The 57,671-nt window shown below is 58.9% G+C and carries 44 protein-coding genes and 4 pseudogenes (2 of these 48 cut by a window edge); 29 read left to right on the plus strand and 19 right to left on the minus strand.

What is annotated here, in order from left to right:
• The 4 genes from RAZWK3B_RS17325 to RAZWK3B_RS17340 form a co-directional block, all read right to left on the minus strand.
• A protein-coding gene (locus RAZWK3B_RS17325; protein ID WP_007817442.1) for a Wzz/FepE/Etk N-terminal domain-containing protein crosses the window boundary here: on the minus strand, positions 1-1,340 show its 5' portion. 988 nt of this gene lie to the left of the window's left edge; only the first 1,340 of its 2,328 coding nucleotides appear in the window; its start codon is at positions 1,338-1,340; the stop codon falls past the left edge of the window.
• Positions 1,341-1,456: 116 nt separating this feature from the next.
• Positions 1,457-2,449: a hypothetical protein gene (locus RAZWK3B_RS21280; protein WP_157132302.1), complete on the minus strand. Its 993-nt coding sequence runs from the start codon at positions 2,447-2,449 to the stop codon at positions 1,457-1,459.
• 418 nt (positions 2,450-2,867) lie between these two features.
• Complete coding sequence (gene tnpA / locus RAZWK3B_RS17335; protein WP_037296213.1) at positions 2,868-3,284, minus strand: IS200/IS605 family transposase; 417 nt, start codon at positions 3,282-3,284, stop codon at positions 2,868-2,870.
• Positions 3,285-3,559: 275 nt separating this feature from the next.
• A complete protein-coding gene (locus tag RAZWK3B_RS17340; RefSeq protein ID WP_037296191.1) occupies positions 3,560-4,108 on the minus strand; it encodes a hypothetical protein in 549 nt (182 codons plus the stop codon).
• A 318-nt stretch (positions 4,109-4,426) separates the two neighbouring features.
• Here RAZWK3B_RS17340 and RAZWK3B_RS21745 point away from each other — a divergent pair, with 318 nt between their 5' ends.
• From RAZWK3B_RS21745 to RAZWK3B_RS17355, 4 genes and pseudogenes are all read left to right on the plus strand, one after another.
• Complete coding sequence (locus tag RAZWK3B_RS21745; RefSeq protein WP_232279560.1) at positions 4,427-4,837, plus strand: hypothetical protein; 411 nt, start codon at positions 4,427-4,429, stop codon at positions 4,835-4,837.
• The gene (tnpA, locus tag RAZWK3B_RS17345) at positions 4,762-5,070 is read left to right on the plus strand and encodes an IS66-like element accessory protein TnpA (RefSeq protein WP_007817449.1); all 309 of its coding nucleotides are present in this window, start codon (positions 4,762-4,764) and stop codon (positions 5,068-5,070) included. The genes RAZWK3B_RS21745 and tnpA (RAZWK3B_RS17345) overlap by 76 nt, the downstream gene beginning before the upstream one ends.
• On the plus strand, positions 5,067-5,417 hold the full coding sequence (gene tnpB, locus RAZWK3B_RS17350) for an IS66 family insertion sequence element accessory protein TnpB (RefSeq protein ID WP_007817451.1): 351 nt from the start codon (positions 5,067-5,069) through the stop codon (positions 5,415-5,417). The genes tnpA (RAZWK3B_RS17345) and tnpB (RAZWK3B_RS17350) overlap by 4 nt, the downstream gene beginning before the upstream one ends.
• Positions 5,418-5,476: 59 nt before the next feature.
• Positions 5,477-6,219: pseudogene (locus tag RAZWK3B_RS17355) on the plus strand (IS66 family transposase); the annotation flags it as partial.
• A gap of 43 nt (positions 6,220-6,262) precedes the next feature.
• Here the strand turns inward: RAZWK3B_RS17355 and RAZWK3B_RS20720 are convergent.
• Positions 6,263-6,892 (minus strand): annotated as a pseudogene (locus tag RAZWK3B_RS20720) (transposase); the annotation flags it as partial.
• 73 nt (positions 6,893-6,965) lie between these two features.
• Positions 6,966-7,163 (minus strand): hypothetical protein, encoded by a 198-nt coding sequence (locus tag RAZWK3B_RS17370; protein ID WP_007817461.1) that lies wholly within the window; start codon positions 7,161-7,163, stop codon positions 6,966-6,968.
• Between the two features lie 239 nt (positions 7,164-7,402).
• On the opposite strand from RAZWK3B_RS17370, the gene RAZWK3B_RS17375 reads away from it, so the two are divergent.
• Together RAZWK3B_RS17375 and RAZWK3B_RS17380 are read left to right on the plus strand one after the other, a co-directional pair.
• Positions 7,403-7,972 carry a helix-turn-helix domain-containing protein gene (locus RAZWK3B_RS17375; RefSeq protein ID WP_007817462.1) on the plus strand — a complete coding sequence of 190 codons (570 nt, stop codon included), beginning with the start codon at positions 7,403-7,405 and terminating at the stop codon, positions 7,970-7,972.
• A 302-nt stretch (positions 7,973-8,274) separates the two neighbouring features.
• Positions 8,275-8,613, plus strand: a complete 339-nt coding sequence (locus RAZWK3B_RS17380) for a hypothetical protein (protein WP_037296197.1) — start codon at positions 8,275-8,277, stop codon at positions 8,611-8,613.
• Positions 8,614-8,803: 190 nt separating this feature from the next.
• Here the strand turns inward: RAZWK3B_RS17380 and RAZWK3B_RS20725 are convergent, their stop codons facing one another.
• The gene (locus tag RAZWK3B_RS20725; protein WP_286131813.1) at positions 8,804-9,298 is read right to left on the minus strand and encodes an ATP-binding protein; all 495 of its coding nucleotides are present in this window, start codon (positions 9,296-9,298) and stop codon (positions 8,804-8,806) included.
• Between the two features lie 5 nt (positions 9,299-9,303).
• On the opposite strand from RAZWK3B_RS20725, the pseudogene RAZWK3B_RS17395 reads away from it, so the two are divergent.
• The 6 genes and pseudogenes from RAZWK3B_RS17395 to tnpC (RAZWK3B_RS17420) all read left to right on the plus strand — a co-directional run.
• A pseudogene (locus RAZWK3B_RS17395) lies at positions 9,304-9,804 on the plus strand (IS66 family transposase); the annotation flags it as partial.
• Positions 9,805-9,810: 6 nt separating this feature from the next.
• Entirely contained in the window at positions 9,811-10,023 is a 213-nt protein-coding gene (locus tag RAZWK3B_RS17400; RefSeq protein ID WP_007817471.1) for a hypothetical protein, read from the plus strand.
• 289 nt (positions 10,024-10,312) lie between these two features.
• Complete coding sequence (locus tag RAZWK3B_RS21750) at positions 10,313-10,624, plus strand: helix-turn-helix domain-containing protein (protein ID WP_232279558.1); 312 nt, start codon at positions 10,313-10,315, stop codon at positions 10,622-10,624.
• 237 nt (positions 10,625-10,861) lie between these two features.
• A complete protein-coding gene (locus RAZWK3B_RS17410) occupies positions 10,862-11,272 on the plus strand; it encodes a transposase (RefSeq protein WP_007817475.1) in 411 nt (136 codons plus the stop codon).
• Entirely contained in the window at positions 11,272-11,622 is a 351-nt protein-coding gene (gene tnpB / locus RAZWK3B_RS17415; RefSeq protein ID WP_007817476.1) for an IS66 family insertion sequence element accessory protein TnpB, read from the plus strand. The genes RAZWK3B_RS17410 and tnpB (RAZWK3B_RS17415) overlap by 1 nt, the downstream gene beginning before the upstream one ends.
• Positions 11,623-11,677: 55 nt before the next feature.
• Complete coding sequence (gene tnpC, locus RAZWK3B_RS17420; RefSeq protein WP_007817478.1) at positions 11,678-13,279, plus strand: IS66 family transposase; 1,602 nt, start codon at positions 11,678-11,680, stop codon at positions 13,277-13,279.
• Between the two features lie 698 nt (positions 13,280-13,977).
• Here the strand turns inward: tnpC (RAZWK3B_RS17420) and RAZWK3B_RS17425 are convergent.
• Positions 13,978-14,253: pseudogene (locus RAZWK3B_RS17425) on the minus strand (YcjX family protein); the annotation flags it as partial.
• Between the two features lie 159 nt (positions 14,254-14,412).
• Here RAZWK3B_RS17425 and truA point away from each other — a divergent pair.
• Positions 14,413-15,180 carry a tRNA pseudouridine(38-40) synthase TruA gene (gene truA, locus RAZWK3B_RS17430; protein ID WP_007811298.1) on the plus strand — a complete coding sequence of 256 codons (768 nt, stop codon included), beginning with the start codon at positions 14,413-14,415 and terminating at the stop codon, positions 15,178-15,180.
• 137 nt (positions 15,181-15,317) lie between these two features.
• Here the strand turns inward: truA and RAZWK3B_RS17435 are convergent, their stop codons facing one another.
• The 7 genes from RAZWK3B_RS17435 to RAZWK3B_RS21755 all read right to left on the minus strand — a co-directional run bounded on the left by RAZWK3B_RS17435 (position 15,318) and on the right by RAZWK3B_RS21755 (position 32,701).
• Positions 15,318-19,484: a peroxidase family protein gene (locus tag RAZWK3B_RS17435; RefSeq protein ID WP_007817482.1), complete on the minus strand. Its 4,167-nt coding sequence runs from the start codon at positions 19,482-19,484 to the stop codon at positions 15,318-15,320.
• Positions 19,444-26,037: a peroxidase family protein gene (locus RAZWK3B_RS17440; protein ID WP_007817484.1), complete on the minus strand. Its 6,594-nt coding sequence runs from the start codon at positions 26,035-26,037 to the stop codon at positions 19,444-19,446. Before RAZWK3B_RS17440 ends, RAZWK3B_RS17435 begins: the two co-directional genes overlap by 41 nt.
• A 342-nt stretch (positions 26,038-26,379) precedes the next feature.
• Positions 26,380-29,439 (minus strand): efflux RND transporter permease subunit, encoded by a 3,060-nt coding sequence (locus RAZWK3B_RS17445; RefSeq protein ID WP_007817486.1) that lies wholly within the window; start codon positions 29,437-29,439, stop codon positions 26,380-26,382.
• Entirely contained in the window at positions 29,436-30,017 is a 582-nt protein-coding gene (locus RAZWK3B_RS17450; RefSeq protein ID WP_037296199.1) for an efflux RND transporter periplasmic adaptor subunit, read from the minus strand. The genes RAZWK3B_RS17445 and RAZWK3B_RS17450 overlap by 4 nt, the downstream gene beginning before the upstream one ends.
• A complete protein-coding gene (locus RAZWK3B_RS17455; RefSeq protein ID WP_007817490.1) occupies positions 30,014-30,655 on the minus strand; it encodes an HlyD family secretion protein in 642 nt (213 codons plus the stop codon). Before RAZWK3B_RS17455 ends, RAZWK3B_RS17450 begins: the two co-directional genes overlap by 4 nt.
• A gap of 27 nt (positions 30,656-30,682) precedes the next feature.
• Positions 30,683-31,963, minus strand: coding sequence for a 5-aminolevulinate synthase (gene hemA / locus RAZWK3B_RS17460; protein ID WP_007811312.1), 1,281 nt, complete (start codon positions 31,961-31,963; stop codon positions 30,683-30,685).
• 366 nt (positions 31,964-32,329) lie between these two features.
• A complete protein-coding gene (locus RAZWK3B_RS21755; protein ID WP_007817492.1) occupies positions 32,330-32,701 on the minus strand; it encodes a response regulator transcription factor in 372 nt (123 codons plus the stop codon).
• An 885-nt stretch (positions 32,702-33,586) separates the two neighbouring features.
• Here RAZWK3B_RS21755 and RAZWK3B_RS17470 point away from each other — a divergent pair.
• From RAZWK3B_RS17470 to tnpC (RAZWK3B_RS17485), 4 genes are all read left to right on the plus strand, one after another.
• Positions 33,587-34,495 (plus strand): sensor histidine kinase, encoded by a 909-nt coding sequence (locus RAZWK3B_RS17470; RefSeq protein WP_232279559.1) that lies wholly within the window; start codon positions 33,587-33,589, stop codon positions 34,493-34,495.
• 92 nt (positions 34,496-34,587) lie between these two features.
• Positions 34,588-35,019, plus strand: coding sequence for an IS66-like element accessory protein TnpA (tnpA, locus tag RAZWK3B_RS17475; RefSeq protein WP_007811945.1), 432 nt, complete (start codon positions 34,588-34,590; stop codon positions 35,017-35,019).
• Positions 35,016-35,369 carry an IS66 family insertion sequence element accessory protein TnpB gene (gene tnpB / locus RAZWK3B_RS17480; protein ID WP_007812645.1) on the plus strand — a complete coding sequence of 118 codons (354 nt, stop codon included), beginning with the start codon at positions 35,016-35,018 and terminating at the stop codon, positions 35,367-35,369. Before tnpA (RAZWK3B_RS17475) ends, tnpB (RAZWK3B_RS17480) begins: the two co-directional genes overlap by 4 nt.
• A 54-nt stretch (positions 35,370-35,423) precedes the next feature.
• Complete coding sequence (tnpC, locus tag RAZWK3B_RS17485; protein ID WP_007813144.1) at positions 35,424-36,983, plus strand: IS66 family transposase; 1,560 nt, start codon at positions 35,424-35,426, stop codon at positions 36,981-36,983.
• Positions 36,984-37,049: 66 nt separating this feature from the next.
• Here tnpC (RAZWK3B_RS17485) and RAZWK3B_RS17490 read toward each other — a convergent pair whose 3' ends face one another.
• The 4 genes from RAZWK3B_RS17490 to RAZWK3B_RS17510 form a co-directional block, all read right to left on the minus strand.
• Complete coding sequence (locus RAZWK3B_RS17490) at positions 37,050-39,368, minus strand: vanadium-dependent haloperoxidase (RefSeq protein ID WP_007817497.1); 2,319 nt, start codon at positions 39,366-39,368, stop codon at positions 37,050-37,052.
• A 560-nt stretch (positions 39,369-39,928) separates the two neighbouring features.
• Positions 39,929-41,257, minus strand: a complete 1,329-nt coding sequence (locus RAZWK3B_RS17500) for an HlyD family type I secretion periplasmic adaptor subunit (protein ID WP_007817499.1) — start codon at positions 41,255-41,257, stop codon at positions 39,929-39,931.
• 14 nt (positions 41,258-41,271) lie between these two features.
• Positions 41,272-43,266 carry a calcium-binding protein gene (locus RAZWK3B_RS21870; RefSeq protein WP_007817500.1) on the minus strand — a complete coding sequence of 665 codons (1,995 nt, stop codon included), beginning with the start codon at positions 43,264-43,266 and terminating at the stop codon, positions 41,272-41,274.
• Complete coding sequence (locus RAZWK3B_RS17510) at positions 43,263-45,035, minus strand: type I secretion system permease/ATPase (RefSeq protein WP_050774273.1); 1,773 nt, start codon at positions 45,033-45,035, stop codon at positions 43,263-43,265. The genes RAZWK3B_RS21870 and RAZWK3B_RS17510 overlap by 4 nt, the downstream gene beginning before the upstream one ends.
• A gap of 267 nt (positions 45,036-45,302) precedes the next feature.
• Here RAZWK3B_RS17510 and RAZWK3B_RS17515 point away from each other — a divergent pair, with 267 nt between their 5' ends.
• The 12 genes from RAZWK3B_RS17515 to RAZWK3B_RS17570 form a co-directional block, all read left to right on the plus strand.
• Positions 45,303-47,162, plus strand: a complete 1,860-nt coding sequence (locus tag RAZWK3B_RS17515; RefSeq protein ID WP_007817504.1) for an ATP-binding protein — start codon at positions 45,303-45,305, stop codon at positions 47,160-47,162.
• A gap of 37 nt (positions 47,163-47,199) precedes the next feature.
• Positions 47,200-47,592: a response regulator gene (locus RAZWK3B_RS17520; RefSeq protein WP_007817506.1), complete on the plus strand. Its 393-nt coding sequence runs from the start codon at positions 47,200-47,202 to the stop codon at positions 47,590-47,592.
• 430 nt (positions 47,593-48,022) lie between these two features.
• On the plus strand, positions 48,023-48,667 hold the full coding sequence (locus RAZWK3B_RS17525) for a hypothetical protein (protein WP_198133305.1): 645 nt from the start codon (positions 48,023-48,025) through the stop codon (positions 48,665-48,667).
• Between the two features lie 200 nt (positions 48,668-48,867).
• Positions 48,868-49,086: a helix-turn-helix domain-containing protein gene (locus tag RAZWK3B_RS17530; RefSeq protein WP_007817510.1), complete on the plus strand. Its 219-nt coding sequence runs from the start codon at positions 48,868-48,870 to the stop codon at positions 49,084-49,086.
• 159 nt (positions 49,087-49,245) lie between these two features.
• Positions 49,246-50,940 carry a tyrosine-type recombinase/integrase gene (locus RAZWK3B_RS17535; RefSeq protein WP_007817512.1) on the plus strand — a complete coding sequence of 565 codons (1,695 nt, stop codon included), beginning with the start codon at positions 49,246-49,248 and terminating at the stop codon, positions 50,938-50,940.
• Positions 50,940-51,989, plus strand: a complete 1,050-nt coding sequence (locus RAZWK3B_RS17540) for a tyrosine-type recombinase/integrase (RefSeq protein WP_007817514.1) — start codon at positions 50,940-50,942, stop codon at positions 51,987-51,989. The genes RAZWK3B_RS17535 and RAZWK3B_RS17540 overlap by 1 nt, the downstream gene beginning before the upstream one ends.
• Positions 51,980-53,620, plus strand: a complete 1,641-nt coding sequence (locus RAZWK3B_RS17545) for a recombinase family protein (RefSeq protein ID WP_007817517.1) — start codon at positions 51,980-51,982, stop codon at positions 53,618-53,620. Before RAZWK3B_RS17540 ends, RAZWK3B_RS17545 begins: the two co-directional genes overlap by 10 nt.
• A 169-nt stretch (positions 53,621-53,789) precedes the next feature.
• Entirely contained in the window at positions 53,790-55,070 is a 1,281-nt protein-coding gene (locus tag RAZWK3B_RS17550) for a tyrosine-type recombinase/integrase (RefSeq protein ID WP_007817519.1), read from the plus strand.
• The gene (locus RAZWK3B_RS17555; protein ID WP_157132303.1) at positions 55,027-55,680 is read left to right on the plus strand and encodes a hypothetical protein; all 654 of its coding nucleotides are present in this window, start codon (positions 55,027-55,029) and stop codon (positions 55,678-55,680) included. Before RAZWK3B_RS17550 ends, RAZWK3B_RS17555 begins: the two co-directional genes overlap by 44 nt.
• Positions 55,681-55,793: 113 nt before the next feature.
• On the plus strand, positions 55,794-55,967 hold the full coding sequence (locus RAZWK3B_RS20735) for a helix-turn-helix transcriptional regulator (protein WP_083799249.1): 174 nt from the start codon (positions 55,794-55,796) through the stop codon (positions 55,965-55,967).
• On the plus strand, positions 55,960-56,808 hold the full coding sequence (locus RAZWK3B_RS17565) for a primase alpha helix C-terminal domain-containing protein (protein WP_007817526.1): 849 nt from the start codon (positions 55,960-55,962) through the stop codon (positions 56,806-56,808). Before RAZWK3B_RS20735 ends, RAZWK3B_RS17565 begins: the two co-directional genes overlap by 8 nt.
• Positions 56,801-57,671: the beginning of a DUF927 domain-containing protein gene (locus RAZWK3B_RS17570; RefSeq protein ID WP_007817527.1), read on the plus strand. Its footprint extends 1,043 nt past the window's final position; only the first 871 of its 1,914 coding nucleotides appear in the window; it begins with the start codon at positions 56,801-56,803; its stop codon lies beyond the right edge, outside the window. The genes RAZWK3B_RS17565 and RAZWK3B_RS17570 overlap by 8 nt, the downstream gene beginning before the upstream one ends.

Genomic DNA, 57,671 nt, shown 5'->3' on the forward strand with positions numbered 1-57,671 from the left:
AGGATCCTGACATTGGAAACAGTAAAGGACTGCTCTTGCAGCGACTGCTGATATTTTTGCAAAAACGATGTATACAGGCTCCGCACCGCGCTAGCGTTACGTTCCAATTCTCGAAGTTCCACTAGAAGATCGCGGTCGGCACCTAATTCTGCCTCTGCGTCCTCCAACGCCTGTTCCAACTGTTCGATGCGACGTTCCGTGACAACAATTTCGTTACGGACAATTTCCTCACTCCGCTTGATCTCCTCGAACAGTAATTCCTGAAGCTGATCAAGCTCCGCCTTGCGCCGCATGGTTTGTTCATGCTCTTCTCCGAGACGGTTCATCAAAGAGTTGTAATCTTTCAGAACATCGAGATAGCGGGAACGAAGGCCCGACGTTATGGACTGGTCCGATGTGCTGCTCACGGCAGCGGATGTATCACCTGTTTCGATGATGTCCTGAAGAAAGCGCTGTCTCGCCTGCTGTTCGACAAGTTGTGATCTTGCTTCGGAAAGCTGCTGAGATAAGCGATCAAACTGGGTATTCGATGCTTCTCCGTTTTCGCCGACGAGCCCATTCTCACGTTTGAAACGTTCGACGGCATTATCAAGCTGAACAGATTCCTCCCTCAGTTGGTCCGAGCGTTCCTTGAGCCAATCAGTAGCGCGCTGAGTAGCGTCGTATTTTGCCTCAAGCTGATCATCGATGTAGACATCTGCAAGTGTGTTGGCCACCGTAGCCGCCAAAGCCGCCGAGCTGGAGGTGAAGCTCACCTCCACAACACGGCTATCGCGCAACCGCGTCACTGTCATGTTGCTTCGCAATTTGCCTACAGCGGCAAGCTCCGCTTTAAGTTGCTGATCAACCTCCGATATTGGCAATTGCGGAATATCCGGTGAAACCTGTTTGAGCAGCTCCTGGATCGGTGACAAGGCCCCACGCATTAGAGAGCGCAGCCTGGAAAGGCCTGTTTGGGGGGACTGCATGAAAGCCGTGTTTTCTTCCAAAGACAAACGGTCGACGACCTTTTGGGCGACCGCTTGTGATTTTATGACCTCAATCTCTGTCGTGATTTCGGACTCTGACATCCCAAGCGTTTGTAGACCAGTCAACTCTCGTGCATTTGTCGCCTCTCGAGCGTCAAGGCTGAGTTGGACGGAAGCTTTGTAAAGCTTTGTCGTTGTTGAGGCATAGGCCATTCCCAAGGCAAGCCCAACGAGCGCACCTAGAAATAGGAGTTTCCATCGCCTCTTGGCGATCAGAATAACCTTTGAAAGGTCAATTTCGTCGTCCGGCGCGCTTGCAGGCTCTACGGAATATGGCCGTGGACTTTTACCATCAAGGAAGTCATCAGTCACGCGTAGGGGCTCTCCTTTGGACTGACAAGCCATAGGACCGGATCACACTTGCCTGTGACGAGTCCGTTAATGGAACGCTTGGCTTTGAATTTAATCATAATTCTCGAATATGAGCCTCAGGGAATAACTCGACTCGCAGGGAGAGGGATTGGCCCCGGCGCTGCATCCCCGTCACTTGGAGAATTTGTCGCGGGAATATTGAACGCGACAGGTGAAGTCGATTGCGCAGCTCTTGGCGTCGCACTGGTAGTTCCCGATGTCGATGACGTGTTCGAAATTGACGTGTTACCACCATCTACACCACCTGTTGCAGAAGTTTGTGCGGCGGCCAGCGAAGGCGCGTCACTGGCCGGCTCAGACAACGTTTCGCCATCCGACAGCGCGGCCGTATCCTGTTCTGACCCTGCGGCTTCATTAGCTTGAGGCTCGGTACCAACACCCTCGTCAGACACGACATCCGCTGGCGCATCCGAGACTATGTCGGTCTGTTGTGACGCCTCACCATCCTGCGATTCCTCTGAAACCACTTGTTCGGCTGGGCTGGCCTCATCGCCTCGAGTATTCTCCGCGACAGTCGAAATCTGGTTGGCCTTTGACTGCACAGCCTCGCTTAATAGCCTGGAGGGCGCGACCGCCACCTTGGCAAGAATTTGCGAGGATGCATCCGTATCCCCTGCATCTGCAAAGTCACCGGCAGCTTGCGCAATGCCGTCAGCCACAGCATCTATGGCTGCAGGATCAGAGACATCGTCCACAAGCGCTATCATCGCATCCGCGTTTGCTGGATCTCGAGCTATCGCTTGACGCACCACGGCCGCGATGAGATCCGCATTTCTAGGATCGGCAATGAAAGCCTGTGGGTCAGCCAAAAATGCAAGCAGAATTTCTTCCGGCAGATCAGGATCGATTTCGGATGCCGTATCCGTCTCTGATAGCTGCGCCTGATCTGAAGATGTGTCATCTTGCGCCTGCACGAATATAATACCATCGTGCGGCATTGATGGCACCTTGGACAAACTATCAAATGAATGTCGGCCTGCGCCGATCGCCACGGTTCCACAAACTATGGCTGTGGTCAAAACCGTGAGCCGAACGGTATGCTGTTGCATTACTTGCTCCTTCACTAGCGTCCTTCTCCATTTGACCTCACAAAAATCGACACGCACCATGGACGATGTGACCTTATGCTCAGACGATGCAAAAGATGCATCAGCTTTGCGGATAAATTGCGCACGACAACCATGCACACAACTCAGTGACGATGTCATACAGGAAACGTAGCTAGTTCTCAATCAGAGATTTTCTACATTTGAGAGTCGATTTTTGCACCCAGGAGGCGACCATTTTCGGCGTAATTCCTGGATTAGGCTAATCGCTGAACAAAGCCTGAGCATGAATGTTAGCATTTGAAGGCTAAAATGCGCCGTTTCGGCCTTTTGACATTCTTGCGCTTCAGTGCGCTACATCTGGCTCCAAACAGCCAACACAGACCATCCAGAACAACAGTATCGCTCGATCACTGAACCACTACCGGCTGGCGCCGGTAGGATCGGCGATGTGCTGCTCCAAGTACTGAAGTACGATGTCTTCGGTGATGGCGCCGTTGGTGGTTGAAAAATGCCCTCTGCCCCAGAACCTGCGGCTCCAATAGCGCCTGCGCAACTCCGGGAATTCCCGTTGCACCTTGTGGGACGAACGACCCTTCATCTTGCGCACCAGATCGGAGATGGCGAGCTTCGGTGGCACTGACACGAACATGTGGACGTGGTCGCTCGACAACACGCCGCGCAAGATGTCGATTTCGTTCTCATGGCATACTTGACGGCAGATGTCGCGCACACGCAGGAGCACCTGGTCTTTGAGAACCTTGAACCGGTCCTTGTTGGACCAGACCAAGTGATACCGATGGTAGAACACACAGTGGCTGCCGGTGTTGTATTGCATGATCATACCCTCTGAAAAATGAGCCTCCGACCCGGCTGCGGCTCATTTTTCAGAGGGTATGATTATAAGACGATTCTTTCACGCTGAAGCGGGACCGACTGGAAGTCGGTGGCTTTGCTCCAGAGCGTGGATACTAAAAAACTGGCGATTAAAATAGTTCCGGTTGTTCGAAACTAAAGCTCCATACAGACGGGTTCGAAAGCAAGACGGCCAGATACACAGGCCTTTTTGCTAAAAAGCCTTTGGAAATGCAGTGTTTACATCGGCCGAGAAAATCAATTGGACCTCAATCGTCGCTCAACCTTGAAGATTAGAAGCAGTCCAAACATCAACAAAAGCAAACCAATCAAGTCACCAGACAAGATTTCGAAGAGCTCTGGTACGGTGACACTATACGCTAGGGATTTGATTGCCGCGTTCACAAGAGCTGCAATCACGCCGGCAAGGAGAATTTCTACCCACGGACGCTTGGTAAACACGGCTTTTTTGTTTTCCAGCACGTAAACGGCGACCAATACCCCGACGTATCCGATGCAAGCTCCAGCGACCAAATCAAAGTATCTAGAACTATAAAAGTTCTCTGGTCCCCAATAAAGAATGTGAGTTATCAACTGACCAGGAAATAAATACGCAACCGATTTCCAGCCGTACAGCCATGCTGTTAAGACTATTACGCCGTGTGGTAAATAAATAAGAGTGGCATGTTTTTGGATATCTACGTCGGTAGAGCTGCGAAAAGCTGAATTAATTTGAAACGATAATAGAGCGAACGAAACGAACAAAACGGTCACCAGCATTGCGATCAAAATATCATTTTTGATCATGTCACTACACGACATATTCACGAAGAATTTCCGTTCTGCTTACGTCTTTCGCGTCCTTGCTAGAAGTGTAAAGAATATAGCCGCGGATGTAGCATCGAGTGGCAATCAAGATGTAGCTCCCTTTGCGAAACCTGAAACAAGCGTTTCCGTCTGAATACGCCAAATTATCGAGATACGGATAAGGAGCAAATCAGTGGGCGTCTACGGACTAAAGTCCCACCTTTGAAAGAACATAGCTCTTTTTAGAAATAGATTACGTTCTCTTTTGAAGATCTCGCACTCAGTGAACTACCAATTTGCGGAGAAGACGATCAGATATTGACCAAAGCGAGGCTATTCGGCGACTTCAGACATCAAAACAAACAGGAGTTTGAGCGCGGCTCAAATACGAAGGCGCGCAAAACCCAATCTCAAAGAGATGATCTTGAAACTATTCTAGAATTTGTCGAATCGCGAGCGGGCTCTCGCGTAATCAAAAAGAAGCCCGAACAGCGCAACGTAAGCCTCCGGGGTTGGCCGTCTGATCTCATGATCGCTCCGATGGTAAGTCCGACCTTATATCCGACTTTATCAACCGCACTCAAATCGAAGTTCTTTCCGCCGCTGACGGTGATCGCCGCCGGTATTGGCCAGATGATGATAAACTGCGCGTTTTGGAAGAAAGCTTTATCGGCCACCGCCAGGCGGCAGCCACAGCGCGGCGGCATGGCATTTGCCGGTCGCTGCTGACAACCTGGCTGCGGCAGTATCGAAACGGTGAGCTTTGGTCTTCTCGCCCGGTATCGTTCGCGCCGGTGACCGTGACGCAAGCGCCCGCGCCGCAGACCAATTCAGTTGATCCCTGTCCGCCTCCGGGCTGTCAGGTTGAGATAGCCCTTCCGAACGGGCGCCGGGTCACCGTGCCGGTGGGCGTGGAGCCCGAAGCGCTTGCGCGGATCCTGGCAGTGGTGGACGGGCAATGATCGCGTTTCCGGCGGGCGTGAAGGTGTGGATTGCGGGCGGCACCACCGATATGCGGCGGGGCATGAACACGCTGGCGCTGCAGGTGCAGGAGGATCTCGGCCGCGATCCCCATGCGGGCGTGATCTTCTGCTTCCGAGGCCGCAAGGGTGATCTGGTCAAGATCCTGTGGCATGATGGCGTGGGCATGTCGCTTTATTTGAAGCGCACGGAAGCGGGCAAGTTCATCTGGCTGGTGAGCCGGCCAGGCGACGCGGTGCAGATCTCGGCGGCGCAGTTGGGCTATCTTCTGGAGGGCATTGACTGGCGCAACCCACGCTGGACGCAACGCCCTGCAAAGGCTGGGTAAATTGCTCTGACGGGCCTTTTTTGTCGGTTCTTCATGAGCTTGAGTGATAAACATCGGCCATGCCTGACGCCGCCTCCGAGCTCGCCAAATTACGCACTGCCCTGGCCGCCGCCGAGGCCCGTGCATATGTGGCGGAAAGCGAGCTGGCACAGACCCGCGCCGTTGTCTCCTGCTCGGAAGCGATGATACAGGAGCTCTAGCTCGAGATCGCCAAACTGCGCCGTGATGAATACGGCATCTCATCAGAACGACGTGCCCGGCTAATCGATCAACTGGAATTGCAGCTTAAAGAGATGGAAGCGGCGGCCACCAAGGATGTCCTGACCGCCGGCGAGACGGCTGAAAAGGCCATCACGGTGCGCGCCGCCATCTTGTGCGCAAGCCGTTCCCGGATCACCTGCCGCGCGAGCGCGTTGTTGTTGAGGCACCCGCCGCCTGCACCTGCTGTGGCTCGGACCGGATCGTGAAGATGGGCGAAGACATCACCGAGACGCTGGAGGTGATCCCCCGTCAGTGGAAGGTGATCCAGACCGTGCGCGAGAAGTTCACCTGCCGGTCCTGCGAAAAGATCAGTCAGCCGCCGGCGCCGTTCCATGCGATCCCGCGTGGATGGGCTGGGCCCAGCCTGATCGCCATGCTTGTCTTCGAGAAATATGGTCAGCACCGCCCTTTGAACCGGCAGGCCGAACGTTTCGCACGTGAAGGCGTCGAGTTGAGCCTGTCGACCTTGGCTGACCTGATCGGGCATGCCGCTGTCGCGTTGCAGCCAATCCATGGCTTGATCGAGACCCATGTGCGCGCGGGTCCCTTCCGGCAGATTGCTTTGCAATCGCCTATCGGCAACGCATCGCCCAGACATCGTTCGGCCCGACGGCTTCGGCACGGTCATCGCGCAGCTTGGCCTTCACCCGCTGTTTCGGGGTCTTGTTCCTCAGCTGCATGCCCAACTCCTTGTAAATACGATAGACTTTCTTGATGTTGGTGCCCCAGCCCTCACGGTCCAAGAACACATGAAGCCGGCGATAGCCGTAGCGCACCCGGGTCTCGCAGATCTCCTTGATCCGCCTCTCGACGGCAGCCTGATCAGCGCGGCGGGACTTGTAGTGGAACGGCGAACGATCAAATCCGATGGCCCCACACGCCGTTCGGATCGAGACCGCCCCATCGCTGCACATCCCGCGAACCAGCTCGCGCATCCGACCAGGCCTCAGGTCATTTCGCCGAATGACGTCCTGCAACATCTCGCGGTCCAAGGTAAGGTCGGCTACGATCTTCTTCAGTCGACCGTTCTCGTCCTCGAGCTGCTTCAGCCGCTTCATCTCCGTTGGCAACAGGCCCGCATATTTCTTCTTCCAGTTGAAGTAGGTGGCCTGGCTGATCCCAGCCTTCCGGCAGATCTCGGCAACCGGTGTGCCTTCTTCGCCCTGCTTGATGATGAACGCCTTCTGCCCGTCCGAAAACTTCGATGCCTTCATGTGATTCCGCTCCTATCCCAGCCGGGAAATCATAGCGGAAAACTCCAGCTTCAAACGGTCCAATTCCCGGGGACTAGATCACAGTCACGCTATTAGGTCCAGGTAGCGTTCCTTGGGAGACTGTCTGCGCATAGGCCCCATGCCCATAGCCAAGCCCGACGATGGTCCCGAGGGCGGTGCCGAGCAGAAGGGCGCTGGCTTTGCGCGGACTTTTGCGCTGGCTCAAGGGCGCGGTGAGAAGATCGTGTGTGGTGCCTGTCTTGTCGTTCATAGGTCCACCTGTCGTTCATGCGCGCGAAGCCATCGCCGCAGATTCAAACTGCGGACCGGCGCGCAGAAGGCTGACAGGCCATGCGCAGAGAAGCTCCGCTGATTATTTTGGTTTTTTCTGCACGGATTCTACGGAGAAAAAATTAGTAGGTTTGCGCATGTTCATTTTGAACATGATATAAATATTTGTTGGCGCTACAATGTTGCAGGACAAGTCAAACATCAGAAAAGAAGAAAAAAATGCTGACAACAGACCCACGCACGATGAACCTTGTGGCCCTTGGCATGTCTAAAGTGACCTATGGCGCACTCAAGATACTCAGGCGCCACTTGGGGAATGACCTTGAACTGGCCATGATCGGTTTTGCCGTTGTGATGCGCACGCGCCGGGACTTGTTTCAAATTGTGGAAAAGCACGGCCTGAACGAAGACACTATCGCCGAGATCACCAGTGAACGTGGCTTTTACACCTCGATCAACGAGGTGCACCAATACACAGACATCAACCGTGCGACAGTTCGGCGAAAATTAAACAAGCTGTTAGATCTTGGTATTCTCGAAAAGATTGATGACGACAAATGGCACTTGGTGGACTTCGAGCATGGTGAACACGTCCGCCCAGCCATTATGCTGCGCGAGCTGTTACAGAATTACATGGCGATCACAAACAAGCTTGAAGCGTTATTGCCGGAAGAAGTGCACCCAATGATGCGTGCGTCACTGGCCGATCTTGGGCCATTGGAAGCCAAGGCGCTGCTGGACACGGATGTTGAGTGGAAGGTCAAGCGCAAGCTCGAGGTCAAGCACTAGGTAGGCGCCAAGTGTGCGGCTTTTGCAACTTTTATTGATGTTTAGGCAGGCGGCTTTGGAGTTTTCTTGCGGCGACTTACGTGCGCCTCCGGCATATCCCGCCGCTCCACCCTCCCAATATGAAAGCAGGCTCAATGTGAACATGTTCAAAATAAACATTTTCAGGTGAATCCCATCTGATTATCATCGCTCAGTCAGAAAATCAGCGTCGATGATAGATTGGTGGTGCGTTGCATTTGGAGGGAGCCTGAATTTTCTTGGACTCTGACTGTTAAGTTTGATCATGGAATGTGACCCACAATATGAGCAAAAATCTTCTAATCTCGGCGTCCCGCTTCAGAATAGCAATGCGCAGTCTTGAAGCGGAGCTTGGACTGGCAAATATGTCTGCCGTTGAATTGGACGCGTTGGCGGCTGCAGTTGATCTTTCTGAGTCGAAAGCTCGGTTCGGGACCAAAGATGTTGTGAAACATCCACTTCTTTCGAATGTTTCACGCGCCACACAATATCGGGCGGTGCAAGCTCTGGAAGACAATGGCTTCATTGCACCCCATCCCGACTACAAATGCGACTATATTCTGGCCGAGGACCTTGATTTGAAGAAAACGTTTAAGACGATAGAGTTGACAGTGGGTTCTTAGCATAAATATGCATCGATTGTCGATTAATGCGTATTTCGCGGAAATTGGGCGGTGATTTCACACGATCTTAGGCACGCGTTTGACGACATCGTGAGCAGCCATTTTACTATTGTGGGCAGGCTGGTCGGCGGGTTTCATAGGGTCAGTCCTGACCGTTTTGGTCAAGCTGTTTCAGTGCGCCCAGTTTTCTTCACACGCTGTCTCCGGTCAGGTTGAGACGATGCGCATTGTGAACCAAGCGGTCGTGAATGGCGTCAGCCAATGTTGGATCGCCGATGGCTTCATGCCATTGGTCGACTGGCAACTGACTTGTCACAATGGTTGCACCTCGGCCCTGCCGGTCCTCAAGAATTTCGAGAAGATCGCGGTGGTCGGTTGTGGTGATTACAGACAACCCCCAGTCATCAAGGATCAACAGATCAGTGAGCTCGATAGATTTTAAGACGCGGGCATGGCGTCCATCACCCCGGGCAATTGCCAGTGCGTGAAAGAGCCTCAGGACGCGATGGTACATGACCCTGCGATCATCGCGGCAGGCGTTATGGCCAAGCGCACAAGCTATCGAACTTTTGCCCAATCCAGTTGGACCTGTCGTCAGCAAGTTCTCGCGTCTATTGATCCAACCGCCATCAGTAAGATGTTCCATGACCGCTTTGTCGATTCCCCGCGGACTGCGCATATCCATGTCTTCTAAAACGGATCGACGCCATCTTCGACATCGAGCGAGAGTTGGGAGGGCTGGATGCCGATGCCCGGCTCGCCGTCCGCCAGAACCTTTCCCGTCCCCTGCTCGATAATCTCCATGACTGGCTGCAGGAAGAGCGCGCGAAGCTGTCCAGACACAACAAGATGGCCAAGGCGATCAACTACATGCTCGAGAAACATGGCCGCTGGCAGGCCTTCACGGCATTCCTCGATGACGGGCGCATCTGCCTGACGAATAACGCAGCCGAACGCGCCCTGCGCGGCGTGGCCTTGAGCAGAAAGTCGTGGCTCTTCGCAGGTTCCAAGTGTGGCGGTGAGAGGGGGGCCGCCATGTATGCCCTGATCGTCACGGCAAAAATGAACGACATCGACCCACAGGCCTGGCTCGCGGATGTCGTCGCCCGGTTGCCCGACATGTCCGTCTCGCGCATCCATGAGCTTCTGCCCTGGCACTGGAAAACCCAATCCCTCGCTGAGGCGGCATGATCATGCATGCTCAACAAGGTGTATTCCGTCAAGTCCATCGACCGCTTTACCGCCGAACTTGGCGAAACCGTCGACCGGATCTTCGATCTAGCCATTGATATGGAAACCGAAGATGGCGTAATCTGGGGCTTTGGCGACGACAGTGTCATCGCATTCACTCCATTCGGGATCGAAAACCTGAAAGCGCTCATAGAAATGGATCGTAATCGCGCGCGTTGACCTCGCTGTGGCCTACGCCGGATGCTTACAACGCGACAGCGGAGCGGTGCAATCAATTGAGCCAAAGATACCTAAATTGAAAAAGGGACGGGGTTCTCTGTATCTTATTGTTCATCACAACTTTATGTGCAGAGTATCTTTATGATAATATGGTATCTAAAGTGAATTATAAATTCAATTAGGTTTCATAGTGTGCATAAATTGTATCTTATGGATACAATCCTTCTCCTAACGAGCACTACAGCAAAATTCCTTCAAAGCGACCTAAACAACGGAATGGAGTAACGTGATGACATCAAATTTCCTTTCATCAATAGCACGACTTAGAATCGCCATGCGCAGCCTTGAGGCGGAACTTGGGCTGGAGGATCTCACGGCAGCTGAACTGGACGCCTTGGCTGCAGCAGTCGATGTTTCGTCTTCGAAAGACCATTTTAAAGCGGCGGATATCGTCAAACACCCGATACTCGCCAATGTCTCACGTGCGACCCAGTATCGCGCAGTACAAGCTTTAGAAGACAAGGGCTTTATAAATTCTGATCGAGCCTTTGGCGGGGCGTATACCCTGCAGAAAGATGCTGTTCCGTCACAGATGCATTGATACAATCTGCATCGCGGTTTTTGCAATTTGCAAGACAACTAATCTGCCTTGAATTTCCGAAGGGAATTAAAATTATTTTTGATAAACAGGAAGCATCCCGATGAATTCTTGCGCTTAGTATCATCAATAATTGAGAATTGATTTGGTAGTCGGTAAGCGCCGTCTGGGCCCCACCTTCCAAGCGATCTGAAGAGTTGCGAAGGCATCTCTGTCATGAGGCAGGGAGTGCGTTTCGCAATGTGTGCTACGAATGCGTTTCTCAGATCGCTGGGTGTTGAGATTTACGCGTCTGGCCATCGGCGCTGGCCGGACGAGGTGAAGGCGCAGGCGGTGGCTGAGACGCTTCGGCCCGGTGCGACGGTCAATGACGTGGCCGCACGCTTCGGAATCCAGCCGAACCAGCTGTCGGGGCGGCGGCGCCTGGCGAAGGATGGCGCGCTAGTCCTGCCGGCGGACGGCGAGGTTCACGAGGCGGTCTTTGCCCCTCTCGTGGTGTGTGACGTGGAGATCCCCACACACGGTGCCGACACCCGAGCGGCCGGAGGCGGAATCCGGGTCGTCGTTGGCGATGTCGTGCTCCATCTCGACGCCGACACGTCCGCCGGGCGCATTGCCGAGATCGTGCGCGCACTCGGAGAGCCCTCGTGATGCTGCCGTCGCACAAGATGCGCATCCTGGTGACGACGCAACCCGTGGACTTCCGCAAGGGGCATGATGGGCTGGCTGCACTGGTGCAGTCGGCGCTGAAGGAGGACCCGTTCACCGGAACGGTCTTCGTCTTCCGAGCCAAGCGGGCGGACAGGCTGAAGATCCTGTTCTGGGACGGGACCGGGCTCGTGATGGCTTACAAGCGCCTCGAAGAAACGACGTTCGCGTGGCCCACGGTCCGGGACGGCGTGATGACGCTGAACCGGGCGCAGTTCGAGGCCCTGTTCGCGGGCTTGGACTGGCGCAAGGTCCGGGCGCTGGAAGCCAGAAAGCCGGCTGCGGCAGAATGACTCTGATCCATTGAAATGACGGGTCTTTCCAGTTGGTTCAGGGTATTCTGGCAGCATGCCTGCCGCCGCCAAAATCGATCTGTCGAGCCTGCCTGAGGAGCAGCGTGATGCCGTCGCCGATCTCCTGCGCGAGCATGCGGATCTGCTGGCGGCGAACACAGCCCTGAAGGCAGAAGCCACCGATCTGAAGCAGATCGTCAAGCGGCTCGAGCACCTCGTCGCCGAGCTGAACCATGTCGTGCATGGCAAGAAATCCGAGAAGCTCGGCGAGGACGACCGGCAGCTTGCCTTCGAGGACCTCGAGGCCGCTGTGGCCGAGGTCGAAACGCAGCACGATGATCGCGCTTCTGCGGATGAGGCCCCGCGCCGCAAGGTCGCTCCGGCGCAGCGCAACCGCGGCAATCTGCCAGCGGACCTGCCCCGTATCGAGCGGACCGTCGAACCGGACAGCCTGGAATGTCCGTGTGGCTGCGGGCAGATGCACCGGATCGGCGAGGATCGGACGGAGCGTCTCGACATCGTGCCTGCGCAACTGCGGGTGATCGCCACCATCCGTCCCAGATATGCCTGCCGCGTCTGCACGGACGGCATCACGCAGGTGCCCGCGCCGGCGGCCCTCATCGAAGGCGGTCTGCCCACCGAGGGTGCCATCGCCCATGTGCTGGTCAGCAAGTATGCCGACCATCTTCCATTATACCGTCAGAGCCAGATCCTCGCCCGGTCAGGCGTCAACATCCACCGCAGCACGCTGGCGGACTGGGTCGGTGTTGCGGGGTTCCACCTGCGGCCTGTCGTAGACCGGCTGGCTGAGCACCTGAAGGCGTCCACCAAGCTGTTCATGGACGAGACCACGGCACCGGTGCTGGATCCGGGGCGGGGACGGACCAAGACCGGCTATCTTTGGGCGCTGGCCCGTGACGACCGCAACTGGGGCGGCGCCGAGCCACCCGGGGTTGTCTTCTTCTACGCGCCCGATCGGGGTGGCAAGAATGCTGAAACGTTCCTGCGCGGCTTTGACGGGATCCTCCAACTCGACGGATATACGGGCTACAATCGGCTGACGCGCCCCTCCCGCAAGGGCGGCGGGCCCATCCGAGTGGCCCATTGCTGGGCGCATGCCCGGCGCAAGCTGAAGGAAGTGTTCGACCGCGACGGCTCCGAGATCGCCGCCGAGGGCCTGCGCCGCATCGCCGAGATCTACAAGATCGAGGCTGACATCCGCGGCGTCGAACCAGGTCAACGCCTCTCGGCCCGGCAGGCACGAACGGCCCCGCTGGTGGCGGCGTTCGGCGACTGGCTACAGGAACAGCGGCTTCGGGTCTCGGCCAAGTCCCGCCTCGGCGAGAAGCTGGCCTATATCCATCGCCACTGGGAGGGCCTGCAGACCTTTCTCCATGACGGCCGCGTCGAGATCGATTCAAACGGCGTCGAAAATCTGATCCGCCCGATCGCTTTGAACAGGAAAAATGCGTTGTTCGCCGGTCACGACGAGGGCGGCAAAGCCTGGGGCCGCATCGCGTCCCTGATCGAGACCGCCAAGATAAACGGCGTCGAACCGTTCGCCTATCTCAAGGCCACTCTCGAGGCCATCGCCGCCGGCCATCCGAGAAACCGGATCGACGAACTCCTCCCTTGGAACTTCACGCCGTCAAGCTGAACCTGCGTGGTCCGCAGCCGCCGCTTACGGTAGTCGCTACATTCACGGCGCTAGTTTCTCAACTGCGGTTATGATCTGCACACAGAAGGTTTTCTCAATTTTCGCAGCATGATCATGACGTAATTTTGGATCTTAGTGTGTGACCTCTCCCTGCTTTCAGTATCAACGCAACCGGCAGAAACTACTCCAGAGTGTGGCGCACTCCGTTGCCGTGCGCGCCTTAGGAGGTTTTCAAATTCTTAAAAGCAGATCGGACTCGCGGGGCGAGGACGATCACCCCCTCGGTCGCCGTCGGCGAGTGGGTCCGTGTAACGGCCCAGGTATTGGAGCCGGCAGATGTCAGCCGCGCGATGGCCTTGACCGATGCCTTCTAGTTATAAACAGCCGCCCGCATTCTCTGCTTACAAGCTCACTTATTTGCTGGCTTTGCCACCATCTATAACCTCCTAGAAATGCGCATCGCGCTCGGTTGGGTAATCCCCCACGAATGCGGGCTGATGCTCAGCTTTGAGGGGTATGCGCGATCATCCGGTTTTTCTCGAGCGGTGTTGATGTGGTGTTGATGTAAACGCGCACAAAAAATGCCCTAGTACTAAGCTAGGGAACTAAAACTTTGTATTATTTAAGGAATTTGGTTGCGGGAGCAGGATTTAACCTACACCGAACCAGCATCAATTTTGTGTACAAAAAGATGAAATGAGATGCGTCTCGTAATCGAAGCGCGGCACGGTATCGTCGGGCTGGGGCTGCAGGAAGGCCGCCGAGATCCGGCCATCGGCGGCGGCCACCAGCCCCGGCATGCGCGCGCGGTCCATCAGGTTGGCCACAAGCGACGTGATGAACACCGTCTTGCCGGCCCGCGACAGGCCGGTGACGCCAAGACGGATCACCGGCTCGAACAGGGATTCCGAGAGCGTGTCGGTCACCGTCTCGACCCGGCGCGTCAGCCCCTCGGCGATATCGTTTATAATCAAAGGCCCGGTCCCCCTTGCCTGCTGGCCCGTCGCTGGCCTGTCGCTGGCCCTTCGCTGGCCCGTCGCTGGCCCGTCCAAGATAGGCGCGAGGCGCGACGGTTGCCAGAGGGCAGGTTTGGGGGGATTGTTCGGCAAGCATCTGCAGGGTAAGTGGCGGCCATGCCAAGATATGCGTTGAAAGTGGAATATGACGGCGCCCCCTTTGCAGGGTGGCAGCGACAGGCGGAACAGCCCTCGGTGCAAGGCGCGATCGAGGCGGCGCTGGCGCGTCTGGAACCCGGCCCGCACAAGATCGCGGCGGCCGGGCGCACGGATGCGGGCGTGCATGGGCTGGCGCAGGTGGCGCATTGCGATCTGGTCAAGGACTGGGAGCCGTTCAAGCTGATGGGGGCGGTGAATTATCATCTCAAGCCCGCGCCGGTGGCGGTGGTGGCCTGCGCCCAGGTCGCAGAGGATTGGCACGCCAGATTTTCAGCGCTGGAGCGGCGCTATCTGTTCCGGTTGCTGATGCGGCGTCCGCCAGAGACGCTGGAGGCGGGGCGCGTCTGGCGTGTCCCCCAGAGCCTAGATGTGGCAGCGATGCGAGAGGGGGCACGGCATCTGCTGGGCAAGCATGATTTCACCACGTTCCGATCGTCGATCTGTCAGGCGAAAAGCCCGGTCAAGACGCTGGATGCGCTGGAGATCGAGGAGGCCGAGGGGCTGGGGGGACCGGAGCTGAGGTTTCATCTGAGCGCGAGGTCGTTTCTGCACAATCAGGTGCGCAGCATCGTGGGCACGCTGGAGCGCGTGGGCGCGGGAAGCTGGGCGCCCGAGGATGTGAAAACCGCGCTCGAGGCGAAGGACCGCGCGGCCTGTGGCCCGGTCTGTCCGCCGCAGGGCTTGTATCTGGCGGGCGTGGGCTATCCGCAAGATCCGTTCAGCTGAGGGCTTGGGGGCTGAAGGCTGACGCGCGCCGGGTGGCAGGTGGCGGGGCGCCCGGATCATTCAAAAGGCAAACCGCAAAACGAGATCGGCAGCCGGAGGGTATCCGGCTGCCGATGGTGTTTTCATCCGAGTGAGGATCAGGTGATCTGATCGTAGTCGAAGCGGCCACTGACGGTCAGTTCGAATTGGTCATCCTCGATGGTTCCACTGATCTTGGTCGTACCGGCTTCTTCTCCTCCGGAGAAAGACAAGCCGTCCTGCATGTCAGTGTCACCCCAAGTGAGCTCGAACATGTCGGCCCCTGTGCCGAACTGCAGGACATCGCCGGCGTTGAGGCCGTTGATGTGATCGCCCTGCGCGCTGGCCGCGGTTTCGAACACAAAGGTGTCGTTGCCATCCCCGCCATCGAGCACGTTGGCCGCGTCGCTGGCGAAGATGGTGTCGTCACCCGCACCACCGACGAAGTTCTCGATGCTCCAGATCGTGTCGCGACCGCCTTCTTCCGTGGTGACCGAGCCACGATCCGTCCCGGTATTGCCGAGGCGCACCGTGAGGTCGGAGGTGACCGACGCCATATCGATCGTGTCCGTCCCTTCGCCACCGTAGATGAGGTCGTTGCAGTCGCCATTCGTTCCAAGGAACGTGTCGTCGCCTGCATTGCCCATCAGGATATCCGAGCCGGTTCCGCCGATGATCATGTCATCGCCGTCGCCGCCGAGGATATGGTCGCTGCCGGCACCGCCCGAGAGCATGTCGGCGCCATCGCCACCGAGCATGTCGTCACGGCCCTCGCCACCGAAGAGCATGTCGTCACCGGCATTGCCCACCAGCATGTCGTCGCCAGCCATCCCGCTGAGGATGTCGTCGCCTGCCGCGCCGACCAGGGGGGCGCCCATATCGGTGTCGCTTTCGACTATCCCCTCGGCCGAGGTGTCTGTGTCAGGAGACATGGAAGTGTTGTCTTCAGGCATTTCCTCCTCGGTTTCTTCCTCTTCGGCCTCCAGGTCTGCTCCGCCGGATGCTGCACCCATAGCGTTTTGAGTGGCGTCATCCTCCTCGGTTTCTTCCTCTTCGGCCTCCAGGGCTGCTCCACCGGATGCTGCACCCGTAGCGTTTTGAGTGGCGTCATCCTCCTCGGTTTCTTCCTCTTCGGCCGACTGCTCTAGCGTTGAACCTGTCACATCGGCATCAGGTTGTTCAGCCTCGCCGCCTTCACCTTCGCCAGCTCCTTCGGACAGGGCGTTCACCTCAGTCTCCAGGGGATCTGGCTCATTATCGCCTTCTGTAGCTGCGGCTTCGGTCTCATCATCCGCGCCGCCTGTATCGGCACCTCCAGCATCGTCAGGAGACATGGAAGTATTGTCTTCAGGCATTTCCTCATTGGTTTCAGAAGACGTGGCCTCCAGGTCTTCTCCGCCGGATGCTGCACCCGTAGCGTTTTGAGTGGCGTCATCCTCCTCGGTTTCTTCCTCTTCGGCCGACTGCTCTAGCGTTGAACCTGTCACATCGGCATCGGGTTGTTCAGTTTCGTCAACTCCTCCTTCAACAGCTCCTTCGGACAGGGCGTTCGCCTCAGTCTCCAGGGGATCTGGCTCAGCGTTGCCTTCTGTAGCTGCGGCCTCGGTCTCATCATCCGCGCCGCCTGTGACGTCGGTATCTGTCGTGGTTCCACCACCTTCAGTATCCGCTGTGTCGATCGCAGGATCATCTGTCCGATTTGCGTTCTGATCGGTCTGGATCTGCTGATTTCCAGCATCTGCAGCTGCGCCCTCAGGCACTTCTGGAACATAGCTGAACACATCCAGCGGCAGATCGGTCATCCCGGTGTTGCGGGTCACGATATCCCCGAAGGTGAGGTTGGAGATGAAGTTGTTGTAGACGGGCAGATCGCCGATCCGGTCGATGTAGTAGAACCGGTCGCCTTCCTGCAGACGGTCCAGCTGTTCATGGATCAGCACCCAGAAGGTATGACCCACGACGCCACCCTCGATATGGGGTTCTGCCAAACCGCCGACCCACATGTCGACCCGGTCGATGCCCTGAACGATCATCGCACCGTTTTCACCCGGGATCAGCGTGATATCGGGGTTGACCTGCTGGAATGCTGCGATCGCGTCACCTTCCAGAACCAGATCCGGGTAGGCTGTCTTGAACTTGGTGATCTCTGTTTCCGACAGGTTGTTGCGCCACTGGAAGTCATCCCACGAAGCATAGGGGTCCATGTTCATGTTCGACTGTTCGATCGCTTCCACGATGTAGGGGTCGGTGGACGCCGCCAGATCGGCCTTGACCTGGTTGAGGGTTCCAAGACCCAAATCGCGGCCCCGTGCAGCGTTGAAGGCAAAGAGGTCGGCACTGACCCGGACAAGATTGTCGCGGACCGCATCCACCACTTGCAGATCAACCTCTTCCGAGGGCTGTGCAACCAAACCGCCGAGGATGCTGTTCACGCCGTATTGAGCGTACCCATCCTGCGGCACGTAGTCCATTTGAGCCAAGGCAGCCAAGGCGGCCTCGCCGGTCACCAATTCACCTGTTTCGCGATCGACATACTGGAAGGCATTCGGATCACTGGTCGGGTTCAGGAACAGGTCGATCAGGGGCAGCTCAACCATCTGTCCATCCTTTTCGACCAGCATCGTTTCGCCGATCTGGGAATGGCCGAAGCGGTAGGCGGCGGCGGCAAACTCGTGGCTGATGCGGGCATCAGCGTTCGGGTTATACTCGTTGTGCCCATGACGGCCAGAGCCCTGCAAGCCACCGATCAAGGCATCGGCAAAGTCGTTGAACACAACCTGCTGATATTCACCGATGTTCAGGATCCGCGCAGCTTGGAACAGCTGTTCGGGGGTGAAATCCGGGCCTGCCTGTTTGTTGATCTGGTCCACGTGGTAGTTGTGGTTACGTGCCCAAACCGTGTGCATCGAGGTGAGGCCCACGTTCTCGTTCGCGCGCCCATCGCCGCCCACAAAGTGGTCGAGCAGGTTCATGAACGGGTTGGTGTCGATCAGAAGCGGCCAGCCCTCATCCATGAAGTCGCCAGAAAGCTCTTTCACCAGTGCGGCATCGTAGTTGCGATCGGCGTCACGCAAGCCCGGGTAGTAGTCGAGCAGCGTCATGCCGTTTTCACCAAGACCCGCACCCTTGAACACGGTGCCCGCATCGATGTGGTGATCGAGCGTTTCACGCAGCGTGGACAAGATCTTGAAGCCCGGTGCTGCCGAAGGATCATCGCCACCCATCAAGATGCGTGCGCCGACACCCATTTCGCCATCGCTTTCACGCAGCAACTGACCGATCAGGCTGGACGAGCCATAGACCTGGTTCTGGTCAACCACCGGCGAGGTGATGTTTTCCTGCAGCGGCGTGCCATCCTCATCATAACCGATCACGCTACCGCGGGTCAGGTCGGCCGGGTTGTCGGCCATCGGCCCACGATCCATGCTAGGCCCACCGATTTCGATTTGACCAAGCGTTTGACCCATCGGACCGCTGCCCTTCGGAATGAAGGTCAGGCCGTGGTCGAAGTACTGACCAAAGGACATCATGAACATGTTGGCCGAGGCCGCCTTGGCCGCGTCAAGATCCTGAGCGCCCAAGGTGTTCGAGATATCCCGGGTATCAAGCCTATCAAAGACGGGGTTGATGATGCCTGCACCGTCTTCGCCGATGCCAGCATAGCGGGCTTCAGTGACACGCATGAAGGGCAAGGTTGCGCCTCCCGAAATCTCCGCGTTCTGGAGATTGTTGGTCAGACCTTCAAGATCGCGCACCTCTTGCAAGAGATCTGCTGGCTCGTTGTCGGCAGGCTCACCCGCTTCGGGCGGCAAGATCGGCGCGACGTTGGATGCACCGACCATGTACTTGAGGGCGGCGATATCATCTGCCGTCACAAGGGTGGCACCGCGCGTCAGCACACCGAACCCGAACCCTTCTTCCGGCAAGCCGGTCTGTTCGTTGACAGTGGCCACACCCCGCAGAGCGTCGGCCATCAGCGTGCCGGACTGGACCAGAACCGGGATCGTGTCCACGTCATCGACCGTGTAGGTCATGACGAAGTTGTCCGACTTCTGGGTCACCGTGAGACCATCGACCGTCCGGGTCAGGGTTGTCGGATCGACCGGGATCAGGAAGACATCGCCTTCGGTTACAACACCCGCCACATTCAGCGACTTGGGCACATCCTGTGTGTTGCCACCCACATCAACGAACACGCGGTGCGTGGACAGACGCTGCGTGACATCGACGCTGACATCATCACCGTCACCGCGATGTGTGAAGTGAGAGCTGTCGGTTGAAGTCACCGATCACCTCGACGTTGTCGACACCACCGGCTGTGTTGATCTGGATTTCCTCGATGTTCTGAAGCTGACCGATCACCTGTTCGCCGGCACCCGCGTCGCGGGTGATGACGATGTCGGTTCCGGTGGCCAGGGGTGCCCCTGTCCAGGAGTCCGCCGCGTAGACGCGGAAGGTTTCATCAGACGCATCGCCGTTGATGGTGTAGGTGTCTTCACCTGCCCCGCCATCGACCACATCGCTGCCGCCGCCGACACTCCAGGTGATTTCGTCGTCTCCCGCACCAGCGTTCAGGATATCATTGCCTGCGCCACCGGTGATGACGTCGCGACCGTCACCTGCATCCACCACAAGACGCTGGGTCGAGGTGAAGCCAGAGAAGTCGATCACTTCTCTGCCTGCCGTGCCGTTCACGTAGATCGTGTTGGGCGCCAGCGAGGTGCCTGCGAAGTCACCAACCGCGTTGATCGTTTCGATCCCCTGCACCCCGTTGATTGCGACCTCTTCGATGCCGCGCACTTCCATGATCGCGGTCTCCACACCGGCCACTGTCCGGGTGATGATGATCTCGGAAGACGGATCGACAGGGGCCTGACCGGTCCAAGCTGCCACGGTGTACATCGTGAAGCCGTCCTCAGTGCCATCGCCGTTGATCACCAGCATGTCGGTGCCGCCGTCATTGACGATGCCATGACCCACGACCACGTCGTAGCCGCCGTTGGGCGCGTTCCATGTGATGGTGTCGGAGCCACCTTCGCCAAAGATCACGTCATTTCCGGCAAGGCCGTTGATCACGTCATTTCCAGCGCCTGCGAAGATCGCGTCGCGACCGTTGCTGCCATTGAGCACATCATCGCCATCGGTGCCCTGGATCAACCCGTTGCTGGCCGGATCAGTGCGCAGATCAATCTCCATATCCGCGAAGCGCAGGATTTCGACATTGGTCAGGCGGTCGGTGCCGTCACCACCTTCCACGTTGGGCTGACCGTTGATCGGGTCAATGAACGCGCCTTCGATGGGCGGTGCGATATGATCGACCGTGACGCTGCCATCGGCGTTGGTGCGGATGTTGTAGTTGGCCCGCACATCGAAGTAGACAGCCGTGTCCACATCGCCTTCCTGACCGGCATCGAGGATTTCCCGAACGATCTGCAGCTGGCCGGGGCTGATCGAGCCATCAAGCAGTTCGTTCGAGATTTCGAACAGGCTGTTGATGGAGCGCAGTTCCACGGTCGGATCCTGGGGATCGCGGACCGAGATGCGCACGTTGAGCGCCTTGTCGCCGTCGATAACGTCATCGCCGCCGCGGCCCTGGATCACGTCGCTGCCGCCACCACCGAGCAGGATGTTGCCGCCGGTGAAGGTATCAGCGGGATCGACCCCCATCATGTCGGCCAGCAACTCGCGCAGACCTGCAATCCGGTCAACACCAGCCTGGGTCAGTTCGTTGGCGAAGAGCGTCGCGTCATTGGCCAGCAGATCAATCCCGTCCGGCAGCGCCGCGCCTTCGCGGTCATCGCCGTAGAGGAAATCGTCGAACTGCGTGCCCGATGCCGCCTCGACCAGGTCGTAGCGATCGCGGAGTGCGGCCTGCGTCTCGTTGGTTTCCAGACGACGGCTGAGGTCGATATCGGCGCCGGTCATGGCGTCTTTATGCGCCACCCAGTCGAAGCCGAGATCGCCTTCGTTGACATGCACGCCCTCGCGCTGGATCAGGATATCGTCGCCACCTTCCCCGAGCAGGTCGTTGTCGTTGGCGCCGCCATCCAGAACGTCATGGCCCACAACCCGCGACCCACCAAAGGGATCGCCGTTGTCACCCATGACCATGTCGAAGCCGTCGCCGCCTTCGATCCAGTCATCGCCTTCGCCACCGAACATGAACTCGCCACCGGCACCGCCATAGATGAAGTCGTTGCCGTCCATGCCGAACGCCGTGGCCGCATCGTCTGACCCCATGAGGATGGCGTCGTTGCCCTTGCCACCGAACATCAGTTCGCCGATACCGCCGCCGGCCGAGATCACGTCATCGCCATCTTCGCCATGCAAGAAGCTGACATCGTCGCCATCCTTGAGGATGTCGTTGCCGGCCCCGCCGCGCAGGGTGTTCACGCCCGCGTCACCGATCAGCAGGTCATCGCCCGCGCCGCCCCAGAGCGCATCGTCACCGAGGCCGCCGTTGAGGATATCGCGCTGATCCGTGCCGCCGAGCACCGCGTGTTCGCCGCCGTTGAACTTGAGGAAGTTGTCGTATTCGCGCACCCCGTCGATCAGTGGCGCATCCACCGTGGCCGTAGCCCGCTCGACCATGGTGGTGCCCATGGCGGCAAGGAACGGATCGACATCGGTGGACACCGGGTCGGGCATGGACTGCACGGCCTGATCCACCTCGAGGATGACATCCATCGACGAGAAGATGTTGGCCGGGATATGCGCGCCGCCGTCCTTGATGTCGGTGTTGCGCACGATCATCGACGCAAAGGAGTTGTTTTCCAACTCGGCAATCATGTTCATGCCGGCGGTCCGTGCCAGATAGTAGAAACGGTCGCCGTTCTGAAGCGCCTCCATCTGCTGCTGGAACACGAATCCGAAGCTGGAACCGAGCATCCCGCCGAAGGGCATAATGTCCTCGGCCAGACCGCCGATCCAGAATTCCACATCGTTGATGCCGGTTTCCGCGTCGGCCCAAGCGCCGGTGCCGTTGACGAAGTCCAGACGGTCCGCCGGGGCGTTATCACCGCCCAGAACCAGATCGGTGGCCGCAGCGCGCTTTTCCACCACGGTCGTGGCGTTCACGATGGTCTCGTGGGTGCCGTAGGACGCGATGAAGTTGATGATGGAAGCCGGGTTCTTGAGGTTCGCGGCAAATTCCGACCAGCCTTCATAGGGCTTGAGGAACTCGCTGCCGGTGGCGGAGTAGAACTGCTCGCGGGCGGCATTGAGTGAGGGCACACCGGTTTCCCGACCCCGCGCGATGTTCAGCGCGGCAAGGTCCAGAGGCAGGCCCACAAGGTTGTCGCGCAGGGCGCTGGTGATGAACTCGTCGATATTGGCGCCGGTTTCGCGGGACATGCCACGGGCCACGGCACCTGCCGCCTGATCCGAGGTCAGGGTCTGGTCGAGGTCGAAGGCGACCGGGTTCAGGAAGGCTTCGATCAGACCGTTCGAGGTGTTCACGCCGTTGGGGTCCATCGTGTGAACGTTCTCGGTCAGCATCGAGTGGCCGAAGCGGTACACCACATGGGCGAATTCGGCCATGACTGCGCCGTCGATCTCGGCACTGCCATTGACGCCGAAGGCCGCGATCTGGGGCTGCACGGTGCGGCCGAACTCTTCGAAGGCGAGGTGCTGATACTGCATCTCGGTGGTGAACTTGGCGGCCTGGAACAGACGCCCGCCATCCCATTCGACGGTGTCGACGGTCGCGGTGGCCAGGTCAGCCTCGGTGATCGGGGTGGCCAGCCATTCGTTGATGAAGGCCAACTCGCCACTGTCCAGGATGGTCTGCTTCATCTCGGCTGCCTGGCGGTTGTGTTCGGTGTGGAACACATGGTGCACCGCCGTCAGACCGAAGTTTTCGTTGCCACGGCCATCACCGGCGATGAAGTGGCGGTCCAGCAGTTCGTTGTCGTAGGTTTCGTTCATGCCGAAGATGTTCGGCATGATCGCGTTGCCGGTGTCGGTATCGGCATCGGGCAACACTTCGATTTCAGGCGTCATCGGGTTGCGATCGTGGTCGATCATGCCCTTGGGGAACGCGGTGTGGGAAATATCCTCGAGGAAGGCATGGCCGTTGCGAAGCGCCTGGCTGGCATCGACGGGGTTGGCCAGATCGCCTTCGATCAGGATATTCAAAGGCTCGGTGCCGCCTTCGACATAGGCAGGGTTCGGCACGACAAGCTGCGGCAGGCCGTTGGCGCCGGGGATGAAGTTGCCGTAGGGGTCGGTGGCCAGCAGCGGGCCATCGAGCACGTCGCTGTCATTGAGCTGAATGCCCAGCTTGGTCGCAGCCTGCGCCTTGACATCGCCCCAGGTGGCCATGCCGCCGGTCTGGCCGTGCAGCAGGTAGCCGTTGGAGACAGGGTTTCCGTTGGCGTCGATATCGTATTCGCGCAGGAACACCTGATGCGAGGGGTGCGAGGTGTAGGTCTGGTTCTGGTCGACCCAAGGCGTGGTCTTGTTGAAATGCTCGCGGATGTCGTCCGCGGTGCCCAGGATACCATCCGGGCCAGGCTGGTTGGTGGCGCGGGTCAGCACCATGAAGTTGGTGGGCGAGTTCGCATCGTAAAGCGGATCATCGGGCTGCAGCGGAATGTAGACGGTGCCGCTCCCCCCTTTGCCGACCAGGTCGAGGCCGTGATCGAAGAACTGACCAAACAGCGTCATCCACGAGTTGTAGGGTGCGGACAGACCTTCATCGGGGGTCACGTCGGGCAGCAGAACGTTGTTGCCGTCCATCGTGATGTTATGGGTGGTCAGCAGCGTGTCGAGCGTGGTCTGCGCCTCGGCGGCGGTGGCCTGAGCGGCGGCCAGGGCGGCTTCAGCCGCACCAGGTGCCGTCAGGGCATTGAGATCACTTGTGGCGGTGTCGACCGCGACCTGCTTTGTGGCTTCCACGCCTTCGGCCGCGGTCAGATCCAGGGCTGCCTGAGCGGCCGTCGCTGTCGCCTCAGTGAGCGTAACGGTGGCATCTGCAATCACGTCGAGCTGCGCGAGGATGGCGGCATCGGCCATCTGCGCCGCCGCAAGATTCTGCTGAGCCGTGGTCACACCACCTGCAGCCGTTTCCAGATCGGTGGTTTCGGTCTGAACCACGCCTTCGAGACGGGTGACTTCGGCGTCGGCGTTGCCGAGATTGGTGTTCAGCGTTGCAAGTTCGCCTTCAGCAACCCCCAACTGTGCCACGAGGCCATCGACGATCCCTTGAGCCGCATCGACATCGGCCTGGGCCAGATCAACGGCGTTCTGCGCATCGACATAGGCCTGATTGTCGTCCTGGGCCGTCTGGAGTGTCTGCTCGGCGGCTGTCAGAGTGTTTTGCGCGCTGGTCAAGAGGCCGTTTGCCTCGTCCAACTGGGTGCTCAAGCCGTCACGCGTGGTCATATCGTTATCGCGCTGCGTGGTCAGGGTGCTGACCCGAGATTGCGCCGTGGTGAGAGCGGCGGTTTCGTCGATGACCGCCTGATCGGCCTCGTCATCCGCGTCGATTGCATCATTCAGCGCCGTTTCGGCGGCCAGTTTTTCTTCGCGGGCAGCAGAATAGGCCGCGGACGCAACCGAGAAATCGGCCAGCGATCCACCGGTGATATAATTCGTGAGGGCGCTGAGCATCTCGGCCTGTGCGGTGGCAAGCTCGCTCACCTCTGTGTCAAAGAGAGCCTGAGCGTCCTCGCGGTCCGCCTGGGTTGCCGCGGCGGCCTCCTGAGCGGCCGTAACACGTGTCTGAGCCGCATCGCGGGTCTGCTCTGCGGCCTGAAGTTGCGTGTTCAGATCAGCGAGATCCGCCTCAGCCTGCGTGAGCTGTGCGTCAAGCTCGTTGACCCGCGTCTGCGCATTGCTAACCGCGGTGGTGGCGTTTTCAACCGCCGTCTGGGCCTCGGTGACCGCACCAGCTGCGTCGGTCTCCAGCGCCAATGCGGCCCGGGCGTCGGACAGCAAACCCTCGGCGGTGGCCAGCTCCTGATCAGCCGTTGCCTTTTGCCCCTGCAGGTTGGTGACGGTGGTCTGTTTCGCATTGTGCATGGTCAGCATGGATGCGGCCGCGCTTTCGGCTTGCAACAGCTCATCCTGCGCCGCCTTGAGATCAGCTTCGGCCTGCGTATGCGCCGCGACAGCGGCATTCAACGCAACCTGCATTTCGGCAACCTGGCCCTGACCTTGCAGCGTGACCATCGTGGCGGCTGCATTGTCGAGCGTGTCCTGAGCCTGCGTCACGGCCTGATCGGCCTCATTCTTGGCAGTTGTCTTGGCCGCGACATCGCCTTGTGCGGCGGTCAGTTCAGCAGTGGCAGTGTCCAGCGCTGTCTGCAGTTCCTGGCGCTGCAGCTCGAGCGCCTGATCGACGTTGCCGGCAGCAGCCTGCGCATCGATGACGCGCTGATAGGCCTGAACGATTTCATTGGCCGTGGTCAGCATCGCCTGTCCAGTCATGCCGGCATGGCTGAGCGCCGCCGCGATGACGGCGGGGTTGGACAGGGTCTGATCGGCGATCAGGTTCGAGATCACACGAGGCTCGGCGTCATAAACCGAGCCGGAAGTCTGCAAATAGGACGTGGGCTCGGCACCCGGCGCACCACGCGGGCTCGGATCGGCCAGATGTGCCGCATCAGGCTGCGTCAGGAAGGTCGACTCAAGCAGGCGCGGCATGACCTGATCCGCCGAACCCCACTCCTCACGGCCAGGAGTCAAATTGTTCAACGTGCCGTCAACAAGACGCAGGCCATAAGGCAGCAAGGGGTTTGCAACCAGATCAGTCAGCGGCGTGCCAGCCGCATGCTGTTCTGCGATGCGGATCTGGTCGAGGATGTGCTTCAGGTCGTTTGTGTTCACGAAAACCATCTTGGTCTCTCCTGGCTATAAGGTCTGGTCACCCGACAAAATTCGGGCGGTGTGTCATGATGCATTGATACCAAGGAGGACCGTTTGCCGGAGGCGCTCAAGGTCGCGCCAAAAACCCTACGAAGGTAGGATGGTCGTCAGACCAAAGTCGGAGTTTGGGGCGTTTTTGCGGCGCTAAAGCGCATAAACAGGCTGTAAAACGACAGGGAACGGGCAGGGCTGGCGCAAAACCCGAACCTTGGGTCCAAAGCACCAGAACATGCGACGCTGGCGCAAGACCTTCGTATAGCCCATAGCCGAATCGGATTCGTCAGGCTAGCTCAATGGCGTTAACAAACTGCGTCAGGCGTGCGCGATACGCAGGGCCTTGGATTTGGGAGCAATGCGCATGATCCGGCACGCGGCGCCGTGGGCCATGAGGCACAGGACCGGCGTGACCACCAGGCTGAGCAGGGTCGAGACCGCGACGCCGCCGATCACGGTCAGCGCCAGCGGTTGACGGAAGGCCGATCCCTCGAGCCACGGAAGGGCCGCAGGCAGCATCCCGGCAATCATCGCAACGCTGGTCATGATGATCGGGCGCGCGCGGTCCGAGGCGGCGGCGATCACCGCCTGCGCCATGTTGCCGTGCCGCGCGACCAGGGTTTGCGCCCGGTCGATCAGAAGAATCGCGTTCTTGGCGACGATGCCGAGCAGCAGGATCAGACCGATCAGCACCGGCAGGGACACCGGCAGGCCGGTCACCGACAGGACCAGCATTCCGCCACTCAACGCAAAGACCAGCGAGACGAGAATCACCCCGACCTGCGCCATCGAGCGGAAGAGCGCATAGAGCACCGCGATAAGCAGCAAGAGCATGCTGCCCAAGGCGCGGCCAAGGTCGGACATCATCGCGCGCCGGGAGGCGGTGTCGCCTGCAGGCAGCAGGGCCAGACCGGGCAGATCGGAGGACAGGCGGGCAACCTCGGCCTCGGCGATTTCGGTGACGCGGCGCGCACTGGCCGCCGAAGGGGGCGCGGCCAGAAGAGGCAGCACATAAAGACCATCGCGGCGGTCGAGCCGCAGATGCGCGAACTCCAGATCGAACCGTCCAAGCGCGGCAAGCGGCATGGTGCCGCCCCCCGGCAAGGCCACGGGTGCGAAGCTCAGGTCATTCGGCGCGGGGGCGTCGGGGCTGGATGCCACCAGCCGACTGCGCAGGCCGAGCGGCTGTTGGTCATCGCCCTCGATCCTCGCGATCAGGTGATCGTCGGGGTGTGCATGGCCCTGAAGGGCGGCGACAAGATCCGCCGCGCTGAGGTCAAGCTGTCGCAAGAGCCCTTGATCGGGCAGGAAACGCACCTGCGCCTGTCGGGCGGCCATTGGCGACAGGATGGGAATATCCTCGGGGAGTTGCGCGATGGCGGCCAGAATCGCAGGCGCCGCGATTTCAAGGCTCTGGCGGTCCGGGGCCGCCAGATCGAGCACCAGCGCCGGACGCCCGGCACTGGTGAGCGGCAAGGCCCGCGCATCGGCAGTCTGGCGGAGCGCGTCGCGCACCCGGGCCGCGATCGGGGCGGTGCCGTCGGTTTGGATCAGCAGGCGGAGTGTATCGTCGGGTTGATCCGAGGCGATCACCGTCAGGCCGCGCACGCCCTTGTCCGCCAGAAGATCGCGTTCGAGCGCGGCAAGATGGTCCAGACGCGCCTTGGGGGGCATTGTGGGTGGCAGCGCCATGTCAAAGCGCAACAGCGCGTCGCGGTCCAGAGGAATGAACGCCCCGGGATGATTGAGCGCCGAGACCACAGAGAGCCACGCCACAAGCCCGGCCCCTGCCAGACAGAGCCACCGTAAGCGCAGCGCGCGGATGACCACCGCACGGTAGCGCCGGGCCAGTCGCCGGGCCGAGGGAGCTGCGGGACGGGCCACGGGGCTGCCCGCGAAGCGCAGGGCAAGGCCCGGGATCACGAGCCGCGAGACCAGCAGGGAAAACACCGTCGCGATGCACAACGTGTAGCCGAACGCCTGAAAATAGAGACCGGCCTCGCCCGGCATGGTCGCGACGGGCAGGAACACCGCCAGAAGGGCAAGGCTTGTGGCAATCACGGGGCGGGCCATTTCATCGACCGCGCGCGCCACGGCCTTGCGGGAGTCGCGGCTGTGGTGCTGATGAGTGTGGATATTCTCGATTTCGACGATCGCGTCGTCCACGACGAGTCCCGAGGCAAGGGTAAGGGCCAGCAAGCTGACGATGTTCAGGCTGAGGCCAAGCACCTGCATCACATAGAGCGTGGGCAGAACAGAGAGCGGAATGGCCAACGCGGCAAGGGCCGTCGCGCGCCAGGATTTCAGCGCAAGCGCGATCACCGCGATGACCAGCAGGCAGCCTTCCAGCAGCGCCTGCCGGGTGGCGCCAAGCGAGCGGATCGCCTGCTTGGCCGGGCGCGCGACAACGTCGAGCGCCAGATCGGGGCGGCTGTGCCGGAGATCGGTCAGAACACGGTCCATATCCCGGCTGAGCGTCACGAGGTCGGCGCCGGTCGCGGCATGGATCTGTGCCAGGATCGCGGGGGTTCCATTGTGCCGGGTGAGCCAGTCGCGCGGGGCGGGCGCAGTCGACACACGCGCCACGGCCGCAAGCGGGATCTTCTGGCCCGAGGCGGTGGTCAGCGACAGGGCGGAGAGTGTTTGCGCCGCCTCTGCGGCCAGCATGTTCTGCGGCAGCGAGAACAGGATGGTGCCCGCGGTCGGGACAGAGGACACCGCCACTTGTGCCGCCACCTGCTGCGACAGCGCCTGCGTGATCTGGCGGTTCAGCGCGGCGAAGGTCAGCCCGACCGAGGCAAGCTGAGGGTCGGTTGTCTGGATCACCAGTTCGGCGCGGGCGGTGCCCTGAACCTCGATCTCGGCGATGCCGTCGATCTTGCGCAAGGTGGGCAGGATGGTATCGCGCAGCGCATCGCTGGCGGTGACGATGTCGCCGTCGCGGGGCAGAATGGCCAGCTCCAACGCGGCCTGACGGCGCGAGGAGGTGGCGCGGATCTCGTCGATGGAGACCGCCAGATCAAGATCGGGTCTGAGCGCCTGAAGCCGGTCCTGCACCTTGGCGAGACTGTCCTGGGCCGTACGGGAGTTGCGCAGGCTGAGGGTCATGACCAGTTGTCCGGACGTGATCTGCGCGCGGATCGAGGTGACGTCGGGCAAGGACGACAGCGCGCGATAGACCGGCTGGGCCAGATCGTGATCGGTCGCGGTGAGCGAGGCATCGGGCGCCGTCAGGCGCAGCACGATCCGGTTGTCACCGATATCGGGCAGATGGGTGAGCGGCAGGGTCAGACCCGCGCGCAAGCCCAGAAGCGCCAGAACGGTGATGACGATGACCGCCAAGACCGCATGGCGCAGGATGCCGTCCGTGAAGGTCATCGCCGGGCCAGCCCGAGATGCAGCGCCGCTGTCTGTTTCACGCCGATTTCGGTCAGCGCATCCATGTCTATCAGCGTCTCGCCATCCCGCAGGAGGAGCGAGGCGACAGCGACATAGACCGCGCCTTGGGGCAGGCCCGAGACGATCTCGGCGTCGGCGCCGCCGGGACGCATGGACAGATCGACCGGTGTCGCGACCGTGCGCCGATCGACCACGCGCAAGACGCCGGGGCCGGTCTCGAGCGCCACGAGGGCGGATGTGGGCACGATGATCGCAACGCGCTGATCCACGATGATTTCGCCACGCAGGCTGGCCCCGGCAAGATGGGAGTGCCCATCGGGCAGGTCCACCGCGACGCGCGCCAGACCGGCATCGGGGCCGGTAGACGGGGTGATCCGCGTGACATCGGCGGCGATCATCCCGCCATCCGGCGCCCAGAGGCGGACCGGATCACCGACAGAGACGCGGGCAAGGACATGCGGGGGGACGGCCAGCACCGCCTCCATCCGGTCGGCGCGCAAGACCGAGACAGGCCGCCATGACCGGGGTGTCACCGGGATCGACATGATCTTTGTCACGCGCCCGCGACCGGTGCGCGAATATCCATCTGATCGGTCAGAGTGCTGACGCGCTCGACCTCGAGCCGGGCGAGGGTTTCACTGGTCTGCGCTCCGGCAAGACGGGCCTTGGCGGCCTCGTGTTCGGACATCGCCTGTTGCAGCGCGCGGGTGGCGTCCTGCCGCTGCACCTCGGAGGAGGCGCCGGTTTTGGCCAGACGTTCGAGCCGGTCGAGTTCGGCGCGGCGCTGCGCGATGTCGGTGGCCGCGACCTGCAGACTGGACCGGGCGATGCGGATATCGGCGCGGGTGGCCGAGAGCGTGGCCTGAGCCTGCAGAAGATCGCGCTGGATATCGGTCCGGTCGATGCGGACGAGGAGCTGCCCGGCGTCGACCCAATCGCCTTCGTTCACCAGAATGTCCGTCACCGGGGCCGCATGGCGCGGCATCGACACGCGGATGATATCCGCAGGGACGACATGACCGAAGGCATGCAGCACGTCTTCGACCCGAAGAGGATCCGCACGCCGCACCGAGGCCGTGACCGGGGCCGGCGCGTCGATGGGCCCGGCCATTTCCGTCGCGGTCAGCCGCGAAATCCCCAAGGGGCACAGAATGGCGACGGTGGCGACAACGGCGCCTCGCGTGATCCAGCGCATCGGTCAGGCTCCTTCCTGGTGGTGATATCAGCCGGCGAGGTCGATGCGGTTGAGCGCGCAATGGCTCCAGAGGGCGTCCATGGCGTTGACCAGCGCATCCATTTCGCGCGGGCCGTGGACCGGCGAGGGGGTGAAGCGCAGGCGCTCGGTGCCCCGCGGCACGGTCGGGAAGTTGATCGGCTGGACATAGATGCCATAGCCCTCGAGCAGCATGTCGCTCAGCTTCTTGGTATGCACCGGATCGCCCACGATCACCGGCACGATATGGCTGCCGTGATCGATCAGCGGCAGGCCCATGCCCTTGAGACGGGTCTTGAGGATCTTCGCCTGCGTCTGGTGCGCCTCGCGCAGCGACCCGTCGCGCTTGAGATGCGCAACACTGGCCGCAGCCCCCGCGGCCACCGCGGGCGGCAGCGAGGTGGTGAAGATGAAGCCCGGCGCGTAACTGCGCACGGCGTCACACATTTTCGCACTTGCCGCGATATAGCCGCCCATCACGCCATAGGCCTTGGCCAGCGTGCCGTTGATGATGTCGATGCGGTGCATCAGGCGGTCGCGCTCAGCCACGCCGGCGCCGCGCGGGCCATACATGCCCACCGCGTGCACCTCGTCGATATAGGTCAGCGCGCCAAACTCGTCGGCCAGATCGCAGATCTCCTCGATCGGGCCGAAATCGCCATCCATCGAGTAGACCGATTCGAAGGCGATGAGCTTGGGCGCGGCGGGATCGTCCGCCGCCAGCAGCTCGCGCAGATGCGCCATGTCGTTGTGGCGGAAGATGCGCTTGGCCCCGCCATTGCGGCGCACGCCCTCGATCATCGAGGCGTGGTTGAGCGCGTCCGAATAGATGATGAGCCCCGGGAACAATTTGGGCAGCGTGCTCAATGTCGCGTCATTCGCGATATAGGCCGAGGTGAACAGCAGCGCCGCTTCCTTGCCGTGCAGGTCGGCCAGCTCTGCCTCGAGCCGCTTGTGATAGACCGTGGTGCCGGAAATGTTGCGCGTGCCGCCCGAGCCCGCGCCAGTGGCATCCAGCGCCTCGTGCATCGCCGACAGGACCTCGGGGTGCTGGCCCATGCCCAGATAGTCGTTGCCGCACCAGACGGTGATCGGCTGCTCGGTGCCGTCGGGGCGGCGCCATGTGGCATGCGGAAACTGGCCATTGCGGCGTTCGATGTCGATGAAGGTCCGGTAACGGCCCTCCTGGTGCAGACGATCAAGGGCCGCATCGAGGTGAAAGTCGCGGCCGCGGTGACAGCCAAGGCACCCTGAGCAGCTTGGTCGGGATATGATCTTTTGCTGTGACATGCTGGCCTTCCTGCGAAACTTAAACTGATCCATTGATGTGCAGGAAAGCTAACGGCGATGCGGGCCGGACCACAGATGAGAAGGTCCAAGCGAAACTCATACCAAGGTCCAAGGCGAGGTCCGCACTATGACTGACGACCATGCGGACCATCGGGGCGCGCAACGGCAAACGACCCTGAGCCGCGGAGCGTCAGGGCCGGGAAACCGGAGAGCCGGAGCATATGGCTTTGGGATAGAGGGGTGCGGCGCGTTCGCGAATGCCTGAGACGCCATTACAAACGCGCCGCTAAATGGTCGGGCTTTAGGGAACCATGACCAGACCATTCAGAGACGGGGGCGCCGGGCGGCCACCCCCGAAAACCGGGATCAGACCCCGAGACGCTGTGCTTCCAGAACCACCTCGAGGCGGTTGGCGGCACCAAACTTGTCCTTGAGAGAGCCGACATAGTGCTTGACGGTTTTCTCGCTGATGTTGAGTTCGACCGAGATCTGACCGTTGGTCATGCCCTGCATCAGATGGCGGACTACCTGGCTTTCGCGGGCGGTCAGGCGCAGGCGCTCGGCCTCTTTGCGCTTGGCTTCGGCCTGACGCAGCTTGGCGAAGATATCCATTGCCATGTCGGGCTGCACATAGTTGTCGCCATTCATGACACGGCGTGCCGCGACACGCAGATCAGACATTTCACTATTATAGGTCAGGATACCCGATGCTCCCGCATCCAACGCGTCAACCGCCATGTCTATACCCTTCTCAGAACAGAAGGCCAAAATACGGACCATGTCGCACGACTTGCGAACGGCGCGGAGCACTTCATCGGCTGGTCAAGGGATCCAAGATCGACGATCACCCACTCATATCCATCGCGGGCGCACGTCTCGACGAGTTCAGGGCTGTAGGCAGCAGCCGCTGCAAATCAAAACCTGCACACGGCTCGATAAGGTGTTGGAAGCCGGCACGCGTGAATGCGTGATCGCAAATCACCATCGTTTTAAACATCAATCTTCCCCAAAGTTCGGCGCGCCCGCAGCAGAAGCGGTGTCGGCACTGTTTCCCAAGTCAGTTAAGGTTTCCGTCTTTCCCAAAACGACAACGTCGCAGCCTTTGTCCCATTCCACCCCATTGATTCCGAGCTATCTTTGGAGAATTGGGAGACTTTTGTAGCGCAGGCGACCAGGCGAAAGTCGCGATTCGTCTTACCCGTAAGTAGGAACACCACGTGAGACCATCACATTTCTTATGGCAAAAATATACCTATGCCTCTGATATTAAACAACTTTAAATGTAGCGCCACATGTCCAAAATTGATCCAAATCAAGGCACAGCTGCGGCGGCGCGTTATAATTGTGTTCAAAGCGCCTTTAATCATGTGACACGCTCGCAGCCCATGGTCCGGCAAGACCTTGGACTTTAGTCTGACTCCGCAGCCATGTGCTGTTCTGCCGCTCCCGACATGCCAAAAATCATGGATGTGCGATTCGGAACATGGTAGCGATTATGAAGCCGTAGAACCGCGCTCCATATGCGCCTCAAGAACCGGGGCGATGCCCATGAACGCAAATTCTCGGGATCATCTCCACGGTCATCGCGACAGCACAAAGCACGCTCCCCGCAGGGCAAAACGCTTGGCCAACCGGTCCTGTCCCTTCCGAACATCCAGACTGACCATGTCTCGTGATATTTCGCTCAGCAAAGTCTTTGTTGTTTTGGTCACGCTCGTTGGGGCCGAGCTATGCATCATGCTGGGTCTGGCCAAACTCGAGCAGCGGATGCCTTGGCTAACACAGGCCATATGGAGCCAGGCGATCCTGGATGCGGTGCTGTTGTTCTGCATCATGGCGCCTGTGTTCTACTGGCTGCTGATCCGGCCTTTGCAACGGTCAAACACGATCAAGCTGCGGTTTCTGGATATGGTGAGCGACGATCTAAGAAATCCATTGAACGCCTTGCAGGGCATCGCCATGGCATCGCGCGAGGACCCATCTCTTGCCGCAGGGCTGGAGGAGGCGCGCCAGGAAGCGCTGAAATGGATGCAATTACGCGTCGAACGCGTGGTCGCCTTCAGCGCCCTTGAAGCCAAGGCTTCGCTTCCGACAGGCTTGCCGACAGATCTGCAGGGCTTGGCAACAGAGCTGCAAAAGCGGTTCGAATTCATGTTCACGAACACCGGCAACACGCTGGATATTCATTGCGAGGGGCCGAATTTGCCCATCGGCCCTGCACAAAGCGAGATCCTCATGCAATTGATGTTCTCCATGCTCGAAATCGCCCGTATGTCCGCAGGCGATGCCGCGACCAACATCACCATTCAAACATCCCACGAAGACGCAGGAAAAATCCATATCAGCGCCGTGCACCAAGGAAAGACAGCACCGTGCAACACGGACACCGGCGTTATCATTGGGCCATTCGAACGCATCAGGCTGGCCCGTGACATCCTTGAGCATATGGCGTCGCGCGCTGGCTGCGACTACCAGGCCAAAAGCGACTGTTCGCAAAGCCTGCTCATGAGGATCAAGCCATCAGACCTTTAGATCCACTGTAAGCGGTCGCTGGCCCTCACCTTTTACCCGCTTGTCTGACCTGCGATGCCATGTCCGATGGAGATCGGTGCAGGAGTTTCGCGATGGCGACTACGTTGGAGTTTCTCCGGGATTACGGGGTGGACATAAGGACCAACGGACAGCGACGCTGGCCGGATGAGATAAAGGCTCGGATCGTTGCTGAGAGTTTGCAGCCAGGTGTGAGCGTGAATGCAGTTGCGGCGCGGTATGGTCTTCGGGCGAACCATTTATCGGAATGGCGTAGTCGGGCACGTGATGGCCGGTTGGTTTTGCCTGTGGTTGAAGATGACAGCTTCTGTTTTGCACCGATCGTCGTGTCGGATGGTGGCGGCGGTGCGGATGTGCCGGCTGTCGCCGGGCAGCCCACAAAGCCTGACGGGTTGTCCTGTAAACCCATCGAGATTGCGATAGGTCGTGTGACAATCCGGGTCGATGGCACCACCAGTTCTGACCGGATTGCCGAGATCGTGCGGGCAATCGGGGCGCGGCCATGATGTTCCCGTCAAACCGCGTGCGGGTTCTGGTCTCGACGCAGCCAGTGGACTTCAGGAAAGGTCATGATGGTCTGGCGGCAATCGTGTCATCTGTGCTGCGCAAGGATCCGTTCACCGGCACGGTGTTTGTGTTCCGATCGCGCCGTGCCGATCGGCTGAAGCTTCTTTACTGGGACGGCACCGGTCTGGTGATGGCTTACAAGCGACTGGAGGAGGCAACCTTCACCTGGCCTGCGATCAAGGACGGGGTGATGGCGTTGAACCATGCCCAGTTCGAGGCGCTGTTTGCCGGGCTGGACTGGCGTAAGGTTAAAGCCTTAGAGGCGCGCCCCCCTGCTGCGGCAGAGTGAATCAACCATATGTTTTTGCGTGATTTTACTGGGGCATCTGGGTAGCTATGGCCTATGCAAACTGCCCCGCAACTTGATCTTTCCGCTATCCCGGCTGCGCAACGCGCGGCGGTTCTGGCGTTGATGGAAAAGGTAGCGGCGCTCACAGAAATAACCCAACGGCAAGAGCACCTGATCGCCGAGTTGAACCATGCCCTGCATGGGAAGCGGTCGGAAAAGCTGACCGAGGATGAGCGACAGCTGGCGTTCGAGGATCTGTCCATCGCACTGGCAGAGGTCGAGGTGCAGAAGGAACATCTGGCTGACAGGTCAGGTGACAAGACGACAACCAAGCCTGCGCCGAAGCGCACCATCGGCAATCTGCCGACAGCATTGCCCCGCATCGAAGAGGTCATCGAACCCGAGAGCCTGATTTGCCCTTGTGGCTGTGGCGTCATGCACAAGATCGGTGAAGACCGCAGCGAGCGGCTTGATATCGTGCCAGCGCAGTTGCGCGTCATCGTCACCGTGCGCCCGAAATACGCCTGCCGGACCTGCACCGACGGCGTGACCCAAGCCCCCGCACCATCGCATCTGATCATGGGCGGCCTGCCGACCGAGGCGACCATCGCCCATGTGCTGGTCAGCAAATATGCCGACCACCTGCCACTATACCGCCAAAGCCAGATTCTGGCGCGGGCGGGTCTTGATCTGCACCGCGCTGTGCTGGCCGATTGGGTGGGTAAGGCGGCGTTCCATCTCAAGCCCGTCGTCGACCGGCTGACCGACCATCTGAAGCGATCCAGCAAGCTGTTCATGGATGAAACCACGGCCCCGGTGCTGGACCCAGGGCGCGGCAAAACCAAAACCGGGTATCTCTGGGCACTGGCCCGCGATGACCGACCATGGGGCGGTGAGGACCCGCCAGGCGTGGTCTACTTCTATGCCCCCGGGCGCGCGGGCCAGAATGCCGAAACATTCCTGACAGGCTTTGATGGCATCCTTCAGATCGACGGATACCAGGGCTACAACCGGCTGACCAAGCCTACCCGCAAGGGCGGCAATCCCATTCGCGTGGCCCATTGCTGGGCCCATGCCCGGCGCAAACTGAACGAAGTCTTTGACCGCGATAGATCAGAGATCGCCGCCGAAGGCCTGCGCCGCATCGCCGGGATCTATGCCGTAGAAGCTGACATTCGTGGCATCTCCCCCGGCCAGCGATTGTCTGCCCGCCAGACCCACAGCGCTCCACTGGTCGCGGCCTTCGGTGATTGGCTGCAGGCTGAGCGACGCAAGGTCTCTGCCAAATCCCGCTTGGGCGAAAAGCTGACTTACATCCACAATCACTGGGACGGGCTGCAGACCTTCTTGGCTGATGGTCGCGTCGAGATCGACAACAACCGCGTCGAAAACATGATCCGACCGATCGCTTTGAACCGCAAGAACTCACTCTTCGCGGGTCACGACGAGGGCGGCATCGCTTGGGGCCGCATTGCCTCGCTCATCGAAACCTGCAAAATCAACGGCGTCGAGCCCTTCGCCTATCTCAAGGCAACCCTCACAGCGATCGCCAATGGCCACCCGCAAAACCATATCGAAGACTTGCTACCGTGGAACTTCAAGCCGTCAAGCTAAGCCGTCAGTGTTGTCCAGCGAACGCTTACGATCCACTTGGGGCCACGGCACAACGATGCGCCACACTCAAGCGATGAAAAACTCATCAAAGAACGGCTGTTGTTCTGGCTGTGCCGTGCCATTGGCAAAGTCTACCGCAAGTGCGTAGGCATCCGCGCCGATGGTGGCGCCGGCGCTGAGCCCATCAACGTTACCGTCGCTAAAGTGAATCCCGCCATAGATCCGCGACGCACCACCATCGATGGCTGCCTCGGAAAACGTATCCCATTGAAACTGGTAAACATCGCCCGGCAGGGCTACATCAAAGGCGCTGGTCTGAGGAGGCACGGTGATATGTGCATCCAGATTGTCCGACCCGGTGAACGCCTGAAGCACGGCCGCACCAGCCGCCGAAAACGTACTGTGTCCCGAGGTATATTCTGCGAAGGGGGGAGACTGTTCACCGCCAGGCAGCTGGTAGGTGATGAAGTTCTCGGCCAGGATCGTGCGGGTGCCAAGGCTAGTGCCGGTGTCGGGGTCGATGCCGCCGAACGCCTGGATCACATATCCGGTCTCCCTGGTCAGCTCGTCCACGCCAGGCTCGCCGATCAGCCCCAGCTGCCCCAAGTCACGGATGACTGTGACAGGTCGCGCATAGTCGAAATGCACCTTGGCATCCCATGTCGCAATTGCAGCATCAAACATGGCATTGCCCATTGTCATGAACAAAAGCGCGTCAGTTGCTGCGTCATGCCCATCACGCTGAGAGACATATTGCGTTAGCGTCATCCAAGCGCCAGGGGGGAAGCTGGTGCCAGGCCCATCTTCCCAGAATTCAGCGACCATCTTCTGATCCTCGGTCAGCGTCGCACTGGTCTGAACTATGGCTTCAGCCTGAGCGATGAAGGCCGGGCTGATGACCGGACCGATCAGGGACTTGTCCACAGATATCGTAGTACCGGCCTCCACCGCTACGCCATTTATCTCTGCCGGAGCCGCAAGCGTGATGGTCCTGGCATGGAAATCAAGCACCGTATCCACATGCTCCGGCGTAAAAAACGGCTCAGGGCCGTCCGGACGGGTCAGCGCCGTGTCAGTATCACCGGTGGGCGTTTCAGGCAGCGCGAACCCTTCAGCCAGGCTAAGCTCAGGGGTCAGGAAGGTCTGCAGCGCCTCTGGTGTAGGCGACAAAATACCCTGTTTTTCGGGTGTCCAGCGCGCGATGTCCTTACGGGTTTCTGGTGCGGGATCAGAATTGACAGGCGTATAGAGCCCGTCAGACTGCGCGGCAAGCTGTGCCGCTTCCGCCTGACGCGGGGTCAGACCATCCTGGGCTGCATCAATCCCCACCTCGTAAGCCCGCGAGTCATCAGAGACATCTAGCCCAAGACGCTGTGACAGCACCTGATCGAATTTCTCCTGATATTTCGGGTAAAGGTCCGACAGCACATGGTGGGCCGCGACATGCATGGCGGTCTCGATCTCGGCGCTGGAAGCATCAGAAAGGCTGGCGATATCGAGGTTGTCACCTTCCAGGTCGATCGATACGCGTTGCGCGACCGAGTCATAACTGGCCTGCGCATCATAGATGGCGGTATGCATGATTGAGAGGGACCGCGCCGCGTTGGTCGGTCCCCCGCCGCTTTCGACAATAATGGATTGCAGGATCTGGTCCCAGATCACGCTTGGAGTCGCATCTGGAGTATTGACCATCATCAGACGTGGACCACCTTCGGCCAAAAGGTCGGGGCCAGGCTGTTCAAGTTGTGCCAAGATATCGGCGGTCCGGAAGGTTTCCGCACCGGCAATGAAGCTGTCGAATTCCGCAAGCGACTCCACCTCACCATCAAATCGGTTGCGCACCGCCAGCGCTCCATCCTGCAGCAGAAAATCGAAAACATGCAGGGGGCCGGACAGTGTCGCGACCCGACCAGGTTCGGGGCTGCTTTCACCCTGATCCACCGGATCTTTTTCAGAATCGAAAGACAAGAATTCGAAGCTCTCCACATCCTCGAATTCCCATTCGAAATCGCCCTCACGTGCTTCGATTTCAAGCTCGCCATCTTCATACTCGAAGTCGTAGTCCTCGCGACGGCCTTCAAGCGTGATCACACGTGTCTCACCATCTTGGGTGAAACTGACATGCAGGGGGCCGGACAGTGTCGCGACCCGACCAGGTTCGGGGCTGCTTTCACCCTGATCCACCGGATCTTTTTCAGAATCGAAAGACAAGAATTCGAAGCTCTCCACATCCTCGAATTCCCATTCGAAATCGCCCTCACGTGCTTCGATTTCAAGCTCGCCATCTTCATACTCGAAGTCGTAGTCCTCGCGACGACCTTCAAGCGTGATCACACGTGTCTCACCATCTTGGGTGAAACTGATCTGAAACCTGTCGTCCGACATGCTGTCCCTCTCGATATCCCTGTCTCGTTTTTTACAGCCCATAGCCGGAGCCCTCTTGTCGCGTTTCTCATTGCAGCCATTTGTCCGGCACGCACAGCTTAGCTATAAACATTGCGAGACAGTTTTCCTGTCAAAATACTGATCAAACGTCACGCGGACCTGGTGGTGGCGTCGCATAAGTCGGCATAGCATCGAAACGTGGCGCTAGGCACTCTTGGTCACGCCGCGGTCTGCACAGGTCGCTGAACACCAACATCTGGCTAAGCGTCAGCCCATTATTACCCCGTTTCGCGCAATCCACGAGCTCGCTTCCATCCTCGAGCAATGATGTGGCACAGACCACGATACCTCCGCGCAAGAACGTGTTGGCGAGTCGCTTGGCACTCATGCCAGAGGCAATCCTGGGAGACGGGCAAGAGATGCCATGGACCTGCATGATCCTGCCGTTCAAATTCAGCCTGTCACCTTCAAGCGCCTTCCAAGTCATGTTCTTCTCTTGAGCTGTAGCAGACGAGGCTGCCAGAACCATCAGAGTCGGAATAACAGTGCGCAGCATGGTGTTACCTTTCCTTGAAGGCCCGCGCGAACTGATCGCTGAAGGGCTTGACGAGATAGGAGAGCGCCGTGCGTTCGGCCGTGGTGACATAGACTTCGACCGGCATGCCTGGGCGCAGTTCCTTGCCACCGAGGCGGGCCAGCTGATCGGGCGTCACATCCACCTTGATGGAGTAGAAATCACCCGGCATTTGCGGATCGCTTGTCGCAGCAGCTGCAACATAGGACACGGTCCCTTCAATCTCCGGGGTTTCGTTCTGGTCAAAGGCGACAAAGCGCATCCGGGCGGCATATCCTGTGTCGACCTGTTCGATCGACACCGCCGGAACGCGGGCTGTAAAGACCAGCTCCGCCTCTTCAGGCACAATCGTGGCCAGAATTTCAGCCGGGCTGATGACGCCGCCCACAGAGTTCACGTTCATATCGTTGATCAGCCCCGAGATCGGCGCGCGGATTTCGGTGCGCGACAGGGTGTCTTCGATGACGAAACGCTTTTCGGTGAGTTCCGACAGCTGGGTTTCGATCTCGCGCAATTCGCGTTGCGCATCAGTGCGCAGTGTTTCCTGCATCGAGAGGATTTCCAGCTCGAGCTCGCTGACGCGGCTGCGGGCGCGGCCCAGTGCCGACAGAATTTCCCCGTGTTCGCCACGCAGGCGGACATTTTCACGCTCAATAGAGAAGGCAACGTTGCGTACCGTGAGCTGACGCTCGGACAAATCTTCAACACGCGCACTCTCAGCTTTAACCAGCAGGATTTCATCCTGTTTGGCGTCAAGGCGGGCTTCGAGGCCATCGATTTCGGTGCGGACCTGCTCGATCCCCAGATCAATCTGTTCCTTGCGGCTGATGAACGACGACAGGTTGCCCTCAAAAATACGATGCTCACCCACATAGATGGCCTGCAGCGCAGCAGGGGACACGATCAATTCATCAAGACCTGATGGGACCGAAAACTCCTTTCGCAGATCGCGCTGTGCCTCCAGCCGACTTTTGCGAATAGCAAGTTCAGCGATTTTCCCATGAAGGATCGCACGCTCGGTTCTGGCCGAAGTGTCGTCGAGGCTAAGCAGAATATCGCCCTGCTGGACAAAGTCGCCGGCACTAACCGGAATGTCTTTGACGATACCGCCATCACGGTGCTGGACCACGCGCAGGTCGCGATCGACGGAAACCTCGCCACTGACAACGACCGCGCTGACCAGATTGGAATTCGCAGCCCAGCCGAACACGGCGGCGACCAGAAGCCCGGCCATGAAAATACCCGTGATGACACGACCGCGAATGGAATAAATCGCGTCCTGTGCAGCGTTCGGGTCTGTTATCTTGCGTGACATGGTCGTTCTCCTACTCACGATGTGAAGTCGTCTGATTGCTTGTTGCCCAGGTCACTTGTGACCCAGAGTTCGATTTCGGTGTCGCCCGTCTCCTGTTCGAGACGCAGATCAATCCGGCGGACCATCAGTTCATCCTGATCATCTTGGCGGAAACCAGGGCGCCCGTGCTCCTCAGCTGCAGCTTCCGGATCAAAGGACGTGATGCGCGCCTCAAAATCAGAGCCGTCGTTCTTGATGTCCCGCTTGCCATCCACCTGTTGCAGGTCGGACAGAGAAAGACGGATATCGTCAGCAAAAACCAACGTATCGTCGTGACCAAAGTTGCGGATCTGGAACACGGTTTCAGACACGCGGCTGCCTCCAGGCGTAAAGAACCCGGACAGATCGAAAACTTCTGTCCCGTCACCCGCTGTGAAAATCTCAATACCATCGAAGGTATCGGTGGGGCTGTCAGACCGGGTCACCTTGCCAGCAGCCATATCCACATGTGCTGTCCGAGCGCCAGCCGTCAGGACAAGTATGTCGTCACCCGTACCCCCATGAACCTGATCGGCCTCCAGATCATCAGCAAGGTAAATCGTGTCATTGCCTGCATCACCAAACAGCAGGTCCGCGCCGGTGCCGTCCCACAGAATGTCATCGCCCGCGCCGCCAGTGAGGATGTCATCGCCGACACCGCCATCGAGCGTGTCGTTACCCTGCTCGCCGGCAAGACGGTCGTTGCCGCTGCCGCCGGTCAGGATGTCGTCGCCTGCCGCTCCGATCAGCAGATCATCGCCCGCGCCACCCAGAACAGTGTCGGCCCCGTCGCCCGCATGGATGAGATCGTCGGCATCGGTGCCCGACAAGTCGTCGTCAGTGGACAGGCCGAAGGTGATGTCACGGGCGGCCTGCATCGGATCTTCAAAGCAGTCCGCGTCAGTGCCCGCAATTAGATCGCAGCTGTGATCGGCATCGCACTCATCGACGTTGGCACCGTCGCAGGATGTCTCCTCTGTGTTGGAGCTCTCTGAGTGATCGTCTCTGTCATCGCAATCTGTGGCGTCGTGGCAGTACGCATCGGCGTCTTTTTCAAGTTCCTCTTCTCCCTCGTCCTCTTCTCCCTCGAGTTCCTCTTCTTCCTCGTCCTCTTCTTCCTCTTCCTCTTCTTCCTCTTCCTCTTCTTCCTTGTCCTCTTCTTCCTCTTCCTTGTTCTCCCCTTCTTCTTCGAGCTGTTCGTCCTCTTCTTCGTCTTCCCCTTCTTCGTCTTCCCCTTCTTCGTCTTCCCCTTCTTCGTCTTCCCCTTCTTCGTCCTCTTCCTCTTCATCGATTACAGGGCCTTCAGCGGGCCCATCGCCTTCATCAACCGCCCCAGGCAGATCATCATCTTTCTCATTCTCGATTTCGTCTTCATCCTCGTCTTCGGGATCAGGATCCGCGGACGGCGGTGTTCCGTCGCCACCACCGGGGCCTCCACCACCCGTACCGGTACCGGGGCCTCCTCCACCGGACGGCGGGGTGCCGGGATCGGTCCCGGGGCCCGGCTCGAGCCCGGGCTCCGTGCCTGTTGCAAATGCCAAGGGCTGGAAGTTAAGGGGCGCGGGTTGAAGGCCGGACGCATCGAACCGCTCGGGCTGCAAACCCGAATTGGCGGGCGACAGCACCGAAGAGGGAGAGGATTGCGGCGACGTCAGGGTCGCCCCATTTTCATCGTCGCGCGCGGAGGCCTGGAACAGCGCGGCGTTGCCGTAGGACATGCGACCGCTGTTGTCTGCCGACGAATTGTCCGTCTCGCAGATGGGCGCGGCACCGTCGTCACCCGCGATGGGTGCGTCAGGGGCGGCTTGCGCTGCAACCTCGGAGCCGCCGAGCAGGGTCTTGATATAGGCGACCAGACCGAACAGGGCCATCATCGCCATACCGATCTTGCGCTTGGGGATGGCTGTCACCGTCTGGCGCAAGCCGTCCATCGCGGCCAGACGCTCCTTGCCGGGTGTCTGGACCTTCTTGGCTGATTTTACCTCGATCATGTGCCTGTTTCCTCTGGTGCCGAGGCGGCCTGCGTGGCGGCGCCTGCTGCGCGGAGGGGCTTGACGGGCGACACCGGTGCGGCCTTGACGCGCATGATCTCGGATTTGGGGCCAAAGCGGCTGAGGGCACCATCCTGGACGACACCGACCAGATCGACATGCTCGAGCGCGCTTGGGCGATGGGCAACGACGATCACGATACCGCCACGATCACGGATGCTCTGGATGGCATGGCTCACGGCGCGTTCGCCTTCTGCGTCAAGGTTCGAATTCGGCTCGTCCAGCAGGACAACGAACGGATCCCCATAGAGCGCCCGTGCCAGAGCGATGCGCTGACGTTGACCGCCCGACAGGCTGGTGGCGCTGGCGCCCAGTTCCGTTTCGTAGCCGTCGGGCATGGCGAGGATCATTTCATGAACGCCCGCCGCACGCGCCGCCGCGATGACCTTTTCGGGATCAGGATCGGCAAGGCGCGAAATGTTGCGGGCAATCGTGGTGTCGAACAGGGTGTAGTCCTGCGGCAGATAGCCGAAGCTGCGCGAAATCGTGTCTTCGCCCCATTGCACCAGATCGGCGCCATCCAGGCGGACATGGCCGCGCAGCACGGGCCAGACCCCGGCCATCGCCCGCATCAGCGAGGATTTACCGCCACCACTGGGACCGATCAGGCCAAGTGCCTGCCCGGCTTCGAGCTGAATGGTCACATCCGACAGGAGCACACGACCGGATCCGGGGGCCACAACGGTGATCCCTTCGGCCGAGAACGACTGCTTGGGATCGGGCATCTGCAGGGGGCGTGCCTGTTCGGGCAGGGCGGCCATCGTCTGACGGATGGTGGCCATGGCGTTGCGGGCCGCGATCAGGTTCTTCCAGTTGGCGATGGTCGAGTCGATCGGTGCAAGGGCACGGGCCGAGGCCACGGAGGCGGCGATGATCGCGCCAGCGGTCATCTCGCCCATGATGGTGAGATAGGCGCCAAGGCCCAGAACCGCCGATTGCAGCATCATGCGCAGCACCTTGGACAAGGCGCCGACGGTGCGGGTCACGTCGCTGGACCCGGATTGCAGGGTCAGGTGCGCGTCGTTGGCCTGCTGGAACTGGGCCAGAGCCTGCGACGAGAACCCCATCGCCTTGATGACATCGGCGTTGCGGGCATTGGCCTCGGCCACCGAGCTGCGCTGAACGGCGGCGCGGCTGACCTGGGCATTCGCCTTGCGGGTCAAGAGCTCGGTCAGGACGGTCATCAGCGTGAGAACCACGGCCCCGCCGATGGCCAGAGCGCCCAGATACGGATGCAGCACGAACACGAAGGCCAGAAAGATCGGCATCCAGGGCAGATCGAACAGCGACACAAGCGCCGGTCCGCCGAAGAAGTTGCGCAGGGTGTCGACGGTGCGGCCCCTTTCCATCGCTTCGGCAACGGAAAAGCCATAGCGCGGCATGTCGATGCTCATGCGGTGGATATCGGGAGCGACCCGGGCATCGAAGCGCGCGCCGACCCGGTGGAGGATCTGAGAGCGGATGACATCAAGACCGCCCTGGAACATGTAAAGACCAAGCGCCAGCACCGAAATCAGGGCGAGCGTGGGGATGCTGCCACTCATCAGGGCGCGGTCGTAGATCTGCATCATGTAGAACGCGCCGGTCAGTGCCAGGATGTTGATGATCCCGGACAAGCCGAAGATATACAGGAACACCGGCCGTAGCCCCGCTGTCAGGCGGGCAAGGCGTGCATCCTTATCAGACTGTCTTGAAGAGGATCGGGCCATGTCATGTGCTCCTTTGGGTCAAACGTGTCCCAAGGCTTATGACGCAAAGCCGCAGATCGGCACTCCACGCTATGTCGGACCAAGAGTCAGACCTTCGTCCGAGGCGGGGCCCAGACCATGGACGCCACATCACCCGGCATCCGGAAGACTGGACGGCGTCGTACGCAAATGGCATATCAGACTTAAATCTTATGCCGTATCAGGCCAACGGGACTGGTGGGATAAACCCTCGGGTGCATAACCGATGAACAAACCTCAGGAGGTGTCGTGAGCGCGCACGCAAATACACCCGAGCACACGCTGCCAGAGCTGTCTGGCAGCGCGGCAAAGCAGACCCGTATAAAGGGATGGGTCTGGCCCCTGCAGCAGCAGATCGCCCTGATGGTTCTGGCCGCGATCCTGGTGTTCGCGTTGGTGATCCAGCTGTGGAACTATCGCACGTTCATGAACACCGAGATCGAGCGAACGCAGGAAAAGCATCTTGTGATCGCACAGAACGTGTCGTTGTCGCTGTCACGCTATGTCACGGATGTGGCGCGCGTGTTTGCCCATGCGGCTATCGAAGTCGGCAACAACAACAGCGAGGCGACGCGGGTTGCCCATATGTCATTGCTGGAATCGCTGAACGTGGAGAGCATGGCCTTGTTGCCAACCTTCGCAGCGGACCAGCCCCCGCCCAATTGGCTGGGCAAGAATTTGCCCCTGCCAGAGCAAACGGTATTGGATGATCTGCGCGCGGGCACGAATGCGACCCTCGGCGGCGTTCAGATTTCAGGTCTGCAACGCATCGGGGACGGCAAACATTTCATTCTCGGCTATGAACTTCCAGATCAGCGACTGGTGATCGGCTATATGAGGACCGACTACATCAAGGCGGTGCAGAGGGCCATCGCCTTTGGTGAGTTCGGGCATTCGGCAATCTTCGACCAGTTCGGACGCGCCATCGCTCATCCCTCGCCAAAGGTCGAGGAAAACATGGTGGATGCTTCCGGCATCTCGGCGGTGCGGCGGATGCTGAACCGCGAGACCGGGGTCGAGATGTTCTTTTCGCCGCCCATGCAAATGGACATGATCGCGGGGATCACCTTTGTGCCCGAGACGGGCTGGCCTGTCATGGTTCCACAGCCGATCTATGAACTTTCCGAAGCGGTGAACGGCAGTCTGTCGAAATCCTATCTTCTGGCGGTGGTGGTGGCCGCCCTTCTGGGCGCTGCGGGCTGGGCCATGTCACGCCGCCTTGCGCGACCGGTTCGGCATTTCACCGAGATCAGCAGCAAGATAAGCGACGGGGATTACACCATCACCCTGCCCGACGAAGAACGCTCATCGACCGAGATGTGGCAACTCAACGAGGCCCTCAAGACGATGATCCGTCACGTGCGCAGCTCGGACAAAAAGCTGCGCGAGGCGCTCAGGCTGGAAGAGGAGGAGAACAAGCGCAAGAGCGACTTTCTTGTGATCGCCGGCCATGAGCTGCGCACACCGCTGAGCGGCGTGGTGGGCATGTTGACGATCTGCCGCGAGCAAACGGACGATGCGGACCGCGACCGATATCTGGATGTGGCGTGGTCGTCGGCAAAAGAGTTGAACGCGCTGGTCGATCACATGGTGGATTTCGCCGAGGGCACAACCGGGTCGATCCGGCTTGACCCGGTGACGTTCGATATCGAGGCGCGGATCCGCGAGATCGAGGCGCTTTACGGAAACCTTGCCCAAACTGCAGGGCTGGAGTTCCGACGCGCCGGGCTTGGCGATGGCAGCACGCAGATCGTATCGGACCCCGCGCGCATATCGCAGATGATTTCGAAGGTCTTGGAGAACGCGATCAAGTTCACAAAAGAAGGCAGCATCACGCTGCATTCAGAAATTTTACAGCAGGATGATCGCAAATGGCTTAAGGTGAAGATCAGCGATACCGGGATCGGGATCGATGAGACGCAGCTGGAGCGAATTTTCATGCCGTTCGAACAGGTTGAATCATCCTTTACGAGATCGTATCGCGGAATGGGCATTGGACTGTCCGTTGCGCAGGCCATTGCGACTAAATTCGGAGGCCACATCACCTGCGCAAGCAAAGTTCACGAAGGAACGCGGTTTGAGATATGGACACCCATCGAGCTGGCATAATCCTCTGGGTGAGACGCCTGGAAGGCGTCTGGCGCCCGTGAGCGATCGGCGAAATATCCTTGTTGTCGATGACGACGAGATCAACCGTATGGTTGTTCGTGTTCTGATGGAGCGCCGGAACTACCGCGTGGTCGAGGCCGCAAGCGGGCCTGAGGCTCTGGATCTGGTCAAGGATGAAGCTTTCGACGTTGTCCTGATGGACCTGAGCATGCCGGGCATGGATGGTCTTGAGACGACGCGCCACATCCGCAGCGATGCCGCAGGCAGCCAATTGCCTGTGGTGGCACTAACCGCGCATACCAGCCACAAGGAACAGCAGATGTGTCTGGAGGCCGGTATGAACGCCGTGTTGCGCAAGCCGTTCGATTCCGAGCAGGTGGACAGGCTTCTGGGGCTGCTGGACCATAGCGCCAAAGGGCCGGACGCCTGAGGCAACGCCCCGTCAAAAAGAATGACAGAGCGGCGCGATGACATCGAAGGGGAATGATCCGTAGGCGGATTGAAAATAACCGCGAAGGCTTTCTGAGCCCCTAAGAGTTATCGAGGTTGGCCCAGGCTCTTGAGGTCCACTATGTCTCGCGCCGCCATTTCATTCACGGCGGCGCGAGACGAGATTTTAGGACCAACAGGGCCCAATTTCTTGGAGGGGCAGCAATCCCCTTGCCGACAGGCCTTCAGTATTAATCTGCCGCCGCCCGCCATTTGATGAAGGGTTAGGTCGTGACGGACGTCTTGGCCAGCGCAGAGTACAATGCGCCGCCCAGGCAGTCCCTGATTTGCGATCTTGGGGACGCGGCCAAGGTTCCCTTGCCCTGCCAGCCCCGTTAAACTTTGCTTATTTCCCTATGAAAGGCGGCCCCTTGAACTCCGATGAACCTCCCTCAAAGAAAAGCGAACGGCCGAGCCATTTGGAAGACCCCGTCGAGCTTATCTACATGCATTTCGACGGAATCAAGCAAACGCTACCGTTCCGTCTGGCCGACTATGGCGATAACGGTGCGTTGAGCGAGGACCACATTGAGATTCTCGCACAGAGTTTTCAATTGGACACAAACCTCACTCGGTATCTCTCCGTTCTTTTGGGTTACTCGTTGGACATAGATTCAGAAGTCAATCTCGTCCGAATAAGGCGAGATGATGGCGGCACAAAACGTCACAGCCAAGAAAATCGCTTCAGAAAGCTCTATTTTGAAGAAGACGGTACATCAGTCCCGGTGCGTCCTCTCGATAAGCGGAATGTACAGGATGAGCGGCGTCTGAAAGTGATTGAGACCTGCTGCTACATTTGGCTGGACGCCGGTCGGCCTCTCACGATCACAACGCGCCCGGATAAACCCAGCTCCGAGCAGCGTGAAGGCGAGCTTATCAATTTTATACAAGACGTTGTCAGTATGATTACGACGCCGAAGTGTAAAATGAGTGGTGAGACACTACGGCGAGACATAGAACGCGTACGCAGGCGTTTTCGACGGCGCGGCGAACTTGACCCGGTTGATCAGTCCTAAACTGAACAATCAATACACTTGGTAATGCTGGGCGTTTTCACGCGACGGTCAGAGCATGACCTGCGAGCCCGAACACCCAAGCCATTCGACGGCCGAACAGCACGTCACTGACGCCACATTGGCGTTGGCGCGCCTGTTCGCACGGGCGGTCGCGGCAGAGACCAAAGAGCTCGCACCCCACCCCGCTGAGGAGCGTGCCAATGACCAAGACACCAAATAAAGCAATCCCGCACCATGCGCAGCCGTTGATGACGGTGAAGGAAGTCGCGCGAGCGGACAACGTGTCCGAGAAGACCGTGCCCCGTGCAATCAGCGCAGGCCTGCTTGAGGTGATCCGAGTTGGCCCCGGCGGCCGTCTGATCCGCATCACTCATGCTGCACATATCGCTTACCGCATGGCCCAGGCAAGCGGCCACTAGTGTCCACAAATGTCTCTTGGATTCAGTGTCTTGGCAGTCCGTCGGGAAGACCCATCCGGCAAAACCGCGTTTGTTTATCGTATAGAGTATTCCCGACCAGCCCCCTGTGTCCCCACCTGTCCACCCGCGTCCCAAACTGACCAGAAAACGAGGCTCCCGATGACAAAGAACAGCGCAATTCCCCTCGACGGCATCTTCGTTGCCCCCTCCACACCCAGCTTTGCCGACCTGATGGACCAGCTCAGCACCAACAAAACGCTCACGGCCTCACGCCGCAAGGATCTCATCTCCGGTTTGCGCCGTGTTGCCGAGGCGCTCGACCGGGCGCCGGCCCAGGTTCCGGCCGATCCGCGGTGGCTGCAGCCGCGGATATCGCGTATAGCCCCTGCTGGCATCGGCGTCAGCAAGAAGACCTGGCAAAATACGGTCAGCAACGCGCGGAACGCGATGGTCGCTTGTGGGATTGTCACAAAGCGCCAACGCCGGCCCGAGGATCTTTCACCGTCCTGGCGCAGTCTCTGGGCCGTGATTCAAGCCTCAAAGGACAAAAGCCTTCTGAGCCCTTTGCCGCGCTTTGTCTTTTTCCTCGACCGCCTCGGGATCGCGCCATCAAACGTGTGCAACGACCATGCACTTTTGTTTCGGGAGGCAGTCGAACTGAATGAGATCAGCAAAAATCCCAAAGCCGCTTACGAAGATGCAGTAATGGGTTGGAACCGGGCCAGAGATCGGTTGTCGGCGTGGCCGCGTCAGCGCCTGGACGTTCCATCTAAATCAAATCGAGTGATGTTGCCTGAGACGGAGTATGCGCCCGACCTTATTAAGGATATCGATAGGTATCTTGAGATGCGTCAATGGCCGGACCTGCTTGCGCCCGGGAGGACGCTCCGCCCGATCGCGGCCTCGTCCGCTACCACCTATCGTTACATGTTACTGCGCTTTGTAAGTCACGTCGTTGGACATGGAGTTGCGCCCCAAGAGATTACTTCGATGGAAGCATTACTGCAGCCTGCTCATGTGGAAGGGGGTCTGCGGCAAATGTTGGAGCGTAACGGTGGCGCGACATGTACGTCGATCGGCGATACCGCAGGGCTTCTTCTGACTATCGCCAAACATCTGGGCTTGCCCGACGAGACAGTGCGCGCCCTCACTACATACAAAGAACGCCTTGCTGTTCACGAACCAGGCGGTATGACGGCCAAGAACCGCGACCGCTTGCGCGTGTTGCGCAACCCTGATGTTCTGCGCCGTCTGCTGCATCTGCCAGAGCAGATCATAGCGCGCCCGCTCGGCCAGCACCGCTATAAAGCGCTGCGGATGCGGGAGGATGCTATCGCCATCGGCATTTTGCTCTACTGTCCCTTGCGAGTTTCGAACTTGTCATCTTTGGAGATCGATCGCCACCTGCAGCGCCCCGGCAAGGGCAAGATGTTTCTTGTGATCCCTGCGAGCGAGGTGAAGAACCATCGCCCAATCGAGTTCGAACTGCCTGCACACCTGGTCTCTATGATCGATGCCCATCTTTCCGACCGTGCGCCAACTCTTTGCGCGCCACGCAACCCCTACCTTTTCCCGGCGACCCGCAAGGATGGGCCTGTTTGGAGAAACACGCTCTCGGAGCGGATCAAGCGACGGGTGCGCGACGAGATCGGGATCGAGATGAATGCACATCTTTTCCGTCACCTTGCGGTGATGATTTACCTCGACGCCAATCCGGGCGGTTACGAGGTCGCCCGCCAGATGCTCGGCCATTCCTCCACAAGCCGAACAATTAGCGTCTACTCCGGCTTGGAGACGATCAGTGCCACGCGCAGTTTCGCATCACTGGTGGACAAGATGCGGGAGGGCATGTGATGGGTATCGCCTTGCCGCTGCAAGACTGGCCTGCCGCCGACCAAGATGCCTTCGTCGCATTGTTCGCAGAAGGCAGTCTGCTTGATGACCGAGGACCACTTGCCCATTGGCGGGCGCCATCCCGCAACCTGATGGAACGCCAATATGGCCGCTGGTTGTGCTGGGTCTCACGGGTAGAGCCTGAAGCGATGGCCCTACCTCCCGTAGAACGTGCCACATATCAGCGGCTGCGCACCTGGCGCAACTCTATGGGCGATTTGGTTCCCGCAACCTTATTCGGGTATTTGGATGCGGTGATCCGTCTATGTCGAGTTACGGCTCCTGATCATGACTGGACCGCGCAGCTCGCCCTACTTGCCGATCTGCATCGCGCTATCAAACGGCATGGCTCCCCGCGCAAAACAGGGCGCACTCTTTCAAGTGATATCTTGTTTGAGGTCGGCGCGACGCTCGTGCAGGATAATATGGGGCAGATCACACATCCTGATCGCGCCGTAAGGCTGCGCGATGGGGCTATAATCTGTATGCTGGCGCTTATGCCTATGCGCCGTCGTGCGTTGTCAGAATTGGCGCTTGGAGCGTCTCTTTGCCTGGAGAAAGATCAGATCAGCATCTACCTCGATGGATCCATGACCAAGAACGGGCAGCCGTGGGAAGCAATCGTTCCAGATACCTTGGGCAAGATTCTGACGATTTACTTACAGACGGCACGCCCTGCGCTTTTGGCTCGCGGGTCAGCCGATACGGATGCTGTCTGGATTGGGCGTAATGGGACACCTCCCGGCATCAACCAATTCACGCGAGCGATCAAAAAGAGAACCAAAAAATTGCTTGGCATAGACATCAGCCCGCACCTGTTCCGCGATGCAGCCGCGACGACTCTGGCACGGACTGACCCAGCCTCGGCTCGTCTTATAAAGCCGATATTGGGGCATGCGACGGAACGCATCGCTGAAGAACATTATATCCGGGCCGACACAATTACAGCAGGGCGCGGTCTGGCGAGCGCTCTAGCCAACCTTAAAAAGGGAGACAGAGGATGCGGATAGCGATTTACGCGCGTTTTTCCTCAACGATGCAGAGTGAGGCATCAATTGAGGATCAGACCCGCCTGTGCGTGGAACATGCCGATCGGCTTGGTGGGTCGGTCGTAGAGATGTTCAGCGACATGGCCTTGTCCGGGGCGTCGATGCACCGGCCGGGGCTGGAAAGCCTGATGAGGCAAGCCGAACAAGGTGCGTTCGACGTTGTCTTAGCAGAGGCACTGGACAGGCTGAGCCGCGACCAGGCGGATATGGCGACCTTGTACAAGCGCCTGAGCTTTTATGGCGTTCGGGTCGTGACGCTGTCTGAAGGCGAGATCAACGAGTTGCATGTCGGCCTCAAGGGCACCATGAACCAACTCTTTCTCAAGGACCTCGCCAACAAAACTCGCCGCGGCCTTCGCGGGCGCGTCGAGGCCGGTCGTTCCGGGGGCGGCAAATCCTATGGCTATGACGTGGTGCGCCGGCTCGGCGAAGACGGGGAGATGGTCACTGGCGAGCGCACCATTAATGATCATGAGGCACAGATCATTCGGAAGATTTTCAGAGAGTTCAGCGAGGGCCATTCCCCCAAGGCGATTGCGCGCAAATTGAACGAAGACCAGGTGCCCGGCCCCCGGGGTCGGATGTGGCGCGATACCGCGATCCGCGGCCACAGAACACGCGGCACGGGGATCCTGAACAATGAGCTTTATATCGGGCGCATGGTCTGGAACCGTCTGCGCTACATCAAGGACCCGTCGACGGGGAAACGGGTGTCACGACAGAACCCGGAGTCCGCATGGGTGATCACGGACGTGCCCGAGCTGCGCATCGTCGATGATGAACTCTGGGCCGCCGTAAAGCACCGCCAAGGCGAGATCGAGAGCAGCCCGCGCGTTAAAAGCATCAAGGAGAGCCGGTTCTGGGAGCGTCGTCGCAAAACGCATCTGCTGACTGGTCTGCTCCAATGCGGCTGTTGCGGGGGAGGTTTCGCTGCCGTGGGACGTGACTATGTCGCATGCTCGACCGCCCGCAAGCTGCAGACATGCGAGCAAAAAAAGTCCTTCAAACGAGGCGACCTCGAAGCTGCGGTCCTCGATCTTCTAAAAGATCGCCTCATGCAGCCTGATGCCGTGGCTGAGTTCGTCACAGCCTTCGCAAAGGAAGCCAACGGACAGCGCGATGCGCAAGAGGCTGACCGGCAGCGCGTACAAAGAGACCGTAACGCACTGGCCGGGAAGATCGACGGCCTTTATGACGCCATAGCGAATGGGCTGCGTACCGATGGTCTGTTGCAGAGATTGAAACAGATGGAGGCGGATCTGAGCGCATTGGATGAACGGCTTCAGACCCCTGCCCCGTCACCCGTCCGTCTACACCCCAAGCTATCTGAGCACTATCGCAGCAAGGTGGGAGCTCTCGCGGAGACCCTGAAAGACCCCGAGATACGCACCGCGGCCCTCGATATTATCAGGAGTTTGATCGAGCAGGTGATCGTCACCGTCAGCGCCGATGGCCAGGTCTCAGTGGAGCTTCACGGCGCCATCACTGCCATGATCGAAGCTGCGCAGCCTGGTGCGTTGTCCGATGTAGATCATTGTTCGGTAAAAGTGGTTGCGGGAGTTGGATTTGAACCAACGACCTTCAGGTTATGAGTGAGGAGGTTTAGAAAGTGACACCAGAGACCACCACACAACATCTGCCAACATTTATTCTCTATATTAGATACTTAGCATATATTCTGGCTTTTTTGTTGCTCCCTAGCCCTCCATGAGGCAACATAAAGGGACCATATAAACGTAGCAATAACGCGGCAACAATCATATGCTCACCGATAAAGCAATTCGCGACGCAAAGCCAAAAGCATCCGCATACCGGCTACGCGACGCAAATGTTGTGACACGCGGCTTCGGCGTCACAGTTGCACCGTCCGGAGCGAAATCATTTTTTCTAAGCTTTACGTCGCCGGAAGATGGCAAAAGAAAGCAGGTCGCACTGGGCCGTTTCCCCAAAATGAGCCTGCGAGAGGCCCGGTTGAGAGCGGCCGAGGTACGCGCAGAGGTTGATGATGGCAAGGATCCAGCAATAGAGAAGCGCCAGGCCATAACTAACCGCATTGAACAACGCGCCTTGGGAACTTTAGGTGATCTATTGGACCTTTACGCGGCGGACCTTGAAGCTGACGGCAAGCGCACTGCAAAGGAAGTTCGCAGGATTAAGAGAAAAGATATCCCCCCTGCACTTCTGGCGCGGCCAGCGCACCTCGTCTCAAAAGATGACATCCTTGATACCCTCACACCGATAGCTCAGCGAGGCGCCAAAGTGCATTCGGACAATGTGCGCGCTTACCTGCACGCTGCATTTGAACTGGGCTTGCATGCTGAAGGAATGACGCGCTGGAGGGGCAAAGCTCCAAAATTTGGAATACAGAACAATCCAGTGGCGACAGTCCGAAAATCGGTAAGTCGGAAAGCTCGCGGACAACGCGCGCTATCACCAGCTGAGATTAATCAGTTCTGGCACACTGAGCTACTGACGGCGCCTATGCTTCTGGCGATAAAGTTTGTATTGGCGACCGGGCAACGCGTCGAGGAAGTATTACATGCAAGCTGGGACGAGTTTGATGCGCCCCAGATGCTCTGGACCATACCCGGGCAGCGGAGGAAGACACGAGGCAAAACAAGCGAGCCACACTTAGTTCCACTAACCGATTTTCACGTCGGTCTTTTAGAAGACATCCGAAAGACAACCAAGCATACAAAATTTCTGTTCCCTGCTCGGGGCGGCGAAACACCGAGGCGCTATGACAGCCTAACGCATGCTGTCAGGGGCTTCATACAAGCGAGCGATATGCAAAGCTTCTCTCCCCGTGACCTTAGACGGACATTCAAAACGCAGGCAGGATCATTGGGCATCTCCCTTGAAATGCGCAATAGGCTGCAGGGTCATGCGATGACTGATGTCGGCAGTGCGCACTACGATCGGTGGAATTATTTGCCCGAAAAGCGACAAGCAATGACGATTTGGTCTGACGGGCTACAGGAAATCGTTGGGAGGAAAAATGCCAAAACCAGTTCTGCCCTTACACAAACGCAAAGGTCTTAAAGATGTTAACCCTGATACATCGCTGGACGACCTCGTTGAACTGAATAGCTCAATTCCTTCTTTCCAACTTGCAACGCAATATTATTCGGATCGAGCACAGTACTTAATCTTGCATCGATGGGTGGTAGAAAAGATCCATGCAGAGATGTTATCCGACCGCGGCATGCCGAAAGAGCTTTTAGAGGCGCTCGAAGCGCTCAGTAACGCCTTGATGCAGCTGGCACAAAATCAAACTCCCGAATTTTTCAAATTCAATCGTCAAACAGGCGATCGCAACAATGGCTTTATTGTCAGACAGGCTACACTGGCTGCCGCCGCCCTTTACAACGGCGAGACCGTTTTGGGAAATGAGCATTCAGTCAAAGATTGGTGGGCAAAAATAGTTCGCAACTCCGATGCCAACCTGCCTAAAAGTTTAAACAAGGTCATAAACAATATTGCGGGCCTCGACATTGCAAATGTGGAGCAGAACACCAAACAAAAAAACATCAAAGAAAAACGAACGCTTATGGCCTATTTCGCCGGATTTAAGGACGCGACACCGGAGGAAGCTAAAGAACATTCTGATTTACTGAAAAAATTCACTGAAGATATTCTTTTGAAAAAATAAAAACTACGACTGCGTGGATCTCAAAGTATTATAGAGCGTCCATTTTCTCCCACATCGACACTTATCGAGAACGGAGAACTACTATGGTCGACTTGAACCACCCTCAACCCCTCATGTTCATCCCTGAGGTCGTCAGATTCACGGGCTATAGCCCACAACATCTGCGCAGGCTTGAAGCCAAGGGGGAATTTCCCCGGCGTATTCGCATTGGTGCCAACCGCATAGCTTGGCTTCAAAACGAAGTCGAAGAATGGCTGAATGTACGCGTGGAGGCCCGTCATGACTGATCATCGTTCTGGCCAGAGTTATTCACGTCAAGAAGTGGCTGAGACTGCGAAGGCGTTCCACGCAGCGACTGATATTGCTCCGTATGCACTCAGACATCATTACGAGTTGCTCGATATCCAAGGACGCACGCCCGATCAAACGCTGGAAGTGTTCTTGAGCCAATGCGACACCGTACCGGTGATCAAGACGGGCCCCGAGACCGGAACCGTGGCGCTAAGCGTACACACCCATGATGAGGATAGCGGCCTGTTTGCGTTGGCTAAGGCAGGCCTGTTCTGTTTCTGCCACGATCCCTTTATGGAGGTGGTAACCGCGTGGGATGATAAATGGATGTCGCACCACGTGCTTCACTATCGGTCGGGGAACCGGACTTTTCCGCGTTGGATTTATGAAAGCTTGCCCGGCGTCATTTTGCTTAACAGTGGTGAAATTACCCCCATTTGCCCCGGATACAGCGGATCTTGTCACCCGATGTGTCCAAGCGTTGACTATGCGTACGGCTATGGGCGCGATTATGCAACTTATGGCATCCCTGACCTCCCAACCGAACTTATCGATCGGCTTGAACTTGAGCAGGAACAAGCACGCCACCGCGAGCGCGCTAAAGCAGCAGCTACAGGCGTAAAACGCGAGCTGTTCGATCCAATCCCTGCAGGTTGCCGCAACACCCAGCTTACACGGCGTGCAGGGTTTTTGATTGGCTGGAAAAAGATGCCTGAGCATGCAGCCCTTGAAGCCCTGCTCCAGATCAACGCTGAATGCTGCCAGCCCCCTCTGGATCCCAAGGAAGTTGCCAGAATCGCACGCTCGATCGCTCGGAGGCACGAACGCAATGGGTGAAGTGACTCCTGTGGAACAGCTGAGAAAAGAAACTGAGGCCGCGAAAGCGGCCTCGGCACAAGCCGAAACCATGGCGCTTGGTGAAATCAGATACACGACTTGGGACGGATGCTTTCACATGATCGAACAGGGCAAGAAAGCTGCAACCACACGCCGGCTTTCAAATTTCACCGCTGAAATCGTCGAGGAGGTCACTGAGTTTGACGGCGCTACAACTTCCAAAGTGTTCCGGATCATTGGGCGGCTTGAAACGGGCCAGCCTCTGCCTGAAATCGATATACCGGCAGACCAACTGGACCAGATGGCGTGGATTACTCAGCAGTGGGGCAGCGCAGCTCAGCCCGTAATCCAGCCGAGGTACAAAGACCACATTTTGGCGGCTATCAAACAGCACTCGAGGCCGAAGCAGACTCATGTCGCCTTGCATACTGGCTGGCTCCAAAACCGTGATGAGCATATTTATCTGACGGGATCAGGGGCGATCACACAACATGGTCTGGATACTTCGCGTGAAACGCGGCTGCATGGATCGCTGAAAGGCTATGATCTCCCCGCCCCCGACAAAGACGAGATTTCGCCAGAATTTCTCCAAGCTGTAATCCGTAACTTTGCCGGCTTGCTGAAGCACAATGAGGGCCTGCTATGTCTGGGTGCGGTGGTCAGAGCTGTGGTTTCACATTTCGAGCCAGCAAAAGTTAGCCTTTACCTCGCCGGCATTACAGGCGCACGAAAAAGCGCCATAGCGGGAGTATTGCAGTCTTTCTTCGGGCCAGAATTTGATGGAAGTAACTTGCCCGCCAATTGGTCGTCGACCGGCAACTCTCTCGAAAAAACGGCGTTTTTGGCGAAGGATGCTTTGTTTG

The organism is Roseobacter sp. AzwK-3b (genome assembly GCF_000170875.1).
Taxonomy (GTDB): Bacteria; Pseudomonadota; Alphaproteobacteria; order Rhodobacterales; family Rhodobacteraceae; genus Roseovarius; species Roseovarius litoreus.

Excerpts from the sequence above, each read along its gene's own strand:
- RAZWK3B_RS17545 (WP_007817517.1), top strand. The coding sequence starts at position 51,980 with ATGCGGATAGCGATTTACGCGCGTTTTTCCTCAACGATGCAGAGTGAG.
- RAZWK3B_RS17445 (WP_007817486.1), bottom strand. The coding sequence starts at position 29,439 with ATGACCTTCACGGACGGCATCCTGCGCCATGCGGTCTTGGCGGTCATC.
- tnpA (WP_037296213.1), bottom strand. The coding sequence starts at position 3,284 with ATGCAATACAACACCGGCAGCCACTGTGTGTTCTACCATCGGTATCAC.
- RAZWK3B_RS17380 (WP_037296197.1), top strand. The coding sequence starts at position 8,275 with ATGAGCAAAAATCTTCTAATCTCGGCGTCCCGCTTCAGAATAGCAATG.
- RAZWK3B_RS17555 (WP_157132303.1), top strand. The coding sequence starts at position 55,027 with ATGCCAAAACCAGTTCTGCCCTTACACAAACGCAAAGGTCTTAAAGAT.
- RAZWK3B_RS17400 (WP_007817471.1), top strand. The coding sequence starts at position 9,811 with ATGCTCAACAAGGTGTATTCCGTCAAGTCCATCGACCGCTTTACCGCC.
- RAZWK3B_RS17530 (WP_007817510.1), top strand. The coding sequence starts at position 48,868 with ATGACCAAGACACCAAATAAAGCAATCCCGCACCATGCGCAGCCGTTG.
- RAZWK3B_RS17535 (WP_007817512.1), top strand. The coding sequence starts at position 49,246 with ATGACAAAGAACAGCGCAATTCCCCTCGACGGCATCTTCGTTGCCCCC.
- tnpC (WP_007813144.1), top strand. The coding sequence starts at position 35,424 with ATGCAAACTGCCCCGCAACTTGATCTTTCCGCTATCCCGGCTGCGCAA.
- RAZWK3B_RS17440 (WP_007817484.1), bottom strand. The coding sequence starts at position 26,037 with ATGGTTTTCGTGAACACAAACGACCTGAAGCACATCCTCGACCAGATC.
- RAZWK3B_RS21750 (WP_232279558.1), top strand. The coding sequence starts at position 10,313 with ATGACATCAAATTTCCTTTCATCAATAGCACGACTTAGAATCGCCATG.
- hemA (WP_007811312.1), bottom strand. The coding sequence starts at position 31,963 with ATGTCACAGCAAAAGATCATATCCCGACCAAGCTGCTCAGGGTGCCTT.
- RAZWK3B_RS21870 (WP_007817500.1), bottom strand. The coding sequence starts at position 43,266 with ATGATCGAGGTAAAATCAGCCAAGAAGGTCCAGACACCCGGCAAGGAG.
- tnpB (WP_007817451.1), top strand. The coding sequence starts at position 5,067 with ATGATCGCGTTTCCGGCGGGCGTGAAGGTGTGGATTGCGGGCGGCACC.
- RAZWK3B_RS17565 (WP_007817526.1), top strand. The coding sequence starts at position 55,960 with ATGACTGATCATCGTTCTGGCCAGAGTTATTCACGTCAAGAAGTGGCT.
- RAZWK3B_RS17375 (WP_007817462.1), top strand. The coding sequence starts at position 7,403 with ATGCTGACAACAGACCCACGCACGATGAACCTTGTGGCCCTTGGCATG.
- RAZWK3B_RS17455 (WP_007817490.1), bottom strand. The coding sequence starts at position 30,655 with ATGCGCTGGATCACGCGAGGCGCCGTTGTCGCCACCGTCGCCATTCTG.
- tnpA (WP_007811945.1), top strand. The coding sequence starts at position 34,588 with ATGGCGACTACGTTGGAGTTTCTCCGGGATTACGGGGTGGACATAAGG.
- RAZWK3B_RS20725 (WP_286131813.1), bottom strand. The coding sequence starts at position 9,298 with ATGGATATGCGCAGTCCGCGGGGAATCGACAAAGCGGTCATGGAACAT.
- RAZWK3B_RS17540 (WP_007817514.1), top strand. The coding sequence starts at position 50,940 with ATGGGTATCGCCTTGCCGCTGCAAGACTGGCCTGCCGCCGACCAAGAT.
- tnpC (WP_007817478.1), top strand. The coding sequence starts at position 11,678 with ATGCCTGCCGCCGCCAAAATCGATCTGTCGAGCCTGCCTGAGGAGCAG.
- RAZWK3B_RS21755 (WP_007817492.1), bottom strand. The coding sequence starts at position 32,701 with ATGGCGGTTGACGCGTTGGATGCGGGAGCATCGGGTATCCTGACCTAT.
- RAZWK3B_RS17500 (WP_007817499.1), bottom strand. The coding sequence starts at position 41,257 with ATGTCACGCAAGATAACAGACCCGAACGCTGCACAGGACGCGATTTAT.
- RAZWK3B_RS17410 (WP_007817475.1), top strand. The coding sequence starts at position 10,862 with ATGTGTGCTACGAATGCGTTTCTCAGATCGCTGGGTGTTGAGATTTAC.
- truA (WP_007811298.1), top strand. The coding sequence starts at position 14,413 with ATGCCAAGATATGCGTTGAAAGTGGAATATGACGGCGCCCCCTTTGCA.
- tnpB (WP_007817476.1), top strand. The coding sequence starts at position 11,272 with ATGCTGCCGTCGCACAAGATGCGCATCCTGGTGACGACGCAACCCGTG.
- RAZWK3B_RS17550 (WP_007817519.1), top strand. The coding sequence starts at position 53,790 with ATGCTCACCGATAAAGCAATTCGCGACGCAAAGCCAAAAGCATCCGCA.
- RAZWK3B_RS21280 (WP_157132302.1), bottom strand. The coding sequence starts at position 2,449 with ATGCAACAGCATACCGTTCGGCTCACGGTTTTGACCACAGCCATAGTT.
- tnpB (WP_007812645.1), top strand. The coding sequence starts at position 35,016 with ATGATGTTCCCGTCAAACCGCGTGCGGGTTCTGGTCTCGACGCAGCCA.
- RAZWK3B_RS17340 (WP_037296191.1), bottom strand. The coding sequence starts at position 4,108 with ATGATCAAAAATGATATTTTGATCGCAATGCTGGTGACCGTTTTGTTC.
- RAZWK3B_RS17370 (WP_007817461.1), bottom strand. The coding sequence starts at position 7,163 with ATGAACGACAAGACAGGCACCACACACGATCTTCTCACCGCGCCCTTG.
- RAZWK3B_RS20735 (WP_083799249.1), top strand. The coding sequence starts at position 55,794 with ATGTTCATCCCTGAGGTCGTCAGATTCACGGGCTATAGCCCACAACAT.
- RAZWK3B_RS17490 (WP_007817497.1), bottom strand. The coding sequence starts at position 39,368 with ATGTCGGACGACAGGTTTCAGATCAGTTTCACCCAAGATGGTGAGACA.
- RAZWK3B_RS17510 (WP_050774273.1), bottom strand. The coding sequence starts at position 45,035 with ATGGCCCGATCCTCTTCAAGACAGTCTGATAAGGATGCACGCCTTGCC.